General features: G+C 45.3%; 44 protein-coding genes, 3 tRNA genes, 1 other RNA gene and 2 pseudogenes (2 of these 50 cut by a window edge). 27 read left to right on the forward strand and 23 right to left on the reverse strand.

The genetic code is table 11. The features are described from left to right. The 3 genes in view from Q4Q46_RS06500 to Q4Q46_RS06510 are tightly spaced (at most 35 nt apart) and all read right to left on the reverse strand, a layout consistent with a single transcriptional unit that may run on beyond the window. On the reverse strand, positions 1-347 hold the beginning of the coding sequence (locus Q4Q46_RS06500; RefSeq protein ID WP_311905546.1) for an OmcA/MtrC family decaheme c-type cytochrome. 1,573 nt of this gene lie to the left of the window's left edge; 347 of the gene's 1,920 nt are visible here — the first part of the coding sequence; its start codon is at positions 345-347; the stop codon falls past the left edge of the window. Positions 348-382: 35 nt separating this feature from the next. After that, entirely contained in the window at positions 383-2,533 is a 2,151-nt protein-coding gene (locus tag Q4Q46_RS06505; protein ID WP_311905547.1) for an MtrB/PioB family decaheme-associated outer membrane protein, read from the reverse strand. Between the two features lie 13 nt (positions 2,534-2,546). Further along, the gene (locus Q4Q46_RS06510) at positions 2,547-3,512 is read right to left on the reverse strand and encodes a DmsE family decaheme c-type cytochrome (RefSeq protein WP_311905548.1); all 966 of its coding nucleotides are present in this window, start codon (positions 3,510-3,512) and stop codon (positions 2,547-2,549) included. Between the two features lie 436 nt (positions 3,513-3,948). Between Q4Q46_RS06510 and Q4Q46_RS06515 the strand changes: the two genes are divergently transcribed. From Q4Q46_RS06515 to glnS, 3 genes are all read left to right on the forward strand, one after another. Beyond that, the gene (locus tag Q4Q46_RS06515; RefSeq protein WP_006081114.1) at positions 3,949-4,188 is read left to right on the forward strand and encodes a FeoA family protein; all 240 of its coding nucleotides are present in this window, start codon (positions 3,949-3,951) and stop codon (positions 4,186-4,188) included. Continuing rightward, the gene (feoB, locus tag Q4Q46_RS06520) at positions 4,181-6,475 is read left to right on the forward strand and encodes a Fe(2+) transporter permease subunit FeoB (protein WP_311891562.1); all 2,295 of its coding nucleotides are present in this window, start codon (positions 4,181-4,183) and stop codon (positions 6,473-6,475) included. The genes Q4Q46_RS06515 and feoB overlap by 8 nt, the downstream gene beginning before the upstream one ends. Positions 6,476-6,689: 214 nt before the next feature. Then, positions 6,690-8,360 (forward strand): glutamine--tRNA ligase, encoded by a 1,671-nt coding sequence (gene glnS, locus Q4Q46_RS06525; RefSeq protein WP_311905549.1) that lies wholly within the window; start codon positions 6,690-6,692, stop codon positions 8,358-8,360. Positions 8,361-8,559: 199 nt separating this feature from the next. Here the strand turns inward: glnS and Q4Q46_RS06530 are convergent, their stop codons facing one another. Continuing rightward, positions 8,560-9,156: a Yip1 family protein gene (locus tag Q4Q46_RS06530; protein WP_006081117.1), complete on the reverse strand. Its 597-nt coding sequence runs from the start codon at positions 9,154-9,156 to the stop codon at positions 8,560-8,562. A 283-nt stretch (positions 9,157-9,439) separates the two neighbouring features. Here Q4Q46_RS06530 and miaE point away from each other — a divergent pair, with 283 nt between their 5' ends. Further along, positions 9,440-10,210: a tRNA isopentenyl-2-thiomethyl-A-37 hydroxylase MiaE gene (gene miaE, locus Q4Q46_RS06535; RefSeq protein WP_311891564.1), complete on the forward strand. Its 771-nt coding sequence runs from the start codon at positions 9,440-9,442 to the stop codon at positions 10,208-10,210. 128 nt (positions 10,211-10,338) lie between these two features. Here the strand turns inward: miaE and Q4Q46_RS06540 are convergent, their stop codons facing one another. Further along, the gene (locus tag Q4Q46_RS06540; protein WP_311905550.1) at positions 10,339-11,061 is read right to left on the reverse strand and encodes a UDP-2,3-diacylglucosamine diphosphatase; all 723 of its coding nucleotides are present in this window, start codon (positions 11,059-11,061) and stop codon (positions 10,339-10,341) included. 9 nt (positions 11,062-11,070) lie between these two features. Then, a complete protein-coding gene (locus Q4Q46_RS06545; protein WP_311905551.1) occupies positions 11,071-11,565 on the reverse strand; it encodes a peptidylprolyl isomerase in 495 nt (164 codons plus the stop codon). Between the two features lie 140 nt (positions 11,566-11,705). Between Q4Q46_RS06545 and cysS the strand changes: the two genes are divergently transcribed. Beyond that, positions 11,706-13,085 (forward strand): cysteine--tRNA ligase, encoded by a 1,380-nt coding sequence (gene cysS / locus Q4Q46_RS06550; protein WP_311905552.1) that lies wholly within the window; start codon positions 11,706-11,708, stop codon positions 13,083-13,085. A gap of 142 nt (positions 13,086-13,227) precedes the next feature. Here the strand turns inward: cysS and folD are convergent, their stop codons facing one another. Beyond that, a complete protein-coding gene (gene folD, locus Q4Q46_RS06555; protein WP_106650141.1) occupies positions 13,228-14,082 on the reverse strand; it encodes a bifunctional methylenetetrahydrofolate dehydrogenase/methenyltetrahydrofolate cyclohydrolase FolD in 855 nt (284 codons plus the stop codon). A gap of 364 nt (positions 14,083-14,446) precedes the next feature. On the opposite strand from folD, the gene Q4Q46_RS06560 reads away from it, so the two are divergent. The 9 genes from Q4Q46_RS06560 (at position 14,447) to Q4Q46_RS06600 (ending at position 23,545) form a co-directional block, all read left to right on the forward strand. Continuing rightward, positions 14,447-14,523: transfer RNA gene (locus Q4Q46_RS06560), tRNA-Pro, on the forward strand. A 117-nt stretch (positions 14,524-14,640) separates the two neighbouring features. Next, a tRNA-Arg gene (locus tag Q4Q46_RS06565) sits at positions 14,641-14,717 on the forward strand. 9 nt (positions 14,718-14,726) lie between these two features. Beyond that, positions 14,727-14,802, forward strand: a tRNA-His gene (locus Q4Q46_RS06570). 262 nt (positions 14,803-15,064) lie between these two features. Then, positions 15,065-16,369, forward strand: coding sequence for a trigger factor (gene tig, locus Q4Q46_RS06575; RefSeq protein ID WP_063883149.1), 1,305 nt, complete (start codon positions 15,065-15,067; stop codon positions 16,367-16,369). 89 nt (positions 16,370-16,458) lie between these two features. Further along, a complete protein-coding gene (clpP, locus tag Q4Q46_RS06580; protein WP_063883148.1) occupies positions 16,459-17,067 on the forward strand; it encodes an ATP-dependent Clp endopeptidase proteolytic subunit ClpP in 609 nt (202 codons plus the stop codon). An 84-nt stretch (positions 17,068-17,151) separates the two neighbouring features. After that, positions 17,152-18,432, forward strand: a complete 1,281-nt coding sequence (clpX, locus tag Q4Q46_RS06585) for an ATP-dependent protease ATP-binding subunit ClpX (RefSeq protein ID WP_028760467.1) — start codon at positions 17,152-17,154, stop codon at positions 18,430-18,432. A 132-nt stretch (positions 18,433-18,564) separates the two neighbouring features. Then, the gene (gene lon, locus Q4Q46_RS06590) at positions 18,565-20,922 is read left to right on the forward strand and encodes an endopeptidase La (protein ID WP_071938997.1); all 2,358 of its coding nucleotides are present in this window, start codon (positions 18,565-18,567) and stop codon (positions 20,920-20,922) included. Between the two features lie 244 nt (positions 20,923-21,166). Beyond that, positions 21,167-21,454: a nucleoid-associated protein HU-beta gene (gene hupB, locus Q4Q46_RS06595; protein WP_255211589.1), complete on the forward strand. Its 288-nt coding sequence runs from the start codon at positions 21,167-21,169 to the stop codon at positions 21,452-21,454. Positions 21,455-21,679: 225 nt separating this feature from the next. Then, the gene (locus Q4Q46_RS06600; protein ID WP_063883146.1) at positions 21,680-23,545 is read left to right on the forward strand and encodes a SurA N-terminal domain-containing protein; all 1,866 of its coding nucleotides are present in this window, start codon (positions 21,680-21,682) and stop codon (positions 23,543-23,545) included. Positions 23,546-23,734: 189 nt separating this feature from the next. Here Q4Q46_RS06600 and Q4Q46_RS06605 read toward each other — a convergent pair whose 3' ends face one another. The 8 genes from Q4Q46_RS06605 to pspF all read right to left on the reverse strand — a co-directional run bounded on the left by Q4Q46_RS06605 (position 23,735) and on the right by pspF (position 31,859). Continuing rightward, the gene (locus Q4Q46_RS06605; RefSeq protein ID WP_006085368.1) at positions 23,735-23,947 is read right to left on the reverse strand and encodes a TOBE domain-containing protein; all 213 of its coding nucleotides are present in this window, start codon (positions 23,945-23,947) and stop codon (positions 23,735-23,737) included. 132 nt (positions 23,948-24,079) lie between these two features. After that, positions 24,080-25,282, reverse strand: coding sequence for an enoyl-ACP reductase FabV (gene fabV, locus Q4Q46_RS06610; RefSeq protein WP_011846466.1), 1,203 nt, complete (start codon positions 25,280-25,282; stop codon positions 24,080-24,082). A 105-nt stretch (positions 25,283-25,387) separates the two neighbouring features. Further along, complete coding sequence (locus Q4Q46_RS06615; RefSeq protein ID WP_106650147.1) at positions 25,388-26,173, reverse strand: peptide ABC transporter ATP-binding protein; 786 nt, start codon at positions 26,171-26,173, stop codon at positions 25,388-25,390. Further along, positions 26,154-27,161, reverse strand: a complete 1,008-nt coding sequence (locus tag Q4Q46_RS06620) for a peptide ABC transporter ATP-binding protein (RefSeq protein WP_006081132.1) — start codon at positions 27,159-27,161, stop codon at positions 26,154-26,156. Before Q4Q46_RS06620 ends, Q4Q46_RS06615 begins: the two co-directional genes overlap by 20 nt. Positions 27,162-27,164: 3 nt before the next feature. Beyond that, positions 27,165-28,055: an ABC transporter permease subunit gene (locus tag Q4Q46_RS06625; protein WP_006081133.1), complete on the reverse strand. Its 891-nt coding sequence runs from the start codon at positions 28,053-28,055 to the stop codon at positions 27,165-27,167. Beyond that, on the reverse strand, positions 28,042-29,073 hold the full coding sequence (locus Q4Q46_RS06630) for an ABC transporter permease (protein ID WP_106650148.1): 1,032 nt from the start codon (positions 29,071-29,073) through the stop codon (positions 28,042-28,044). The genes Q4Q46_RS06625 and Q4Q46_RS06630 overlap by 14 nt, the downstream gene beginning before the upstream one ends. Next, complete coding sequence (sapA, locus tag Q4Q46_RS06635; protein WP_311905553.1) at positions 29,073-30,698, reverse strand: ABC transporter substrate-binding protein SapA; 1,626 nt, start codon at positions 30,696-30,698, stop codon at positions 29,073-29,075. Before sapA ends, Q4Q46_RS06630 begins: the two co-directional genes overlap by 1 nt. Before the next feature lie 69 nt (positions 30,699-30,767). Further along, the gene (pspF, locus tag Q4Q46_RS06640; protein WP_311905554.1) at positions 30,768-31,859 is read right to left on the reverse strand and encodes a phage shock protein operon transcriptional activator; all 1,092 of its coding nucleotides are present in this window, start codon (positions 31,857-31,859) and stop codon (positions 30,768-30,770) included. Positions 31,860-32,036: 177 nt separating this feature from the next. Here pspF and pspA point away from each other — a divergent pair, with 177 nt between their 5' ends. From pspA to ffs, 8 genes are all read left to right on the forward strand, one after another. Then, a complete protein-coding gene (gene pspA / locus Q4Q46_RS06645) occupies positions 32,037-32,720 on the forward strand; it encodes a phage shock protein PspA (protein WP_006081137.1) in 684 nt (227 codons plus the stop codon). A 17-nt stretch (positions 32,721-32,737) separates the two neighbouring features. Beyond that, positions 32,738-32,977: an envelope stress response membrane protein PspB gene (gene pspB, locus Q4Q46_RS06650; protein ID WP_006081138.1), complete on the forward strand. Its 240-nt coding sequence runs from the start codon at positions 32,738-32,740 to the stop codon at positions 32,975-32,977. Continuing rightward, positions 32,964-33,350 carry an envelope stress response membrane protein PspC gene (pspC, locus tag Q4Q46_RS06655; RefSeq protein ID WP_006081139.1) on the forward strand — a complete coding sequence of 129 codons (387 nt, stop codon included), beginning with the start codon at positions 32,964-32,966 and terminating at the stop codon, positions 33,348-33,350. The genes pspB and pspC overlap by 14 nt, the downstream gene beginning before the upstream one ends. A 113-nt stretch (positions 33,351-33,463) precedes the next feature. Continuing rightward, the gene (locus Q4Q46_RS06660) at positions 33,464-34,924 is read left to right on the forward strand and encodes a YcjX family GTP-binding protein (protein ID WP_311905555.1); all 1,461 of its coding nucleotides are present in this window, start codon (positions 33,464-33,466) and stop codon (positions 34,922-34,924) included. Then, complete coding sequence (locus tag Q4Q46_RS06665) at positions 34,921-36,141, forward strand: TIGR01620 family protein (RefSeq protein ID WP_311905556.1); 1,221 nt, start codon at positions 34,921-34,923, stop codon at positions 36,139-36,141. The genes Q4Q46_RS06660 and Q4Q46_RS06665 overlap by 4 nt, the downstream gene beginning before the upstream one ends. Positions 36,142-36,527: 386 nt before the next feature. After that, positions 36,528-37,721: a methionine gamma-lyase gene (gene megL / locus Q4Q46_RS06670; RefSeq protein ID WP_311905557.1), complete on the forward strand. Its 1,194-nt coding sequence runs from the start codon at positions 36,528-36,530 to the stop codon at positions 37,719-37,721. 226 nt (positions 37,722-37,947) lie between these two features. Further along, entirely contained in the window at positions 37,948-38,316 is a 369-nt protein-coding gene (locus Q4Q46_RS06675; protein WP_311905558.1) for a ComEA family DNA-binding protein, read from the forward strand. 294 nt (positions 38,317-38,610) lie between these two features. Next, positions 38,611-38,708, forward strand: an RNA gene (gene ffs / locus Q4Q46_RS06680) — signal recognition particle sRNA small type. Positions 38,709-38,923: 215 nt separating this feature from the next. Here ffs and Q4Q46_RS06685 read toward each other — a convergent pair. From Q4Q46_RS06685 to dinG, 6 genes are read right to left on the reverse strand one after another with little or no spacing between them, the layout of a single operon-like run. Continuing rightward, positions 38,924-39,214 (reverse strand): late competence development ComFB family protein, encoded by a 291-nt coding sequence (locus Q4Q46_RS06685; RefSeq protein ID WP_006081144.1) that lies wholly within the window; start codon positions 39,212-39,214, stop codon positions 38,924-38,926. A gap of 33 nt (positions 39,215-39,247) precedes the next feature. After that, complete coding sequence (locus tag Q4Q46_RS06690; protein ID WP_311905559.1) at positions 39,248-40,156, reverse strand: histone deacetylase family protein; 909 nt, start codon at positions 40,154-40,156, stop codon at positions 39,248-39,250. Positions 40,157-40,185: 29 nt separating this feature from the next. After that, entirely contained in the window at positions 40,186-40,875 is a 690-nt protein-coding gene (locus tag Q4Q46_RS06695; RefSeq protein ID WP_220776398.1) for a DUF2057 domain-containing protein, read from the reverse strand. Between the two features lie 10 nt (positions 40,876-40,885). Next, entirely contained in the window at positions 40,886-41,554 is a 669-nt protein-coding gene (locus Q4Q46_RS06700) for a primosomal replication protein (RefSeq protein ID WP_264175268.1), read from the reverse strand. Then, entirely contained in the window at positions 41,545-42,318 is a 774-nt protein-coding gene (locus Q4Q46_RS06705; RefSeq protein ID WP_106650157.1) for a sulfite exporter TauE/SafE family protein, read from the reverse strand. The genes Q4Q46_RS06700 and Q4Q46_RS06705 overlap by 10 nt, the downstream gene beginning before the upstream one ends. A 9-nt stretch (positions 42,319-42,327) precedes the next feature. Continuing rightward, positions 42,328-44,400: an ATP-dependent DNA helicase DinG gene (gene dinG, locus Q4Q46_RS06710; protein WP_311905560.1), complete on the reverse strand. Its 2,073-nt coding sequence runs from the start codon at positions 44,398-44,400 to the stop codon at positions 42,328-42,330. Positions 44,401-44,537: 137 nt separating this feature from the next. On the opposite strand from dinG, the gene Q4Q46_RS06715 reads away from it, so the two are divergent. Next, a complete protein-coding gene (locus Q4Q46_RS06715) occupies positions 44,538-46,985 on the forward strand; it encodes a DNA polymerase II (RefSeq protein WP_311905561.1) in 2,448 nt (815 codons plus the stop codon). A 223-nt stretch (positions 46,986-47,208) separates the two neighbouring features. Then, positions 47,209-48,420: a porin gene (locus Q4Q46_RS06720; protein ID WP_106651806.1), complete on the forward strand. Its 1,212-nt coding sequence runs from the start codon at positions 47,209-47,211 to the stop codon at positions 48,418-48,420. A 100-nt stretch (positions 48,421-48,520) separates the two neighbouring features. On the opposite strand, the pseudogene Q4Q46_RS06725 reads toward Q4Q46_RS06720, so the two are convergent. Beyond that, positions 48,521-48,861: pseudogene (locus Q4Q46_RS06725) on the reverse strand (transposase family protein); the annotation flags it as partial. Positions 48,862-48,973: 112 nt separating this feature from the next. Between Q4Q46_RS06725 and Q4Q46_RS06730 the strand changes: the two are divergent. The 3 genes from Q4Q46_RS06730 to Q4Q46_RS06740 all read left to right on the forward strand — a co-directional run bounded on the left by Q4Q46_RS06730 (position 48,974) and on the right by Q4Q46_RS06740 (position 57,330). Then, on the forward strand, positions 48,974-50,188 hold the full coding sequence (locus Q4Q46_RS06730) for an IS4 family transposase (RefSeq protein WP_311905562.1): 1,215 nt from the start codon (positions 48,974-48,976) through the stop codon (positions 50,186-50,188). 588 nt (positions 50,189-50,776) lie between these two features. Further along, complete coding sequence (locus tag Q4Q46_RS06735; protein WP_311905563.1) at positions 50,777-53,533, forward strand: TonB-dependent receptor; 2,757 nt, start codon at positions 50,777-50,779, stop codon at positions 53,531-53,533. A 1,160-nt stretch (positions 53,534-54,693) separates the two neighbouring features. Beyond that, a complete protein-coding gene (locus Q4Q46_RS06740; RefSeq protein WP_311905564.1) occupies positions 54,694-57,330 on the forward strand; it encodes a TonB-dependent receptor in 2,637 nt (878 codons plus the stop codon). Positions 57,331-57,445: 115 nt separating this feature from the next. On the opposite strand, the pseudogene Q4Q46_RS06745 reads toward Q4Q46_RS06740, so the two are convergent. After that, a pseudogene (locus Q4Q46_RS06745) lies at positions 57,446-57,671 on the reverse strand (transposase); its annotated part runs 173 nt beyond the window's last position; the annotation flags it as partial.

Consider the following 57,671-nt stretch of genomic DNA (forward strand, 5'->3'; position numbering starts at 1 on the left):
GGGCAAGTTGCCGCGCAGGTTTCAGCGGTAAAATGTTGCCATTCACTGCTATTTCCCGCGCCTGTATAACCTTGGGGAAGAAGCTGCGCTGCAATAAACGTTGCCGATGGGACACCAATTACGGCTTCATCATCTTGATTGCTCACTTGAAAATCCACTTGAGCAATGCCATCTGCCATCTCAACTTTATCGACCGTGACCTTTGGGCTAGTGATAGTTAACGCGGGCGGTTTTGCGGGTTCACCGGGATTACCATCTTGGCCGTTATCACCGCCACAGGCGCTTAATAGCGAGACTAAGGCCAGCATCAGACTGAATTTCGAGCTCATTTTTGCAAACTTGTTCATATTTCTATCCTTGGAATGCGCTGTCAGTGCCTAAGTTACATTTGGTAGCTTAAGGTCAAGCCTAAATAGTGAGCGTTGTAGTCGTGGCTCATATCCCCAAAGCTGAGTACGTTGGGAATCGTGTCCCAATTTGTGCCTTGGTTTTGCCAGTTAGCATCTTGATACTTTTCGAATAACCAATCGACGCGTAGCGACATACTGTCGGCAAACTTATATTTGGCGTAGGCATTAATATTGTGTTTGCGGGCATAAAAATCGCCATAGGGACTGGTGATGCCGTAGACGATCTCGGTATCACTCTGTCCATCGGAATAGCTGTAGTCCAAGCCAATGTTGAGGTGATTATCGAACAGGTTTTGATAACTAAAACCTGCCCCAATTAAAGTCGATTTTTCCTCGGCAGTGCTGTACCAATCGGGCGTTGAAAAGTGGTTGCTGCTTGCTTGATCTGAGTCGCGCCAATCTTGGTTAACAAAGGCACTGAAATGAAGATCGTCACTCAGCGCATATTGGGCCGATACGTCATAACCTAGGTAGGACACTTGAGTAAGACCCACTTGGGTGTGGTGATAATCGTCATCTACACTGTGCAAGCTGGCGCCCAGCGAGAGGCCGATATCAGTTTGATAATCAGTGTGTAAGGTGACTTTTTGCCTTTTTCTGTCGGCAAGGTAGGATTTACGTAGCCAAGGATTGCTTTGGCTTTGAGTGGTCGTGACGGGATCGTATTCACTGCCATCGCGCTCTAGTGCTTCTCCTTTTAACCATGCTGACCAAGCAGGGGAATAGCGATAGCTCAGTTTGGCAAACACGCCTGACTCGTCGACGGATTGGCGGTCGAGTTCAGTGTAATCGTTTTCGTTACGGCTGTAGCCTGCTTCGGCATAGGCGGCTGAAGTAAAACGGTATTTGCCTTTAAGTTCGAGTTTTTTGGTTCGCTTATCATAAAGGCTATTTTGAGCAGAGCCTTGGTTAATACTGTCGGTGATGATTTGTGGGAAGTCTAATTTGGCCGTTTTGTTATCTCTGTCTTGATAGTTGTAGCTTGCCTGTACACTTAAATCTTGGGTGATCCGGCCCGAATATTTAAGGATCATTTCAATAATATCCACTTGGCCATCTAAGGTATCCGCAGGCAGGACAGGTGACGGGCCATTGATGGTGGCTGGAATAAAAGTGTCATCTTGGGTCATACGGCTAAAGCCTGCGTGCATTAGCACATTCTGACCATTCGCTCCCCCAGAGGCTTCTGCGGCAACGCGATAGGCTTTACTGTCGGGGTCGACTGCATTTTGGCCTAAGTATGCCGCGCCAAAGGTGGGCGTGTAGGCGGATTGCCATTGCATGGCTTGGTGATCATTTTTATATTGGCTGACTTGGCTATTGATGCCAGCCTGCCAGCCCGTGCCATTAAAATAGACTCTGGCATCGATTTCATCGGTACTGTCATCAATAGGTTGGGCGAGCATAACGCTATTGGTGAGTATATTGGCGCTGGTCTTTTTGGCGCCGCTGCGGTCTTCATGCTGATAGTTTAGCGAGGCTTTGTAGTGACTGTTATTGTCACCTTCAGGTGATATTTTGCCCGCGTAGTAACCACCGATCATAAAGCGATCACGTTGAATACTTAAATCTTGGCCAACAAGGCTGCTCTGTAGCATAGGCATAGATTGTGTTGTGCCACCTGTTATCCAGTTATCGGGCAACAACATCTTATCTTGCGATGAGGTATAAGGGCTTTTGAGTTGATTATGGTTATAGTTAGCTAAGCCTCTATAACCTAAGTTGATTTGATAGTTCCCTGGCCTTCCTGTTGTGAGCTTAGCTGAGCCCGCATCAAAACCTAACTTATCCGCGATCAATTGAGTTTGATAACCCGACGGTGTTTTGTACACCATATCCGCACCGACAGCGGCAACGAGACCATCGTTATCTGTCCCAGTGCGGTTACCGAAACGACTGTCCTCGCCATCGTTGTAAGCGAGGGTGGCACTGACATCACCACTATGCCCTGACTTAGATTGGCATTGTTTGCAGCTCCATGCTTCTGTTTTTATGCCACTTCGATTCGCCTGTTGTAGCTCATAACCTTCGGCATGTGCCTGAGATAAAACACCGCTTATCACCCATGCGAGTAACGTGAGTGAAAAGCAAGCACTAGGGTGAGATAGTTTAGCTGTTGGCATGATCGTTCCCTTGTTATCTCTGTAGCAATTTGCCAGAAGGATGGTTAGAACCATGCACTTGCCCGTGGCAATTCATACAGGAATTACCTGAAGTAAATGCATTGGTTTGATTGCCAAAGTAGGCATTGCTGCTATGACCATCCGAGGCGTGGCATTGTTGACAAAGCTGCGGCGGCTTACTGATCAGCATGGCTTCGTTCACGCTGCCATGGGGATTGTGGCAATTCGCACAGTTGTCGGTGACGGGGGCATGTTCCCACAGTTTAGGGCCGCGTTTTTCGGCGTGGCAGCTATAGCAATTTTCGTTGACGCTCATTTGTTTCAAGCTTGAATCGTTCAAACTGCCGTGGGGATTATGGCAGTCACTGCACACCATCTGTTGCCACTGTAGTGGATGCGCTGAGCGTTTGTGCATATCAGCTTTTTGTTGGGTATGGCACTGGGTACAAATGGCGACTTCATTGGCTTTATCACTGATAGGATCTTTGGCGGTATGAACTTGATGGCAACTTGCGCAGGCAACATCGGCGTTATCGTGGTGATTGCCTTTCCACGCGATGCGTTGACTATCATTGTGGCAGCTCATACAAACACTGTTTTGCTTTTGCGCGGGAACGGGAGAATTTGTACCAAAGGTGATCATTGGCTCTTTGCCACCTTTGTTATGATTTCCTAACGGGCCGTGGCAGGCTTCACACTGCAAATCGGCCATGGGCGAAGCTTTCACATTAGGATTACCATGAACCCCATCAAAAATGGCCATGACCACGGCACTTTTTTTGTGGCACATCAGGCAAGTGTCAGCCCCTTTGGCAGAATACTTACCTTCGGCGAATTTTTTGTCTAATGTCGCGACAACGTCCTCTGGTTTTTTGTCATCCCAAGGCGTCGCCGAGACAGAAATACTCACGATTGATAACAAAATACATAGCATAGCCTTAGCTATGCTTTTGAACTTTAGCCTTATTTCCATGTTCATCTTTTCCCGAGTGCATTTATATTTGTTATTTTTACGCTTTCGACATTGCTAATTTAGCTTATTAAAGCTGATTAATATTAGAACAAATATGTGACACTCGCTTAACATCTAAGGGTCTTTTCACTGTAAAGAGGGATGATTTTACTGGTGATATAGAGGAAGCGTGACCTTGATCACGTTTGCTTTGGTAAGGGTTTTGTTCACAGCTTTTTTGACTTCTTTCGATCGCATCATTCTCTTGTGCACTTAGGTATGGATTTTTATTTTCAGTTGGCCGTTTATTCATTGGTATTTTTGTCACATAATACCCAACACAATTGAAAACTATTATCGTTACCAGTCAAAAATCTTGATCTAGGTAAAGTTATTAGGGTCATAGCTCAGTTACAATGGGCGCAGTTTTTCGAGCTGAACCTGTTGCAAGGTGGAATACGTAATGAAGTTAAGCGAACTCAGTCCCGGTGATCGCGGTATTATTTCTGAAGTGGGACGTTTAGCGTTGCCACAAACCGTGAAGCGTAAGTTGTTGTCCATGGGGATCACGCCGAATACGCGTTTTTCATTGATCCGATACGCACCTATGGGCTCTGGTCTCGAACTGGATATTCGTGGTAGTAAACTTTGTATGCGCAGAGATTTGGCAGACATCATTGAGGTGGAAAAGGCGAATGACTAAGCAGTTTCATTGCGTCACAGTCGGTAACCCGAATGCGGGTAAATCGACGCTCTTTAACGCGCTAACCGGCGCGAATCAACAAGTCGGTAACTGGTCTGGTGTGACGGTCGAGAAAAAGACTGGTCATTTCACCTTAAACGGTGCCGATGTCTATCTGACCGATTTACCCGGTATTTACGATCTTCTGCCTGCGGGCAATAGTTGCGATTGTTCACTCGATGAGCAAATTGCGCAGCAATATCTCGCCGAGCAACGCGTCGATGGCATTATCAATTTAGTCGATGCCACTAACATCGAACGTCACTTATACCTCACTGCCCAATTGCGTGAACTCGCGATCCCTATGGTGGTGGTGTTGAACAAAATCGATTCTGCAGTCAAACGCGGTATCAAAGTCGATTTAAAGAAAATGAGCAAAGAGCTGGGCTGCCCCGTGATTGGTGTGTGCTCTCGCGATCCTGCCGATGTGGAAAAAGTGCAAGCGCAGGTACTCGATTTACTGCAAGGCCGAGTCTCTGAAGCACCATTAGTTCTGCATTACGATGAACAAATTGAAGCGGGCGTTCAGTTGCTTTGTAGCAAAGACACGCAATTAAGCCGTGGCCGTGCTTTGGCTATGCTTGGCAATGGTTCAGGTTGTGGCAGTTGCCAAAATGCTGAGTTGCAGGATGAAGTGAATACCTGTACCCAGATTATCTCTTCGCAGGGCCATGATATTGAAGTGATGGTGGCTACCACGCGCTTTAATTTCGTTGAGAAAGTGTTTCAAGGTTCAGTGAAAGAGTCGGGATTCCTCACTCTCAGTGATAAATTAGATAAACTCGTATTGCATCCCGTGCTTGGCATTCCTGTGTTCTTGTTCGTGATGTATTTGATGTTTATGTTCAGCATCAATATTGGCAGCGCTTTTATCGATTTCTTCGACGTGTTTGCGGGTGCGTTGTTTGTCGACCACTTTGGCGCATTCTTGACGAACATGGGCTCTCCGGCTTGGTTGGTCACTATTCTCGCTGGTGGTGTTGGCCAAGGTATTCAAACCGTGACCACGTTTATTCCGGTGATCGCTGCTTTATTCCTCGGTTTGTCAGTCCTTGAAAGCTCTGGCTACATGGCCCGCGCTGCATTTGTAGTTGATGGGTTAATGCGCCGCATCGGTCTGCCCGGTAAAGCTTTCGTGCCTATGATTGTCGGCTTTGGTTGTTCTGTGCCGGCGATTATGGCGACGCGGACCTTAGGCAGTGAACGTGAGCGTATTGTCACGGGTATGATGGCGCCATTTATGTCTTGCGGTGCACGTCTGCCAGTATATGCGTTATTTGCCGCGGCTTTCTTCCCCGATTCTGGGCAGAATTTAGTCTTCTTGCTTTACGTTATTGGTATCTTTGCCGCTATCGGAACGGGTTTATTACTCAGAAGCACGCTGTTACCCGGTACCAGCAGCGCTGTGGTGATGGAACTGCCAAGCTATGAAATGCCAAAACTCAAAGCCGTAATGGTCCGTACAGGTAAACGCACTAAGAGCTTTATTTTAGGTGCGGGTAAAACCATTGTGCTGGTGGTGACGCTATTAAACTTTATCAATGCCATTGGTGTTGATGGCACTTTCGGTCATGAAGACAGCCAAGCATCTTTGCTAAGTGTCGCGAGCCAAAAAATCACGCCAATCTTCTCACCTATGGGTATAGAACAGGATAACTGGCCAGCAACGGTTGGTATTATCACAGGTATTTTTGCCAAAGAAGCCGTGGTCGGTACCTTAAACAGCTTGTACAGCACTGCCGCACCCGCTGATGAAGAGCTTACGCCATTGAGTGAAAGCTTTAATGCGGCTCTAGCGACGATTCCTGCAAACTTGTTTGGAATTGATCTGGAAGATCCGCTGAAGTTGTCGGTTGGTGATTTGACTAATAAAGAAGCGATAGCGGAAGAGCAAGGCGTGGCAACATCGACCTTTGGTGCCCTGCAAGCTGGTTTCAGTGGCAAAATTGCGGCGTTCTCTTACTTGCTGTTTATCTTGTTGTATACCCCTTGTGTCGCGGCGATGGGCGCCTTAGTGCATGAGTTTGGCTCTCGTTGGGCGACATTTGCGGCTACGTGGACTTTCTCTCTGGCCTATGGCTCAGCGACTGTGGTCTATCAAGCGGCAACCTTTACGCAGCATCCTGTGCAATCGAGTCTGTGGATTGGTTTCTTCCTGTTTGCGTTAGTGGCCTTTTATCAATGGCTGAAACGTAAGGGCAGAAGAACCCAGCAGATTATTCCAGGGATCCGCATCATCACAGAGTAAGATTTACTGAGTCAGCATGACTGAGTAATAAATGTCAGCTTAGTTAGGTCAAAGATAAAAGCAGCTTTCATGGCTGCTTTTATTGTTTTACTATCGCGGTTATAACCCTGCCGGTCAAAAACCATAGTTTTTAGCACTAGGCATTGTAACTAGTAGTGATCTGTAGGATCATGCTGGTTTCTTAAAATTGCCATTGTTCGCAAAGAGGAATTCCATGAGTCATGTGGACACTGAAGTACGTCCGAGTAACTTTATTCGTAATATCATAGATGAAGATTTACAAAGCGGTAAGCACACGAGTGTGCAGACTCGTTTCCCGCCGGAACCGAATGGCTATCTTCATATTGGTCATGCTAAATCTATCTGCTTAAATTTTGGGATAGCGCGAGACTATAACGGTCTGTGTAATTTACGTTTTGACGATACTAATCCTGAAAAAGAAGACATTGATTATGTTAATTCTATTCAGGCGGATGTGCGTTGGCTTGGATTCCAGTGGGATGGCGATGTACGCTATTCATCAAACTATTTTGATCAGTTACATCAATATGCAGTTGAACTGATCAACAAAGGTTTGGCTTATGTGTGTTTCTTGAATGCTGATGAAACTCGCGAATACCGTGGCACGTTAAAAGAGCCAGGTAAAAACAGTCCTTTCCGCGACACATCAGTCGAAGAGAATCTTGCCTTGTTCGCTAAGATGCGCGACGGTGGTTTTAAAGAAGGTGAGTGTGCGCTGCGTGCCAAAATTGATATGGCGTCGCCATTCATGTGTATGCGCGATCCTATCATCTACCGTATTCGTTTTGCCCATCACCACCAAACGGGTGATAAGTGGTGCATTTACCCAATGTACGACTTTACCCATTGTATTTCTGATGCGTTAGAACACATTACCCACTCTTTATGTACTTTAGAGTTCCAAGACAACCGTCGTTTATACGACTGGGTGTTGGATAATTTGAATGATTTTCAAGCGCCGAATCGTACTCGTCAATACGAGTTTTCACGCTTAAATCTTGAATATACCTTGATGTCTAAGCGTAAGCTAAACGATCTTGTGACCCGTAAACTCGTGTCAGGTTGGGACGACCCACGTATGCCAACGATTGCTGGCCTGCGTCGCCGTGGTTACACGCCTGCGTCAATTCGCGAGTTTTGCCAACGTATCGGCGTGACTAAGCAAGAGAATATGATTGAAGTCGGCATGTTAGATGCGTGTATTCGTGAAGAATTGAACGAACATTCACCGCGTGCGATGGCTGTATTACGTCCATTGAAAGTGATCATCGAAAACTATGCTGAAGGTGAACTTGAGTATATTCAAGCGGCCGCTCATCCAAATGATGAGAGCATGGGGACACGCGAATTAGCCTTTGGCCGTGAAATATTGATTGATGTGGCTGACTTTAGAGAAGAAGCAAACAAACAATACAAACGTTTGGTAGCAGGTAAGGAAGTGCGTTTACGTAATGCCTATGTGATTAAAGCTGAGCGTTGTGATAAAGACAGCGAAGGCAATATCACGACGGTTTACTGCACTTATGATCCTGAAACCTTAGGTAAAAATCCTGCTGATGGCCGTAAAGTTAAAGGTGTGATCCATTGGGTTGAGGCATCTACTGCTAAACCAGCTGAATTCCGTCTCTATCAGCGTTTATTTACCGATCCTAATCCTGCTGCGGCAGAGACTGTGGACGAAGTATTAAACCCTGAATCCTTAGTGGTAGTGCACGGTTTTGCTGAAGCAAGCCTAGTGAATGCGCCAGCAGAAAAAGCTTATCAGTTTGAGCGTGAAGGTTATTTCTGTGCAGACAGCAAAGATTCGTCAGCGGATAATTTAGTGTTTAACTTAACTGTAGCGCTGCGTGATTCTTTCGAATGATTTAATAGAATTAGCTTGATTGAATTGGTTTGATGAAATGAGTCAAACAGTTCAACTCAACGAAGCTAACTTGAATTAAGCTAAGTTGTTCTGATCATTAATCAGACCCAAAAAAAGAAGGCCTTTTAGGCCTTCTTTTTTATTTTATGGATTAGCGATAGAGCTATTGGTTGGTGTGAGTGACAGTTAATTCAACTGGTTATTGATACATAGGACCAAAACCTAGGCTCCATAAAATAACGCTGGTTGCCATTAGCCCTACTAACAACACTAAACCAGCGGTCACCATAGAGCTGGCATAGATAAAGCCTTTCTCTTCAGGGATATTCATAATAATCGGCACACCCGCGTACAGTAAGTAGACTGAGTAAGCCAGACCAATCAATCCCACGATCATGATAAACCACAGCACTGGATACAAGGCGGCTAAACCGACCATAAACAATGGTGTAGCTGTGTAGGACGCGAGTTCTAACGCTTGGGTGTAGGTTGGGTTTGCATCGAAGGTTTTTGCCATCCAATAGGCCAAATAGGCGAGGGCGAATACGCCCGCAATTAGGCCTAAATACATGCCAGCTGACATAAACATGGCGCTTTGAGGTGTGAGGTAAATAGGATCGCCAGCGCCTGGATTCCAGCCAATATAAGCCGTAGCAATATAACTGCAAATCGCTGGGATTAAAGCGATCAGCACCACATGACTTAAGCTACTTTTTAGTGCCTCATGGTTTTTCTCAATTGTGTGCCACTCTTGTTTAGGATGAGTGTATAGCCCCATTAAGTGATTCAGTATCATTATAATTATCCTTGTTCAGCATTGATGAATGGCTCGCCAAACGTCAGACGAGCTGATAACAGCTCCACAATCGAGGTTAAAATGGTGTCCTGTTCCTTTAACTGACGATTGGTGACACATACAGAAGTGAGAGGCTGTGTGATCAGGATCTCAGTTCTTTAGAGTGTAGATTATTTATTGAACAAAAAGTTCAGCGCGTCAAGTTTACTGAAGCCTAATGCTATAGCTTATGAGTAAATATGCGTAAAATAGCGCGATATTCAGAATGAGATTGAGTGAGTCCATGCAGCAACTTCTTGCCCCCATCCACGCGTTTCTTCGCTGTGAAACACCGCAAACTTGGATTGATGTCGCGATTAAATCAGATTCCTTGGATGAGTTGCTGATCGATCACTGTAACTGTGAGTTAAAAGCGGCTCAGACAGCGATATTTTTGCTACGAAAATATGCGTTAGATAAAGACAGTGGTCGAGCTCTGTTGGCGTGGGCTAAACCCTATGAAGAGTTTATCTATTCGCAAGACCACGATGTGGTGAGTTTTCTGGCGCGCGATGTGAAAAAGAATGAACTGGTGGCCGAACTGATGCCTAAGCTAAACTTTAAATTTGCCGCCAATTTAGTGTCACCTTTAATCCGCTTGATTAAAGAAGAGTTTCATCATTTTGAACAAGTACTGGAATTGATGCACAAACGCGGTATCGAATACCGTAATATTCGCGCAGGCCGATATGCCAAGGGCATGATGAGTTATGTGACCACCCATGAGAAAGATATCCTGCGGGATAAGTTGATTGTGGGGGCCTATATTGAGGCGCGTTCGTGCGAGCGTTTTGCTAAGTTGGCGCCCTATTTAGACGGTGAGCTGGGTAAGTTTTATGTGTCACTGCTGCGCTCTGAAGCTCGACATTATCAAGATTATCTTGCGTTAGCTCAGTTAGTTTCACCTGAAGATATTCGCGAGCGTGTAACGTATTTTGGTGAGTTAGAGGCTGAGTTGATTCTGGCGCAGGATGATGAGTTTCGTTTCCACAGTGGGTCGCCGCTAGCAAATTGATTTGAAAGTAGCTTCTCTTTAAAAGTCGATGAATTAAGTCGATATGGCTAAAACGATTAACGGTTCGCTCGAACCGTTAATATGAAGCGTTTTTAAACTCAAACAAGGTCAATAATAAGCAAGCTAACTTAAGTTGCCTGCTCGAAGGGTAACGATTGTAAATTAATCCCTTTGGCGCTGACACTCAGCACACTGCCTTGCTCATACCAGTCACCAACCACAATACGTTGACAGCCATTGGCAAGTTGATGAATGGCGGGTCTGTGGGTATGACCGTGGATCATATGTTTGGTGTGGGTCTTGGCAAATAACGCATCGACCGCATTGGGCTCAACATCCATGATGGTATAGCTTTTTTGCTGATTGCTACTTTTGCTATTGCTGCGAATTTTATCGGCAATGCCCTGACGGGTTTTCTTGGATAAACAACCATATAGCCAACGCGCCAGTGACAAACTGCGCAGTTTTCGAAAGCGTTGGTAGGCCTTATCCAAAGTACACAAGCTGTCGCCGTGTAAGATAACCGTCTCTATGCCGTATAAATTCAGGCACGTCACTTCGGGTAAGATTTGCATTCCTGCGGCGCGCGCAAATTGCTTGCCTAACATAAAGTCACGGTTGCCGTGGATGAAATACACCGGCAGCTTTTGTGATACTTGCTTGAGTTTTTCGGCGAGTTCGAGGGCAAAAGGCAAGGCAATATCATCGCCAACCCAGACTTCAAACAAATCACCTAAGATATAGAGGGCGTCGGCATCATCGAGCTCAGTGTCGAGGAAGCGAGTGAACGCTTGGGTGATATCAAGACGATCTGCACTCAGGTGCAGATCGCCTATAAATAAAGTTCGCATCCGCAGGGATTATGCCGCAACGCTGACTTTTTCAATCACAATGGCTTCTAATGGCACATCTTGATGCATGCCACGGTTGCCAGTGCTAACAGCTTTGATTTTTTCGATAATGTCCATGCCTTCAACAACTTCGCCGAATACGCAGTAGCCCCAGCCCTGTGAGGTTTCTGATTTAAAATCGAGGAAAGTGTTGTCGTTCACGTTAATGAAGAACTGTGCAGTGGCTGAATGTGGATCAGAAGTACGTGCCATAGCAACAGTACCAGTACGATTTGATAAACCGTTATTGGCTTCGTTTTTCACTGGCTCGTTACAACGTTTTTGGCTCATGTCTTCGTTGAAGCCACCACCTTGGATCATGAAACCGTCAATCACACGGTGGAAGATAGTGCCGTCGAAGAAACCTTCGTCAACATATTTCATAAAGTTTGCTACTGTTAACGGCGCTTTTTCAGCGTTCAGTTGCAGTTTAATGTCGCCCAAATTGGTGTGTATTGTGATCATGTTTTCATACTCTCTGTAAATAGTGGCGCGATTCTAACTTATCTCGGATTGCGCGCAAAGTGCAGTATTCAAAACCTGTCAGGCCGTGGTAGACTGACTCCTTGATTTTACACCTGAATGTATCATTGAAGAGAATATCGATGTTGAAGATTTACAACAGTATTACCCGCCAAAAACAGGAATTTAAGCCGATTACTCCCGGAAAAATCGGGATGTACGTGTGTGGTGTGACCATATACGATCTCTGTCATATTGGTCATGGCCGTACTTTTGTTTCCTTCGACATGATAGTGCGCTACCTGCGTTACGCGGGTTATGAAGTGAATTTTCAGCGCAATATTACTGATGTTGATGACAAAATCATCAAGCGCGCTAACGAGAATAACGAAAGCTGTGAAGCCTTAACCGAGCGTCTTATTGGTGAAATGCACCAAGACTTCGATGCCTTAAATATGTTGCGCCCCGATTTTGAACCGCGCGCGACCCTTCATATTGCCGAAATCATCGACATGGTTGAGTTATTACTCGCCCGAGGTCATGCCTATGTGGCGAGCGATGGTGATGTGCTTTTCAGCGTGGCCTCATATCCTGATTATGGCCGTTTATCGGGCCAGAATTTAGATCAACTGCAAGCTGGTGCTCGGGTTGAAGTGGACGAAACCAAGCAAAATCCAATGGATTTTGTGTTGTGGAAAATGTCTAAACCTGGCGAGCCAACGTGGGAATCTCCATGGGGACCGGGTCGTCCTGGCTGGCATATCGAATGTTCGGCCATGAACAGCAAACATTTAGGTCTGCATTTTGATATTCATGGCGGCGGCTCTGACTTACAGTTCCCGCACCATGAGAACGAAATCGCCCAGTCTTGCTGTGCCCATGACACGCCATACGTAAACTATTGGATGCATACTGGCATGGTGATGGTTGACCGTGAAAAAATGTCTAAGTCGTTAGGCAACTTCTTCACTATTCGCGATGTGCTTGGTCACTATGATGCTGAAACTGTGCGTTATTTCCTGTTATCGGGCCACTATCGTAGTCAACTGAACTATTCAGAAGATAACTTGAAACAAGCTCGCTCAGCCTTAGAGCGTTTGTATACCGCTATTAAAGATGTCGACTTGACTGTCGCAGCGGCGTCAGCAGAAGAGTTTATTGCTAAGTTTAAAGCGGCGATGGATGATGACTTTAATACACCTGAAGCCTACTCAGTCCTGTTTGACATGGTGCGTGACATTAATCGATTAAAACTGACCGATATGGCACAGGCATCGGCATTAGCGGTCACCTTAAAGCAGTTAGCGGATGTGCTAGGCTTATTAAGCCAAGAGCCTGAAGCTTTCTTCCAAGGCGGCGGTAGTGATGATGAAGTGGCTGAAATTGAAGCTTTAATTGTTGAACGTAACCGTGCTCGTACTGAAAAGGACTGGGCTGCGGCGGATGTGGCGCGTAACCGTTTGAATGAGTTAGGCGTTGAACTCGAAGATGGCCCAAGTGGTACCACTTGGCGTAAGAAATAAGCTTATTCGCTATATTCTTAATTCAAGAAAATCTTCAGCAAATAAAAAACCTGCATTATGCAGGTTTTTTTTATGCTTGCTAGAAGCTAGAAGCTAGAAGCTAGAAGCTAGAAGCTAGAAGCTAGAAGCTAGAAGCTAGAAGCTAGTCGTGATATTGCTCGGCAGCGTATAAGGTATTTTCCAATAGACTCGCAATTGTCATCGGGCCAACACCGCCTGGGACTGGAGTGATAAAACTGGCATTTTGCGCCGCGACTTCATATTGCACATCGCCGACTAAGGTGCCGTTATCTAAACGGTTAATACCCACATCTATTACAATCGCGCCGGGCTTGATCCACTCACCAGGAATGAAGCCGGGTTTACCGACAGCAACAACAACGAGATCCGCGAGACGGATTTTTTGCTCAAGATTCTTAGTGAAGCGGTGGCAAGTGGTGGTGGTGCAGCCAGCAAGCAGTAACTCTAAGGTCATAGGGCGGCCGACAATATTTGATGCGCCAACCACAACAGCATCTAAACCATAGGTATCGACACCAGTGGATTTGATGAGTGTCATAATGCCCATCGGCGTGCAAGAGCGCAGCACAGGAATACGCTGCGCTAAACGGCCAACGTTATACGGGTGAAATCCATCGACATCTTTATCTGGACGAATACGTTCGATGACTTTTGAATCTTCGATATGGGCAGGTAATGGCAGTTGCACTAAAATGCCATCGATGGTCGGATCATCATTCAGACTATCAATAAGGCTCAGCAACTCATCTTCACTGCAACTTGTTTCTAAATCGTATGAACGAGAAATAAATCCAACTTCCTCACAGGCCTTACGTTTGCTTCCAACATAAACCTGTGATGCCGGATCGGCTCCCACTAATACTACGGCTAAACCCGGAATGCGCTGTCCAGCCTCTTTGCGGGCGGTGACTTTTTCGCTGAGCTTAGTGCGGATGGATTGAGCAATCGCCTTGCCGTCGATTATTTGGGCTGTCATGGGTGTAGGATATCCTTTATATGGGCGATGGTTAAAACAGTAGTTAACACAGAGATTGGCAATCGCGGCTATTTTAACAGGGCACAGCTACTGTGTCATGGTTAAAGCCGTCGCCAAATGGATAAAAAAAACCGGATTAGCCTGATAATTCAGCACCTAGAGTCAATCAATAAAAAAATCGTTGACGGTTGTAAAGTGAGGGGATAAGATGCGCTCCGTTCTCAGGCAGATGTGTTCATCTAGCACTGAAAATGTTATGTAAGACTTTCGACGATTAGCTCAGTCTGATAGTGCATCCAGATTTTGGATGAGAGCGGACCAGAGGGGAACCTCTAAGTTGATAACAAGTAAAATGTAAGACCTTCGGTGATTAGCGCAGTCCGGTAGCGCATCTGGTTTGGGACCAGAGGGTCAGAGGTTCGAATCCTCTATCACCGACCACTTTATTGTCATTTGCATCGATGAATTCAAAAATAATTTGAACTCAAATAGGCGAATGATAGCGTTAGCATAAATGCTTTCCAAATCGGTTAGGATACAGAAAATTCTGTAAACCATGCGCCCGTAGCTCAGTTGGATAGAGCACCCGCCTTCTAAGCGGGTGGTCGCAGGTTCGAATCCTGCCGGGCGTACCAGTTTCAGTGGTGATTGTAGCTCAGTTGGTAGAGTCCCGGATTGTGATTCCGGTTGTCGTGGGTTCGAGCCCCATCAGTCACCCCATTTTTTAGTACTTTGAGTACAAATTAAAAAAAGCGACCTTGTGTCGCTTTTTTTATACCTCAGATTCGGCTGTTGAGGCTCGACTCTGCAGAAAACGGTGGCTATAATGTCGCGTCTTGATAGATATCAACTATGAGCGACCTGTGCCTAAAGCCAGTAGTGGTGGGCATTGTAGTCAAATTTAATGATCAAGAAACGAATACCTGAATAGTTGATGAATCGGCTATTACAAAGGACGTTAGACAAATTTCGAGGTAAAACAATGCAAGTTTCTGTTGAAGCAACCCAAGGCCTAGAGCGTCGCCTGACCATTTCTGTTCCTGCTGAACAAATTGAAAAGCTGGTTAAAGACAGTTTACAACGTGAAGCTAAGCGTGCTCGTATCCCAGGTTTCCGTCCTGGTAAAGTGCCTATTACTGTGATTAACAAACGTTACGGCGCAGCGATTCGTCAAGACATCATGGGTGAAGTGATGCAACGTAACTTCATCGAAGCAATTATTGCTGAGAAGTTAAACCCAGCGGGTGCACCGACTTTTGTTCCTGGTTCAACTGATGGCGAAAAGTTCGAATTTATCGCTACCTTTGAAATCTATCCAGAAGTTGAGCTGAAAGGCTTAGATGCAATCGAAGTAGAACAGCCAAAAGCTGAAGTGACTGACGCTGACGTTGACACTATGATTGAAACCCTACGTAAACAACACGCGACTTTCGCTGCTGTTGAACGTGAAGCTGCCGATGGCGACAAAGTGAAAATGAACTTTGTTGGCTCAGTTGACGGTGAAGAATTTGAAGGCGGCAAAGCTGACGATTTCGAACTGCAATTAGGCAGCGGCCGTATGATCCCTGGTTTTGAAGCGGGTATTTTAGGTCACAAAGCGGGTGAAGAATTTGTTATCGACGTGAACTTCCCAGAAGAATATCACGCTGAAAACCTGAAAGGTAAAGCCGCTAAGTTCGCGATTACGCTGACTGAAGTTCAAGCCGCTAATCTTCCAGAAGTCAACGATGAGTTTGCTGCTCTGTTCGGTATCAGCGAAGGTGGCTTAGAAGCCCTTAAAGCTGAAATCCGTAAAAACATGAACCGCGAACTTGAGCAAGCGTTAAAAGCTAACGTGAAAGAGCAAGTGATCAACGGTCTGTTAGCGAACAACGACATCACTCTGCCAAAAGCACTGATCGATGGCGAAGTTAACGTATTGCGCCAACAAGCAATGCAACGCTTTGGTGGTCAAACTGCTAACATGCCTGAACTGCCAGCGGAATTGTTCACTGAACAAGCGGCTCGTCGCGTTAAAATCGGTCTGTTATTAGGCGAAGTCATCAAGACGAACGAACTGAAAGCAGAAGACGAACGTGTCCAAGGCTTGATCGCTTCTATGGCTTCTGCTTACGAAGATCCAAGTGAAGTTGTTGCTTATTACAACAGCAACAAAGAGCTGATGCAAAACATGCGCAACGTTGCTTTAGAAGAGCAAGCAGTTGAAGCACTGTTGAAATCTGCCAAAGTGACCGAAAAACAAGTCGCTTTTGAAGAATTTATGAACAAGGCTACTGGTCGCGCATAAGCTAAGCTTGACTTGATTAGCTGTTCGCCATTTATAATGGCTCGTATGAGGCTCCTCATGCGAGCCATTTTTATTTAGGGAAGTGAATAATGCATAATGCGTCAGACATACAAAGTGCTTTAGTGCCTATGGTGATCGAACAGACTGCTAAGGGTGAACGCTCATACGATATTTATTCTCGTTTGTTGAAAGAGCGGATTATCTTTTTGGTAGGTCAAGTTGAAGAACACATGGCAAACCTTATCGTGGCGCAACTATTATTCTTAGAATCAGAAAGCCCAGATAAAGATATCTTTTTATACATTAACTCTCCTGGTGGCTCTGTCACCGCAGGCATGGCGATTTATGATACCATGCAGTTTATCAAACCGAATGTTAGCACTGTCTGTATCGGCCAAGCCGCCAGTATGGGCGCTTTCTTGTTAGCCGGTGGTGAGAAGGGGAAGCGTCACTGTTTACCAAACTCTCGCGTGATGATCCATCAACCGCTGGGTGGTTTCCAAGGTCAAGCATCAGATATTGCTATTCATGCCAAAGAAATCTTAGGCATTAAAAATAAGCTTAACCTAATGCTCGCTGAACACACAGGTCAACCGCTCGAAGTGATTGAGCGCGATACCGATCGTGACAACTTCATGAGTGCAACTCAAGCCGTCGAATATGGCTTAGTTGACTCTGTGATGACGAAACGCGGCTGATTTTTGCTTTTGACTGAGCTATGCTTTGTAAAAGTTAAGCAAATTTAAGACAGGCAGTAGAGCAGACTGCAAATGAGGTAATTAATGGGCGACAACAAAAATAATGGTGACAGCGGTAAATTGCTGTACTGCTCTTTTTGCGGAAAGAGCCAGCATGAAGTCAGAAAACTCATTGCTGGCCCATCAGTGTATGTATGCGACGAATGTGTTGAGTTATGTAACGACATCATTCGTGAAGAGATTAAAGAAATCTCTCCAAAGCGTGATAGCGATAAATTACCGACACCACATGAGTTGCGTGCACATTTAGACGATTATGTTATTGGCCAAGACAGAGCGAAAAAAGTGCTTTCTGTGGCAGTGTATAACCACTATAAGCGTTTAAAAAATGCATCGCCTAAAGATGGTATCGAGCTGGGCAAGAGTAATATTTTGCTTATCGGTCCAACGGGTAGCGGTAAAACCCTACTGGCTGAAACCCTTGCGCGCTCACTCAATGTGCCTTTCACTATGGCAGATGCTACTACGCTGACTGAAGCGGGTTATGTGGGTGAAGACGTTGAAAACATCATTCAAAAGTTGCTGCAAAAGTGCGACTACGATGTTGAGAAAGCGCAGCGTGGTATCGTTTATATCGATGAAATCGATAAAATTAGTCGTAAGTCAGACAATCCATCAATCACCCGTGACGTATCGGGTGAGGGTGTACAGCAAGCGCTGCTTAAGCTGATTGAAGGTACTGTTGCCGCGGTTCCACCACAAGGTGGCCGTAAGCATCCACAGCAAGAATTCTTACAAGTCGATACTTCTAAGATCCTGTTTATCTGTGGTGGTGCGTTTGCAGGGCTTGAGAAAGTGATTGAGCAACGTGCGCACGTTGGCTCGGGTATCGGTTTTGGTGCACAGGTGAAAGGCGAGAAAGAGAAAGCGACGATCTCTGAAACCTTATCGCAAGTAGAACCTGGCGATTTAGTCAAATACGGTTTAATCCCTGAGTTTATTGGTCGTCTACCAGTGGTTGCGACTCTGACTGAGCTGGATGAAGAAGCTTTAGTACAAATTCTATCTCAACCTAAAAATGCCCTAACTAAGCAATACAGTGCGTTATTTGAGATGGAAGGGGTTGAGCTTGAGTTCCGCGAAGATGCGCTTAAAGCGATTGCTCACAAAGCCATGTCTCGCAAGACAGGTGCACGTGGCCTACGCTCCATCGTTGAAAGTATTCTGCTGGATACCATGTACGATATCCCATCCGTTGACGGTGTGGTGAAGGCCGTTGTGGATGAATCAGTAGTGAAAGGGGAATCTGCTCCAATCTTGATTTACGAGCACAATGAGGCCCAAGTGGCATCAGGCGAACAATAATTGTACTGATCGCTAATAAACTGAAAAACAAGGAGTCCAATGGACTCCTTTTTTCGTATTAGCCATTGAAACTCCATAAAGCGTCCCAATATACTCCAGTATTAATCCATTTCACCAAAACGGAATCGAACTATGACCCAAGAGCGTGAAGCGCATATCGAACTCCCCGTGCTGCCACTGCGAGATGTGGTGGTCTATCCCCATATGGTAATTCCGTTATTTGTCGGACGAGAAAAATCTATTCGATGTCTCGAAACGGCAATGGCGCAGGATAAGCAAATTATTTTAGTGGCGCAGCGTGATGCCGAGCTCGATGAACCATCAAAAGATGACATCTTCGAAGTGGGTACGGTTGCCTCTATTTTACAGTTACTTAAGCTGCCAGACGGTACAGTCAAAGTGCTGGTTGAAGGCGGTCGTCGCGCCCGTATTACCCGTTATACCCAAGAAACAGAATTTTTTGTGGCTAAGGCTGAGTATCTGGAATCAGAACCGCTGGAAGACAAAGAAGAAGAAGTGTTAGTGCGTAGTGCTATTGGTCAGTTTGAAGGTTATATCAAGCTGAACAAAAAGATCCCGCCAGAAGTCTTGACCTCTTTATCGGGTATCGATGAAGCGGCGCGTCTGGCAGATACTATGGCCGCACACATGCCACTTAAGCTTGAAGATAAGCAATCTGTGCTTGAGATGATCAACGTTGGCGAGCGTCTGGAATATTTAATGGCGATGATGGAATCGGAGATCGACCTATTGCAGGTTGAGAAACGTATTCGTACCCGCGTTAAAAAACAGATGGAAAAAAGTCAGCGTGAGTACTATCTGAACGAACAAATGAAAGCCATCCAGAAAGAACTGGGTGACTTAGACGAAGGCCATGACGAGTTTGAAGCCTTAAATCGTAAGATTGAAGAGGCTAATATGCCCGCCGAGGCGAAAGAAAAAGCCCTGGCAGAGCTTAACAAGCTACGTATGATGTCGCCAATGTCGGCAGAAGCCACAGTTGTGCGCAGCTATGTTGATTGGATGACGTCAGTGCCTTGGAGCCAACGCTCTAAAATCAAACGTGATTTAGCAAAAGCCCAAGAAGTGCTCGATACCGATCATTTCGGTCTGGAAAAAGTTAAAGAACGTATCTTGGAATATTTGGCAGTCCAAAGCCGAGTGCGTCAGCTTAAAGGGCCAATCCTGTGTCTCGTTGGACCTCCAGGTGTGGGTAAAACTTCCTTGGGTCAATCGATCGCTAAGGCGACCGGTCGTAAGTATGTGCGCGTTGCTTTAGGCGGCGTGCGTGATGAAGCGGAAATCCGTGGTCATCGCCGTACCTATATTGGTTCTATGCCAGGTAAAGTCATTCAAAAAATGGCTAAAGTGGGCGTGAAAAACCCATTATTCTTGCTCGATGAAATCGACAAGATGAGTTCAGACATGCGCGGCGATCCGGCTTCTGCTTTATTAGAAGTGTTAGATCCTGAGCAAAATGCGACCTTTAACGATCATTACCTCGAAGTCGATTACGACTTATCCGATGTGATGTTTGTGGCAACGTCTAACTCTATGGACATTCCTGGTCCACTACTGGACCGTATGGAAGTGATCCGTTTGTCGGGTTACACCGAAGACGAGAAGTTGAATATTGCTAAGCAACATTTGCTGAATAAGCAAATTGAGCGCAACGGCTTAAAAGCGGCTGAAATTAAAGTCGAGGATAGCGCTATCGTTGGCATTATCCGCTATTACACCCGTGAAGCGGGCGTGCGTTCGCTTGAGCGTGAATTGTCTAAGATTTGCCGTAAAGTCGTGAAAATGATTTTGCTCGATAAATCAGTTAAATCTGTCACTGTGAATCAAGAGAACCTTAAGTCATTCCTTGGCGTGCAGCGCTTCGATTACGGCAAAGCCGAGTCGAAGAACCAAATTGGTCAAGTGACTGGCTTAGCGTGGACCCAAGTGGGTGGTGACTTACTGACGATAGAAGCTACATCGGTACCTGGTAAAGGTAAGTTAACTTACACAGGATCGCTTGGCGATGTAATGCAAGAGTCGATTCAGGCTGCGATGACAGTGGTTCGTGCCCGTGCGGAACAATTAGGTATCAATGCGGATTTCTACGAGAAGCGTGATATCCACGTGCATGTGCCAGAAGGTGCAACACCAAAAGATGGTCCATCGGCCGGTGCGGCTATGTGTACTGCTTTAGTATCCAGCTTAACGGGTAACCCAGTGCGTAGCGACGTGGCCATGACAGGTGAAATAACCTTACGTGGTGAAGTGTTACCTATCGGTGGTTTAAAAGAAAAACTGCTGGCAGCACACCGCGGCGGCATAAAATTAGTGCTTATACCAAAAGAAAACGAGCGTGATCTGGAAGAAATTCCTGCCAATGTGATTGCCGATTTAGAAATTCGTCCTGTGCGTTGGGTCGACGAAGTGTTAAAACTGGCCCTAGAAAGACCGGTTGAAGGCTTCGAAGTGGTTAAAAACTTGGCATAACGCAAGAAATTGCGCTATCACGTTAAAAAAAATGAAAAAAGGGGCTTAACAAAGCGCAGACCTGTGGTAGCCTAGGTCTGTGGAGAGCCAGCTGCTCCAAGCCCTTGGCGCAACTGGCTTTGAGCTGTATCCAGTTTTATTTCTTTGGTTTTCGAACTCAGCTTGAACTTTGAATTCAAGCTTGTTATAAAAGCCTCCGCAGACCGCTCTAGAGACGGATTTGGTTGCGGCGCAAAAAAATTACATTCAAGGGGATGACATGAACAAATCTGAACTAATCGAGAAAATCGCATCTGGTGCTGACATTTCTAAAGCCGCTGCCGGCCGTGCACTGGATTCTTTTATCGCTGCTGTGACCGAAGGTCTGAAAGAAGGCGATAAAATTTCTCTTGTTGGTTTTGGTACTTTTGAAGTGCGTGAACGCGCTGAGCGTACTGGTCGCAACCCACAAACGGGTGAAGAAATCAAAATCGCAGCAGCTAAAATTCCAGCATTCAAAGCTGGTAAAGCACTGAAAGACGCTGTTAATTAATCATTAATATCGTAGCCTTTGTAAGGCATTCGTAATGACAAGCACTGTTTATCAGTGCTTTTTACGAATTGAAAGTAATGGAATATGAAGCTTAATTTCTACCATTACTCGGGGTTTTAGAATTTACCAGTGGTAGCGTCTGAATATTCCCCATAAATTACAGAAAGGCGCATCTCAAACTGATGCGCCTTTTTATTTTGTTAATCGCAACAAGCGAGAAATCTGATGTTAGAAAAGATCCGCGATGGTTCGCAAGGCGTGATTGCTAAAGGCATTCTCGTACTTGTGATTTTATCTTTTGCATTTGCAGGAGTCAGCAGTTACTTAGGTTCTACAACTGATGTGCCAGCAGCAGAAGTGAACGGTGACATAATCACTAAAGCCGAGCTTGAGCAGGCTTACCAAAGCGAGCGCTCTCGTATGGAGCAACAGCTAGGTGAGATGTTTGCTGCGTTATCTGCTGACGAAAAATATCTACAAAGTATTAAGCAGAGCGTATTAGAGCGCTTAGTCGCTGACAAACTGATTGATCAAGCTGCTAAGGCTATGGGATTGCGTGTATCTGATGAACAGATCATTGCAGCCGTGAAAACTGAACCTGCATTCCAAACCGATGGCAAATTTGATAACGACCGTTATCAAGCGATTCTACGTCAGTTAGGTTATCAACCACAGGCGTTCAGAGACATGATGCGCGTCGATATGACCCGTCGTCAGTTAACGGCAGCGCTAGTTGGTACTGAATTTGTGTTAGCTGGCGAAGCTAAGCAGTTAGCTGAGCTACAAGGCCAAACTCGCGATGTGCGTTATTTAGTCGTTGATTCTGCGCCATTCTTAGCGACAGCGGTTGTGACTGACGAGCAAGTGAAAAATTATTACGACGCAAACCAAGGGCAGTTTATGAGCCCTGAAATGGTGAGCTTAGAATATGTTGAGCTGAATGCAGCTGATTTTGCTAAAAATAACCCAGTTTCAGACGAAGAAGCGCAAGCTTATTACGAAGAACATAAAGCGCAATACGTGTCTAACGAGAAGCGTCTCGCCGCACACATTCTGGTTATGCCAGGTAGCGATGAAGCGGCTGCAAAAGCCAAGGCTGAAGATTTAGCGAAGCAATTAGACAGCGGTGCTGATTTTGCTGATCTGGCTAAAGCGAACTCTGACGATACCTTGAGTGCAGAGCAGGGCGGTAAACTGGATTGGTTTGAACCAGGTGTGATGGACCCCGCTTTCGATGCTGCATTATTTGCATTGAACAAAGGCCAACATTCTGCGGTAGTTAAAACTGACTTTGGTTTCCACATTATCAAGCTATTAGATGTGCAACCTGGTGTGACTGTACCCTTTGCCGATGTGAAAGCTAAGATAGTAGCGCAATTGCAAGATAAGAAAGCGGTTGATCAATTCTACAGCTTACAAAGCAAATTAGCTGATACTAGCTATGAAGTGCCAGATACACTATCTGAAACCGCTAAAGCTGTGGGCGTCGATATTAAGACGACTCCATTGTTCTCTCGCGATAACGTTCCTGCTGCGCTGAATAAGCCTGACTTAGTCAAAGCCGCGTTCTCTGAAACTGTTATGCTGAAAGGGTTAAACAGTGAAGTGATTGAGCTTGAACCTAACCACGTGGTGGTGGTTCGTGTGAAGGAACATCACGATGCGGGCACTTTGGCCTTAGCGGAAGTGAAAGCCAATATCACAGAACGTTTGAAGCAAGATCAAGCAAACGAAGCTGCCCGTGCGAAAGCACAAGAGCTGATGGCACAAGTTAAAGCCGGTGCAACGGATCTTGGTTTAGTGGCTAAAGCGAAACTAGGCCGCGGCGCGCAAGATGTTGATGCTGCGATTGTAGGCAAAGCGTTCCAAATGCCAACACCAAGCACTTCTCCAGTTGTCGATACCGTTGGTTTAGCAAATGGTTATGCCGTGGTTGCGCTAGATAAAGTCAACGCTGCAGAAGGCGTGAGTGATGAGCTGGTGAATGCGCTTAAACAACGCCTGAACGCACAATACAGCGAAGCAGACTACCGTGGCTTGATAGATTCACTTAAAGCCAATGCCAAGGTGCTTTACCCTGTAGAAGAATGATTTAAGTGAGGATAGCGCGTTGAACTGGCTATCCTACTTGTAAACTTCGATTAAAAAGGCCAAGTGATTTCACTTGGCCTTTTTGTTTTTCAATGCGATGAAGTATGTCGATGAGTTTGAAGGGAATAAGTTACTGCAACACAGTCAGACTCAATACGCCATAACATCAAGCGAGACGTTACAGTCGGGCTAGTCATCAACGCCTATCATTACGCTGCTGGCTTTGATGAGTGCATAAGCCGAATCACCCACTTTAAGCCCTAGGCGCTCGCAGGACGCTTTAGTCACCACAGAGGTCAATACGACTCCAGGTGCAAGTTCGATCGTCACTTCATTGTTTACCGCGCCCATTTCTATGGATTTGATCGTGCCGCTGAGCGTATTTCTTGCGCTAATTTTCATCGTCTTTCCTTATTGAGGGAGTGATTAGTGGAAACGAGTGTAGCGCATCTTAGTGTGGGCGTTGCAAATAAAAACGCCACTAAAAAGTGGCGTTTAACGGTGTGATAAGCAGTGACTAGCTATCGCAGTCGATTAGAGCTCGATAACGTCAAACTCAACGTATGGGTTAACGTCGGCATCGTAATCAATACCTTCGATACCAAAGCCGAATAATTTAATAAATTCAGCTTTGTATTCACGGTAATCCGTTAATTCTGACAAGTTTTCTGTGGTCACTTGTGGCCACAAATTACGGCAGTGTTGCTGAATATCTTCACGCAGTTCCCAATCGTCTAAACGGATGCGATTGTCGCTGTCGGTTTCTGGCTTAGCCCCATCGGCGCGGAATAGCCGCTCGCTGAACATGCGGTAGATTTGCTCCATGCAACCTTCATGGAGACCTTCTTGACGCATTTTCTTGAATACCATAGCGATATACAAAGGCATGACTGGAATAGCCGAACTCGCTTGAGTCACAACGCTCTTCAGTACCGCAACGTTAGCGCTGCCGCCAGTGGCTGACAATTGCTCATTTAAGGCTTTTGCTGCGCGGTCCAGATCCATCTTGGCTTTGCCAAGGGCGCCGTGCCAGTAGATTGGCCACGTCAGTTCAGTACCGATATAGCTATAGGCTACGGTTTTGCAGTTATCCGCTAATACACCAGCTTCAGACAGGGCTTTGATCCACAGTTCCCAATCTTCGCCGCCCATCACTGTTACAGTGTCGGCAATTTCTTGCTCAGTTGCAGGCTCAACGGTGGCTTCAATGATGCAGTCTTTATTGGTATCAACCGCAGTCGCAGTGTAAGTTTCACCGATTGGTTTTAGCGCAGAACGGATAAGTTCACCAGAATCTGGCAGTTTGCGCACAGGTGATGCCAGTGAGTAAACGACCATGTCGATTTCACCGAGATCTTGCTTAATAAGCTCGATTACTTTTTGTTTTGCTTCATGGCTAAAGGCATCGCAGTTAATGCTCTTAGAATATAAGCCTTCAGCTTTAGCAAATTTGTCGAAAGCAGCAGAGTTGTACCAACCCGCAGTACCTGGTTTCGTTTCAGTACCTGGCTTTTCGAAGAACACGCCAATCGTTGCGGCATCGCTACCGAAAGCAGCTGCGATACGTGAAGACAGACCGTAACCGCTTGATGAACCAACCACTAATACCTTTTTCGGGCCGTTAGCAATTTTACCTTTAGCTTTGGTTAGCGTGATTTGTTCTTGAACGTTTGCTTCACAACCGACTGGGTGTGTAGTGGTACAAATGAATCCACGAATTTTTGGTTTGATAATCATGTTTAAGCTTCTTCTATCAAAATGACCAATAGGATAAATATTTCGGCGGGTAAATGGCACCTATTTTTAGCCAATTCACCTGATTATTTAAGTGGTTGGAGCAGTTTAACGTTTGTGGACAAACAGACTTTGCTCTTGGATCAACCTCTGGGTATATTCATGTTGTGGCGAGTTAAATATCTGTTCTGTAGGCGCTTTCTCGACCATTACACCTTTGTGCAGCACCATGATTTTATCGCTAACATGGCGAATAATATTGAGATTATGGGATACGAAGATATAAGACAAGCCAAGGTCTTTTTGCAGTTTCAGCAGCAAATTAAGAATTTGTGAGCGTACTGAAAGGTCAAGCGCGGTCAAGGCTTCGTCGGCAATAATAATTTTAGGATTGAGCATTAAGGCTCGCGCTACCGCAACGCGCTGTTTCTGGCCTTCGGAAATCATGTGCGGATAAAACTCCGCATGCTCAGGTAATAAGCCCACTTTGCGCAATGTGTCGACCACTTGGGTGTGCCGCGATTGCGCCGACATTTGGGTATTAAACCGCAGCGGCTCATCGAGCAATTGACCTATTGTCAAACGCGGGTTCAGTGAGGTATTGGGATCTTGGAAAATCATCCGAATTAAGCGGCATCTTTGCTTGATATCGCGGCTGTCTAAGGCTTCACCTTCGAAAAAAATCTCGCCGCCGCTGCGGGGCTCTGCACCGACTAAAATGCGGGCGAGGGTACTTTTACCCGACCCTGCTTCACCTACTATGGCTAAGGTTTCGCCGCGCTGGAGCTCGAAGGATACGGGCGCTAATGCATCGTTATATTGGCGGGAAAAGCCTCGATAACCGGTATCGTATCTTTTATAAAGATCGTTAACTTTAAGCAGTGGGGTCGTCATTGTGGGTTTCGCCGTGATAAGGGAAATGACAGGCAAAATAGCGGTCTTTAATATGACTTAAATTTGGCTGATTAACGCATTTTTTTTGGGCTTCGGGGCAACGAGGCCCTAAGCGGCAACCGATTGGCAAATGCTGTAAGGCGGGCGCAGAACCTGGAAGGGTAGGCATAATCGCCTTGTGGCCACCTGAGCCTGAATAGTCGGGCATGTTGTCAAGCAGCGCCTTAGTGTAAGGATGATAAGGCTGTTTAATCACTTCGTCCGTTGGCCCTGATTCCATAACCTGACCGCAATAGAGCACGGATAAGTGATCGCACCATTGGGCCAAGGTCTCAAGCTCGTGGCTGATCAATAGAATCGATACGTTTTGTAATTGATTTAATTGAGATAATAATCTGAATATCTGCGCTTGAGTGCTGAGTTCCATCGAGCTTGTGGGTTCATCGGCAATCAAGAGGCGAGGCTGATTAGCAACCGCCATCGCAATCATCACCTTTTGGCATTCGCCTTCGGATAATTCCCACGCATAGCTAGACATGACCTGTCGAGGATTTTTAATCCCGACTTTATGTAGCCATTTTTGCGCTGTCAGCCGTGCATGTCGACGTTTTTGCCAAAAATAGGCATTGGGATTCTTAGGCATAGCTTGCATCAGCTGACTGCCGACGGTTTGCGCCGGATCTAAGCTGCCCGATGGATCTTGGAAGATCATCGCCATGTCTGAACCCATCAGATTGCGGCGCTCTTTTGAGCTCATGGCCATCAGGTTATTGCCATCCCACATCATGCGATCGGCTGTGATGGTCCAGTTGGGACCTGGGATCCCAAGAATCGCTCTGGCTAACAAACTTCGTCCAGAGCCTGACTCACCGACTAGGCCATGAATTTCGCCCGCATTGAGCGTTAAGCTGACTTTTTCGAGCGCCCGCACTCTACCGTGGGGCGTATCGAGTTCAATCGTGAGATTTCGTACGTCGAGTAAAGGCATAAGTTAGTTTCTGATGGGCGCAAGCGCCGACCGTAGGCCATCGCCAACCAAGTTAATGGAAAGCACACTGAAAAGAATCGCTAAGCCCGGGATAGTTACAGCCCAAGGCGCCGTTAATAAATTATCCATACCTTGGGCGACCATAGCGCCCCATTCAGGGCTTGGTGCCTGCGCGCCCAAGCTTAAAAAACCGAGGGCTGCGATATCTAAAATGGCGGCCGAAATGGCAAGTGTGGTTTGAATGATCACCACTTCCCACACGTTTGGCATGATGACGTACCAAAAAATTTGCATTGAGTTCGCGCCATCTAAACGCGCCGCTGTGACGTATTCTTTTTGTAACTCTTCATGCACTGACTGGTGTATCGAGCGCACAAATTGCGGGGTTAACGCTATCCCGACGGCCCAGAACACATTTTCAAGCCCTGGCCCCATTACGGCCACCACTAAAATGGCCATCAATAACGAAGGGATTGATAACAGCGCATCGAGTAAGTGCCCGAGGATACTGGATTTTAAGCCTCTCATCATGCCGGACAGTGACCCTATAATAAAGCCTGTGAATAGCGCTGTGACGACGATCAGCAGCGCCATACCAAAGGTCAAGTGCGCGCCGTGTAATAATCGGCTGAAGATATCGCGGCCTAAATCGTCTGTGCCTAAAAAGTGTGCTACTGTGCCTGAGGGATCCCAAGAGGGCGGCAATAGCAAGGCTCTTGGATCTTGTGCTTCTGGTGGGAAGGGCGCGATCATAGGGCCAAATAGCGTTAGCAAGAGTAGGAATGCAATCGTCCACAGACCTGCCAAGGCGAAAGGATTAGCTGAAAAGTTAAGCCAAACCCGCATAGTCGGGGAGGCAATCTGATCTTCTTGATAAATTTTAACTGGTGGCATAAAGGTCTTTTCTGCTCAGTGGATTAAAGACTGTATGCAGCACTTCAATCAAGATACTTAGGAAGATAATTAATAGGGCTACGGCCAAAATACCACCTTGGATGACAGTGTAGTCCCGTTGGTAAATCCCTGACACCAGCCAAGAACCCACGCCAGGCCAAGAGAAAATCATTTCGACCACTATGGCATAACTGGCAAATGAGCCAAGCATGAGTCCTAAATGTTTAAGCACAGGGATCAAGGCATTGGGCAGGGCGTGGCGCAAAATGATGGTGCTAGTATGCATGCCTCTGGCTTCGGCGGCGCGGATAAAGGTTTGATTCATCACATTCATCATCGCCGAACGAGTGCTGCGAACCACCACAGTAAAAGGTAACACGGCCAGTGTCGTGGCAGGCAAAATGATGTGCAGCAGCGCATCTTTAAATGCCGACATGCCGTATTCAGACTCTGACAACAGGGTATCTACCAACATAAAGCCAGTGACAGGTTTGATTTCATATAACAAATTGATTTGGCCAGAAATCGGTAACCAACCAAGATCGACGCCAAACCAGAGCGAAAGATAAAGACCTAACCAGAACACGGGTACAGAGTAACCGGTTAGCGTGATCGCCATAATGGTATTTTGGGTGAGCTTATGTTGGCTCTGGGAAGCAAGCACGCCTAAGGGCACACCAAAGCAAATCGCGATAATGGCCGCCATCACAGCAAGTTCGAAGGAGGCGGGTAGGACGGCGCTGAGTTCTTCGGCCACTTCTTGATGTGAGGTGACTGAAATGCCTAAATTACCGCTAAGCCTTTGTTGTAGATAAGCGATAAATTGCCACGCTTGGTTTTTATCTAATTTGTAGTCCTGCTCGATTTGAACCAGTTGACTCGCCGTCGGTGTATGTATGCCGGTGAGTGCGTGGGTGCGATCTACCGGAAATAAGCCGGTGGCGTAAAATAAGACACCCACCATGACTAACGAGGTGGCAAGAAACAAATTGAGGCGGCGCAGTAGGTATTTAAACATTAATTCGCCTCCTCTTGTGCTTGGCTAGTGTGGGCGAAGGAAATACCCCCAAAAGGCGTGAGTTGCATGTCTCTAACATCATGGCGAGTTAACGCCACACGTTTGGCATGGGCCAGACTTAGCATAGGCACTTGTTCAGCTAAAAAGGCTTCTGCTTGTTGATAAATCACTTTACGTTCGCCCTGATCTGACACTTCCCTTGCGCTATCTAAGATGGCATCAAACTCAGGGTTACACCAGCGAGAACGATTGTTGTTCGACTGCATTGCGGCGCAGCTCAGCAATGGAGTAAAGAAGTTATCGGGATCGCTGTTATCAGCATTCCAGCCAATTAACACTGAATCATAGTCGTCGCGGCTGAGCCGCTGACTAAACACGCTCCAGTCGTAACTGACGATATTCACTTTGACGCCTATGTTGGCCAGATCCGATTGAATTAATTCGGCCGTTTTTAACGCATTGGGGTTATAGGCGCGGGCAACTGGCATAGCCCAAATATCGATACTGAGATTTTTAATGCCTGCTTCTTTTAAGAGGTCGCGCGCTTTTTGCGGATTGTAATCCACAAGCCCTTTGTTATTGTCGTAGGCCCAAGACGCTGGCGGCAGAACGCCTGTGGCTTCAATTGCGGTATTTTGATAAACCGCCCGCAGGATATTTTGTTTATCGACCGCATAGGCCAGTGCGCGGCGTACTCGGACATCATTCAGGGGCGGCTTTTGCGTATTAAAGGCCCAAAATGCCACGTTGAGTCCAGGTTGTGACTCAATATTCAATTCTTCATGTTGCTTGATAACAGGCAGCTCACCCGCTTTGGGCAGCGCAGACACACTGCAATCGCCCGCGATAAGTTTTGCGAGTCTGACGGTACTTTTGGGCGTGATATCAAATACGAGCATATCGATTTTTGTTGGTTCGCCCCAAAAGTCAGGATGACGACGATAGCGAATATATTCGTTTTTCGCGTACTGAACTAAAGTGAACGGCCCTGTACCTATGGCAAAGTGGTCGACGTTTTCAGGATGACCCAATGCTAACTGCTGCTGCGCATACTCATCGGATAAGATCACCGCAAAGTCGGTGGCTAAATTCGACAGAAAAGACGCGTCTTTGCGGGTCAAATAAAAGACCACTTCATGATCGTTTATCTTTTCTATCCCTTTGACTTGCTCAGAAAAGCCAATACTTTGGAAGAAGGGATAACCCGTGCGGGAGACAAAATGATAAGGATGCTGGGTATCGATAATACGCTTAAAGGAGAACAACACATCGTCGGCATTAAAGGGGCGTGATGGGGTAAACCGCTTCGAATGCTGGAACTGCACGTTTTCCCTGAGGGTGAAGCGATAGCTTAAGCCATCATCAGACATGGCCCAACTCGTCGCCAAGGCAGGGATAAGCTTGCCAGACTGGGTATCATAATCCACTAAGCGACTATAAATTTGGTGCGAGGTGGCATCGATTGTCGTGCCAGATGTCACCAATTGTGGATTAAAAGACTCAGGGTTCCCTTCGGAGCAATACACCAAACCGGAAGGGAGTCGTTGGGGGCCACACGCGACCAACAACCAACTCATGCAAGAAACTGCAGTTGTTAGGCACAGGCGTCTAATTAGCACACTCATTTATAAATCATTATTTTATCGACTATGAACGGCTATTTTAGCAGTGCATCTCCCCCATGGGCAATCTGCTTATGCTTTATCAAGTAAATTGTATTTTTTAAGGATGCCACGCAGTTGGTGGTAGCTTAATCCGAGCATGTCGGCGGTTTTCTTTTGGTTGTATTGGCTGCTTGAGAGCGCCTGCTGGATAAGATCCATCTCAAACTTCTCAGTTTGCTCTTTAAAATCCAGCGGAAAATTAAAGCTATTCACTGAAGACTCAGTATTGGCAGGGACTTCAGCCTCAAGTATCGGCGCAGATTGCGGCGTACCGACAACGCTTGTTGGCGCGACTGAGCTGATTTGACGTTCGCGGGTCTTGATGCGCGTTTTAGGCCGATACGGTGAAGCAAAGGGATCGAGGGTGATATGGTCGATGGGGCGATTTTCACCACCATTTCGGTAAACGCTGCGCTCGACCACGTTTTTAAGTTCACGGATATTGCCCGGCCAGTCGTGGGTCATTAATTGCTCGACCGCATGGGCGCTGAATCCGCTGAATAGCTGCAGCTTTAATTGTCGTGCCATGCCAACGGCGAAGTATTCCGCCAGTGTCATAATATCTTCTGGGCGGCAACGCAGCGGTGGCAGAGTGATCACATCGAAGGCGAGTCTATCGAGCAAGTCGGCACGAAATTCGCCTGCGTCAGCAAGCGAGGGCAGATCTTCGTTGGCGGCGCAGATTAGACGAACATCAGCCTGCACGGTTTTACTGCCGCCGACTCGTTCAAATTCGCCATATTCAATGACGCGCAGGAGTTTTTCTTGGATAAGTCCTGAGGTATTGGCTAATTCGTCGAGGAATAAGGTGCCGCCGTCGGCGCGCTCAAAGCGACCTTCGTGTTTGCCTTTGGCGCCAGTAAAGGCACCTGACTCATGGCCAAATAATTCGCTCTCGAGTAAATTTTCACTCAAAGATGAACAGTTTAGCTTAATAAAACTTTGATCCCAGCGCTTAGACAGATAATGTAAGCGTTCGGCAATAAGCTCTTTACCTGTGCCACGTTCACCAATAATCAGTACGGGTTTAGACAGCGGCGCTATTTGCGACACATGTTCTAACACTTCGAGTAGGGCGTTGGATTGACCGATAAGGTTGTCTTGCTGAAATTTATTATCCACGATATTTTTTAGTCTTTCGCGCTAAAATTTGGTGAAAATGATATTAAGTGGCTTGAAGCGTAAAAGGAAGTAAAAGTTAATATTTTGTTTAAGCCATTGTATTTAAGGAAGAAATTAAAGTTGGCACGGTTAGTGTATTACCTTATATGAGACCAACATCAATTTGAGGATAGGATTATGGGAATTTTCTCTCGTTTCGCCGATATCATTAACTCTAATATCAGCGCATTGCTGGATAAAGCCGAAGACCCAGAAAAAATGGTTCGACTGATTATCCAAGAAATGGAAGACACACTCGTTGAAGTGCGTTCTACCTCAGCTAAAGTGTTAGCTGAGAAGAAAGAGCTGCAACGTCGTATCAACCGCGTGTTAGAGCAAGTGCAAGATTGGCAGGATAAGGCTGAACTGGCACTGTCCAAAGACCGTGAAGACTTAGCGAAAGCCGCTTTAGTTGAAAAACAAAAAGCGACCGGTTTAGCAGACACGCTGAATCAAGAGTTAGCCGTTATCGATGAACATATCGCACGCTTGAAAGATGAAGTGGGCATGTTGCAAGAAAAGCTGCTCGATGCAAAAGCGCGCCAAAAGACTATTATTTTGCGCACTCAAACAGCGTCATCACGCTTAGAAGTGAAAAAGCAGTTAGATTCAAGCAAGATCGACAACGCTATGCTCAAGTTTGAGCAATATGAGCGCCGTGTCGAAGGCTTAGAAGCCCAAGTTGAATCTTACGATCTTGGCAGCAAAAAGACCTTAGCCGATGAGTTTGCGGCGCTAGAAGCGGAAGATTCTGTGAATGCAGAACTGGCAGCGCTAAAAGCCAAGGTAAAAGGTAAAGCGCCAACTAAGTCAAAAGAATAACAATTCAGAGGTGAGTTATGGATATGGACGTGCTAATGGCGCCGATTATTATTTTCATGGTGATAGTCGCGCCAATATGGTTAGTTCTTCATTATCGCAGTAAGCGACAAGTGAGCCAGGGACTCACTGAGGAAGAGTTTTCACAACTCAATGACTTGATATCCAAGGCCGATAAAATGGCGGCGCGTATCGAGACCTTAGAGGCCATTCTGGATACAGAATCGCCCGAATGGAGGGGGAAACATGAGAGGATCTAATGGCCGTACTTTGTACCGCATTCCCCAGTCAGGCAAAATAGCGGGTGTATGTGCAGGGATTGCCGAGTACTTTGCGATTGAAACTTGGTTAGTGCGAGTACTTGCGGTGTCTATCTTCTTACTCGGCGGCTCTGGTGTAGTGTTTATCATCTATGTCGCTTTATGGGTGATTTTAGACATCAAGCCGCAAAAGCATTACGATAGAGACGATATCGAGGTGAAGAAGAAGCCGTGGCAGTCGGGAGAACCCGCAAAGCAAGCGCTAAGCGACGTGAGTCGTCAATTTCGAAGCCTAGAAGTTAGGCTACAAAATTTAGAACGTCACGTCACCTCTGACAACTTTGATTTAAAAAGACAAATCAATAGTTTGTAACCCTTCTAAAGGGCGGCCATGTCCGCCCTTGTTGCTTAATCTCTGTTTCACCCCAGTGTATAGTCAACATCACTTGACATAAGTTAACATCATTCGACATAAGGGAAGTCTCTATGGGAATGCTTGATGCCTCGCTCCATAAATTAACCCAAAAGGGACAATCCCTGTTACATCGCACCGCGGACCGGCATTTACGTTTGGCCGTGACTGGGCTTTCTGGTGCGGGAAAAACCGCGTTTATCACAGGTTTAGTCAATAAGTTACTTAATTCTGGACCTGTCTCAACCTTATCCCACGCCCGCAACAACAGCGCTTTGCCATTGTGGCAGGTGAGCCGCGATCAGCGTTTGCTCGGGGTTAAGCGTGCCATGCAGCCGGATCTGGAAATCGCTAGTTTTGATTATCAAGGCGCCATGTTAGCGCTCACTTCCGAGCCTGCGACTTGGCCAGCCTCCACTCGCACTATTTCTGAATTACGACTGGCGATTAAATACCGACCGCAAAAGGGCTTATTGGCCAAGTTTTCTGATACCGCCACACTGTATTTGGACATAGTCGATTACCCCGGCGAATGGCTACTCGATTTACCTATGCTGCGCCAAGACTTCGTTACTTGGTGCCGTGCTCAACAAGTTCGCATCGAGAATCTTAAAAGCTCACCCTTGTATGCTGAGTTTGAACAATCTTTGATGTCATTAGATTTAGCCGCTAGCGCCGATGAGCAGCAATTAAAGCGGATTGCCGATCAATATCAGTTATTACTCAATGATTTAGTGCACGTGCAAGGTTATTACCAAGCGCAGCCTGGACGTATGTTATTGCCGGGTGAATGGCAGGGCGCTCCCTTATTGGCTTTTTTCCCCCTGTTATTGGTTAATGATGAAAAGTTCGCAGCGCTTTCGCAAAGCGATAAACACAGTGGATTCCATGCACTGGAAAAACGCTATAAAGAATATGTGGCTAAAGTGGTTAAGCCTTTCTATAAAAATCACTTTGCCGGTTTTGATCGGCAACTTGTGCTCGTTGACTGCTTTAGTGCGTTGAATCGTGGTAAAAAGCAATTTGAGGATATGGGCGCGGCGCTTAATGCCATTATGGAAAGTTTTCAGTTTGGCCAATCGAGTTATTTACGGCGTTTATTTGCCCCCCGCATCGACCGTTTATTGTTTGCCGCGAGCAAGGTTGACCATGTGACGCGCGATCAGCAGAGCCATGTTTTGTCCCTGTTGACCGATATGTTGAAACACAGCCAGCATTTTGCCAGTTTCGATGGTTGTAAAGTGGAGACGATGGCGATTAGCGCCATCAAAGCGACTCGCCATGGCATGGTAACGACCCAAGAGGGTGAGGTCGAAGTTGTTCAGGGGACGGGACTCAATGGTAAAGCCCTGACCTTATTTCCAGGCGAAGTGCCCACTCGCTTACCTGCCCCCGATTTCTGGCGTGACCAAGGGTTTAACTTTGTCGGCTTTGCACCGCCGAGCAATGCCAATGTTGACCCATCTCAAGTGCACTTTGACCATATTCGTCTCGATCATTTGCTGCAGTACTTACTGGGAGATAAGTTGGAATGACGCTAAAGCTATCGGATAACGCTAATGAGCAGGCTTCTAATTCTTCTGCGAACTCATTTGCACACTCAGTTGAACATAAGCCGCTGAAAAAGCAGCAGCTGTTTGACTCACAAGTTGTTGAGCTCAAACCCAGCAAAGAGGAGCTCAAAGGGGCGAAAGCCTTTGAACCGCATACGCCAGTGCAAGAAGTGGCTGCCGATATTGAGGAATTGATGGATGAAACGCTGTCTACCCATCCTAAAATGATCGATGCTAAATCGGTATCGCCTCAACTCGTAAAATCACGCCCTTGGTCTTGGCTCGCTCGTCTGGCGGTAACGAGTTTATTGCTGCTCGTAGTGGTTCAAACGGGATTAGGACTGAGGGGTGCTTGGCTTGAGAGCCCTTGGTTGTTCAGTTTTTATGGTGTGGTGCTTGGGGTTGTCAGTGCGTGGGCATTGGCGGGGGCGTTTAGTGAGTACCGTAAACTGAAGCGACTCAAACAGGTCGCCGATACTCAAGAAACAGGCGCTAGGCTTGCGCAGAGCATGCAAATGGGTGAGGCAGACAGTTTTATCGATAACATAGTGTGCCACTATGGCGACAGCCAAGGTTTGCAGCAACTGCGTCGCTCATTAAAAGATGAACATAATGATGCCGAGAAAGTCTTGTTATTTGAGGACTTAGTGCTGACGGAGCGAGATGAACTGGCCAAAAAAGTAGTGCGACGCTATGCGGCTGAGTCGGCAGTGCTACTGGCGGCCAGTCCGTTAGCTGTGCTCGATATGGCAATCATCCTTTGGCGTAATCAACGTATGCTGCGTGATGTCGCCCGCTGTTATGGCATAGAGCTAGGTTATTGGAGCCGAATTAAACTTATCCGCAGTATCATCATTAATATTATTTATGCGGGCACCAGTGAGTTAGTTACCGATTTAGGGACACAGCTGTTATCGGTTGAAATGACAGGTAAATTGTCTGCTCGCTTGGCCCAAGGCTTAGGGGGCGGCATGTTAACAGCGCGCCTTGGATATCAAGCCATGGCGCTGTGTCGGCCGATTGTGTTTAGGGAAGAACAAAGGCCTAAATTGTCTAAAGTGCATCAGGAATTGTTGATCGAACTGAAGCAGTTTTCAGGCAAGCTGTTTACTAAGGAAGGCCGCGACGCATTAAAAGGCCAGTTCGCCGATGTGGATGACAAGGTACCTAAGTCAGCTAAAGATAAATCTAAAGAGTAGATATTATTTAATATCAAACAATTAACCGATTTAAATCGGCCGAAAGTAGATGCGCTAATGGACTGGTTCCTTAGCGCATTTTTTTATGATTTTTTGCAGGTACCGAGTATGACAAAGTGCGGCTGAAAAGTGCTATGTAACAAGTTAATTACACTTTTGTGCGCTGCTATTTTCGCCATGCTACTGGCTTAAGTGCTTGGCCGCGTTATGGTAGGGCTTATTCTGTAGGGCTTATTCTGTAGGGCTTATTCTGTAGGTCTTATTCGATAGGGCTAATGTTTCATTAACTTATCTATTGGATTATCCATAACGCAGGTATTGAGCATCCCAAACGAACAATTAATCAACAACGGGGTCAGTTCAATGCCAATGACAAGGAGCTAGGTATGCAAGATGAGTCAGGCAAGATGTGGAAAGCGGCAACACAGGTTATTCATGGCGGCCATGAGCGTGAGGCTTTTGGCGCCTTAGTGACGCCGCTATATCAAAGTGCGACTTTTGTGTTTGAGTCGGCGCAGCAAGGTGGCGAGCGATTTGCGGGTAATGAGCAGGGGTATATTTACACGCGCTTAGGGAATCCGACAACCGCCGAGCTTGAACGTAAAATGGCGATTTTAGAAGGTGCAGAGGCTGCCGCTGCAACCGCATCTGGTATGGGCGCAGTATCTGCCGCATTACTGGCTAACTTGCAGATGGGCGATCACTTAGTGGCATCCAATGCCGTATACGGCTGTACTTATGCGCTAATGACGACTCAGTTCGCTCGCTTTGGTATTGAAGTGTCCCTAGTAGACTTTTCATCGGAAGCAGAAATAGAAGCGGCGATTCAATCCAATACTAAGGTCATTTTCTGTGAAACCCCAGTCAATCCCCATTTACAGGTATTTGATTTAGCGGCAATTGCGACTATTGCTAAACGCCACCAGTTGGTCAGTATTGTCGATAATACCTTTATGACTCCATTACTACAGCGGCCGCTGGATTTTGGTATCGATTTGGTGATCCACAGTGCGACTAAATATCTCAATGGTCATGGTGATGTGATTGCGGGGATAGTGTGTGGCAGTGAAGAGCAGCTCCATAAAGTGAAGTATGAAATCTTAAAAGATATTGGCGCTGTGATATCGCCACATGATGCTTGGCTGATCTTGCGCGGCCTTAAAACCTTAGATGTACGTTTACAGCGCCATTGCGATAGTGCACAGCGCGTGGCCGAGTTTTTGGCCGAACATCCCAGTATTAACCGCGTGTATTATCCCGGACTTGCCTCTCACCAAGGGCATAAATTCATTGGTCAGCAGATGAAACGTGCCGGCGGCGTGATCGCGTTTGAATTGGCGGCAAATTTAGAGGAGGCTATGGCCTTTGTGGGGCATTTAAGCTTGTTCTCTATTGCGGTGAGCCTAGGCGATGCAGAATCCCTCATTCAACATCCAGCGTCGATGACGCACTCTCCCTATACGCCAGAGGCGAGAGCAGCGGCTGGCATTGGTGATAATCTGCTGCGAATTTCTATTGGCTTAGAAGATTGTGACGACATTATCGCCGACTTGAATCAAGCGTTAGCGCGTTTAGCTTAACGAGTGTCACTAATTTAAACCACCAACTATTTGAATGATAAAGGGATGCGATTTAGCATCCCTTTTTCTATGGTTAGGTTTAGATTCATCGGGTTAAGAGGTGAAGTTTAGCTAGGGTGAATATTTGTGGCGCCGATTTGGTATTTCATAACAGCTTGGACTATTTTTGATTTGAGGCCACGGAAGTAGGAAGAGAGGCCGCAATTCATGGAATAGAGGAAGAGTTATGAACATCACCAAATGTATACCCGCTATTATGAGCGCCATGGCATTAACGGCTTTTTTGGCAACGTCAGCAATCGCCGCAGACACCCCGACTAAAGCCGCCGCTAAAATGCAGACTCAGGCCAAAACTGAGGCGAGCGATATGGCATCGGATGCGAAGAAAGCTATGCCGGACGCTGCTCAAGTCAACATCAATACGGCTTCAGCAGAGCAGTTACAAGTGCTAAAAGGGATTGGTGCCGCTAAGGCGCAAGCGATTGTCGATTACCGCACCAAAAATGGTAAGTTCAATGCAATTGATGATTTAGCCAATGTCTCGGGTGTTGGGGCTAAGTTGATTGAGCAGAATCGTCATTTGATTAAGTTGTAATTATCTCTGGCGATGATTGAGCTGCATTATGTATTGAGTTTTACTCTTGTTGAATTTTCTTTATGCCAAGTTTGACACAGTGAAACTCAGGGAAATGTCTATAAAAGTCTGCATTTGCAGGCTTTTATCATTTCAATCACTGCACTTGCTTATAGATTGTGCAGTTAGGCGGGATATTAACAGATCTTGTCGATTAGCGCTTGATCCCTTAGAGGGCATGGGGGATAATCCTCGGCGTTCAAGCAAGCACTTTGGTTTATCTCTTTCAAAGTAATGCTCGAAGTTATGGTGACCCTAGGGTCCCCCCGCAATGATAACTTGTGAACTCGGCCAGGCCCGGAAGGGAGCAACCGCAGCAAGCGACTCGTGTGCCGGGGTGTCGGCTCTAGGGGAACCTCCAATTCTGTAATACCTCTGTTTTATTCTCGTTTCACTTCTCTATATCTACTCAATTTATTTTATTCAATATACTAGCTAACTGACTTCTGTTTTCTGCCGTTAATCATTTATAGCGTTAATACTTTATACGCAATGGGATAATCCATTGTTTGCCTCTTTCATGCCACTGCAACGGCTAAAATGCTATGAACAATAACCCTTAGCGAGATTAACGATTGGCTTCGGCTTCTTCCTGCAATCTTTTTTGCAGATTTTGTTTAAGGAAGGCGCGGGACTTTTCGAGTGCGGTTTGGATCTCACGCTTTAATGCTTGCAGCTCGTTATAGTCTTCAAAGAAGTAGGTATCGACGAGGTGGCGTATGTAGCGCACTGGCAGTTGATTTAAGGTCACACAACATAAGTCGGCGAGATAGTCTTCAGGAAGCTCGTCCATAAGTCCTTCATCTGACAATATTTCCATTAAAAGAACTTCGTAGTAATTACGGATTTCGAGTTGCATCGTTATGCTCCATGACGGTTTTCATTGAGTTTGCTACCACAAATGGTTTGCCGCAATAAAAAGTTGGCTGTGTCTTTGGCTTAATTGTAGTGCGTCTCTGCTATAGCCGCCGCCTATCACGGCTGCAATTGGAATATTTTCCGATTTTGCCATTGATAACACAGTTAAATCCCGTCTGAACAGCCCTTCTTGACTGATATTAAGCAAGCCGAGATCATCATTTTGATGGATATCGACCCCTGCATCATAAAGAATGAGATCTGGCTGATGGATGCGGATGAGTAGGGCGAGTGTTTGCTCCACGGTTTCGAGATACAGATTGTCATCGCTGCCTTTGGTTAGCTCAATATCATGGTGGGAATGCTGCTTACGACTCGGGAAGTTCTCTTTGCAGTGAATCGAGCAACTGATGATCCCTTGATGTCGCTGGCTGAGTGTTGCACTACCATCACCTTGATGCACATCGCAATCAAAAATCAGTACCTTGTGCACTTGCTGGCTCGCGATGGCATTTTTGGCCGCGAGGATAAGATCGTTGAAAATACAATAGCCACTGCCAAAATCGTAATGGGCGTGATGATAGCCACCCGTTAGGTGCAGGCCAATACCCTGATTAATGGCCAATGAAGCTGTGAGAGTGGTGCCTGCCACAGAATGCAAGGTGCGCTCGACTAAGGCTTCACTCCATGGAAAACCAATCCGCCTAAGCGCCGCTGTTGGCAACGTGCCCGAGATAAACTGCTCTACGTACTCGCGTTGATGCACTTGCATTACATGCTGCGCTGTCATCGCCGTAGGCGTGTGGAACTGGGCTGGTGTGGCAAGCTGATTATCGAGTAAGTACTGCCGTAGATGCGCGTACTTGGTCGTGGGGAATCTGTGGTGAAGAGGAAGCGCCAGCTTGGAATAGCTGGCGTGATAAACCAGTGGGATCAGAGTCAATATTGACTAAACCTCGTTATCTCAAGTCGTTACAGCTGTGAAATTGCCCAGCTCATAAATTCTTTACGCGTTTTCTCATCCGCTTGTAGCCACCAGTATTGCAACATTTGTTGTGGATTAGCAGCTGTCGCTTTAGAGGTATCTACGGGGGCAGTGAGTGACGTCGCGCTAACGGTCGCCGATGTCGCCACGGGTGCTGGTGCAACGGCTACTACTGCGCCTGCAGCACCGGTTGCTGCTGCGGCAGTTCCCGATACGTCAACAGCTTGATTACCACTGAAAAGGCGAGAGACAAAGCTTTCTTCTTCTAAATTGGTATTCACCACTTGGAAATTGACGTTGCCTTTGTCGCTACGGGTCAATTTGATTTGTGGGTTTTGCGCGTAAACTTTTGGCTTTTTGACGACTTTGCCTTCGGCGGCTTGGAGGTAATATTGATAGTCGCCATCAACGTCTAAGGTCACGATGAAAGGGGCTGATTTAACAAAGGTTTGGCTATCGCTAAAGTCGTCTTCTACCATTTCATGGTAACGAATGGCGATTTTATGAGTGCCAGGTGTCAATTCTAAGCTGCTTTTATGGTTGAATACGCTGGACTCGACTTTTTTACCATCGAGTGCAAGGTACTCAAATGACATCGGAATGTTGAGATCTGCGGCGAAGGCTGAAGCAGAACCGAGTAATACTAGCAGGCTGCTGATTGGCAAAAGTGATTTCAATTGTTACTCCTTAACGATTATTACTCTGATACGGACGTTCGAATATTTGAATGCGATCTTCTATATAACTAATAGCTTGCCTGCATTTTCCTAGACGACGATGCATCAAAAGGATGTCATTTTGCAATTTTATTTTGTCAGCACTATGACAGTTTTCAAGTTTTGATTCCATTTCTTCAATTTTTTGTTCAAATTTTTTCGCCCAATTTAGGTGTTTGTTCAATTCTTCATAGATCTCGTGACTATTTTGCATCACGTTATTGGCGATCCAATCGAAACCACTGGCTTGGTGAGACTGATTCTGACGCTGAGCAAAACGGGCGCGGCTACTGGCACGTTGCTGAGTCTTGGACTTAATGTCGATAGAGGTCGTCAGCAAGGCCCGTTTGACGGCGGTGAATCTGTCTTGGATCCGCTCACAGCTCAGGGCAATCGTCTGGGGGGCGAGTTTGAGCTTAATTTGTTTTTCGAGCTGTATAATGCTGCTCCGAATTTGTTCAATACAGGGGCCGAGTTGGGCGCCGTGTTGGACAAACAGCGAATGATTAAAGCGCTCCGTTTCTTGCAGGAGTTTACGCTGCGGCGGCGCGAGTCGATTATCGTGCTGCAGTACTTCTTGCTCTAGGGCTTTGAGCTGATTTTTCAGCATCACCAGTAATTGTTGGGTGTTCACAACCATGCGCTCCATGCCAAATTTGCTGCAATCATTAGCACGATCAAAATAAACAGTGGACGAATAAAGGGCATGCCAAATTTAATCGCGCAGCGGGCGCCGATAAATGAGCCTAACATCATGCATAATCCCATCCACAAACCTATTTGCCACTCTACCTGTCCAAGCCAGCCAAAGATAGTCAATGCGGTCAAGTTGCTGGTAAAGGTCATTGCACGGGCAAGGCCGCAACTGTGTAGTAGAGGCAGCTTGTATAAAGAGCCGGATGTGACAGTCCAAAATGCGCCTATGCCTGGGCCGGCAAAACCATCATAAGTGCCTAAAGCGAGTCCCTGTAGCCATTGTTGTTTAGCAGGTGGTTTGCTGCTTGGGGCTTGGCAGTTAACGTCCGATATCGCATTGGGGCTGACTAAACTGTAAATGGCAATGCCAATGATCAGCAAGGGCAGGACTTTTTCGAGCCATTGGGTATCGACTAAATAGACTAAAAAACTGCCCAAGACTGCGCCAATAAAGGTGGCAATAAAAGCCATGTACCAAAACGAGGGTTTAAAGAGGTGCTGGCGATAATAGGTCCAAGCTGCCATTGAAGAGCCAAAACTGGCGGCTAATTTATTGGTGCCTAGTACTGTGTGCGGTGCAATGCCTAAGGTTAACAGTGCGGGGATCGACAAAAGGCCACCGCCGCCAACGACGGCATCGATGAATCCAGCGATAAGACCTATAACTGCCAACAGGGCCCAATGACTGGGCTCGAGTAACAATTCCAAATTTTAATCCTACTCTATGACACGTCTAAAGGGCGGTAAGGCGTCCAGCAAGGACTTGCCATAGCGTTTAGTAACTAACCGCCTATCTAAAATGGTGACTCGGCCATAATCTTGCTCTTTACGCAGTAATCTACCACAACTTTGAATAAGCTTACGTGAAGCATCTGGGATAGTCAGTTGCAAGAAGGGATTGCCGCCTTTGACTTTGACATATTCCGCATGGGCTTGTTCAACGGGTGAGGTTGGCACCGCAAAGGGCAGTTTAGTGACGATCAAGTTCGTCAGATAATCGCCGGGTAAGTCGAGGCCTTCGGAGAAACTACCGGTGCCGAATAATATGCTCGGTTCACCTTTATCGCACTTGGCTTTATGATTTTCGAGCAACTGTTGCCGTGGCGCATTGCCTTGAATAAGCAGTTCTGTGGTGAGTTTACCTTCAAGTAATTCAACCACTTTTTCCATCTGCCAGTAGGAGGCGAATAACACTAAGGTAGCCATTTCTCCTTCAATTAGAGTAATGATTTGCTCGGCAAGTTCTGCCGTATAGGCATCGTCCGTCGGCTCAGTGCGCATTTTGGGTAAATAAAGTGTCGCGTTATTGGGATAATCGAAGGGCGATTGTAAGGCTAAATAACGACTGCCATCGTTGAGTGATAAACCGACTTGATGCACAAAATGGTCAAAGTTATTGAGTGCGCGCAGCGTGGCGCTACATAAAACTACGCCCGCGGCCTTTTGCCACAGCATGGATTCCAGCATAAAGCCGACTTCAATGGGCGAGGCGCTAAACAGATAATCGACTTGCTTACCTGTGATTAGCTCGACCCAGCGCGCCATAGGGGCACCTTTATGTTTATCTTCCTTGGCCATCATCTTCCACAATTTTTGTAGATTCTCGAGCCTTTGCAGCATAAAACCGGTTTCGGCCAATAGTGCTTCGGATTGATGTTTAGGAATGTCGCCATCTTTAATCGCCTCTGCCAACAGCGACAGCATTTTATTAAACTGTTTGAGGGCAAGATTAGAGGTCACAGCAAGGTTTTCGGCCAGAATAAGTAATGAGTCAGGCAGTTTGCCGTGCTCAAAACGCAGACGGTTTTCAGGATTGGCAAAGTGTTTGGTCTGGGTATCGCAGTAGTGGGCCACTTGATTGAGCTGGCTGATAAGATCGCCTAAGTGATCCTGCATCGCCTGCGCAGGAGCAATAATGTTGTTGCTCTTTATTTGGTTTTGCAACTTAGCGCAGGTTTTACCAATTTTTTCGAGCCAGTCGCAGGCGCCCCTCAGCGTGGCCTGAGCACTGGAGAAATCCCGCGCCACAATCGGTAAGTGATGTGCCTCATCGATAACATAAAACACGTCTTCGGGATCGGGCAAAATCACGCCGCCACCGAGCTCTAAGTCGGCGAATAACAAGCTGTGGTTGGCAATGAGTACATCCCAGGTATCGACATCTTCACGGGCTTTATGGAACGGGCAATTTCTGTGGCTGGCGACTTGACGATGACAGCTGTGTTTGTCGCAGGCGATTTGTTGCCACAGGTGATCGGGCAGCGGTACGGCTAAGGTATCGATTTCGCCATTCCAGCGACCTTCGTTATAGTCTTTTAACAGGCCATGCATCATAGCTACTTGGCTGTTGTCAGGCTTAGTTTGCCACATGGCCATTTGTGTACTGTTGTCGTCACCGATGAGCATCGCCAGTTTCGATAGACACACATAACGTTGTCGACCTTTGACTAGGCCAAAGCGGAAATTTAAGCCAGATTGCTCAAGGAAGAAGGGCAAGTCTTTATGCAGTAACTGTTCTTGCAGGGCGACGGTCGCGGTGGCGATACAGACTTTTTTCTTGCTCGCTAATGCCAGTGGAATGGTACCGAGAATATAAGACAATGATTTACCGATACCTGTCCCTGCTTCGACCACGATAATGCGTCTATCTTTGTCATAGTCGCCGGCGAGGGTCTTAGAGATTTCCGCCACCATATAGTTTTGTTCGCGGCGCGGCCTAAAATTAGGCAAGGCGGTAGCGATATCTTTATAGATGGCGCGGATCTGGGTTTTTACATTGTCAGGTAACATGCGTCACTACTTTATCGAATTAATGCTGTACATAATAACAGTGATTGCATAGCCTAAGAAACTTTTCTGCCATTTGGCGGCATTTAAATTGAGGAACCATCTAAATTGACAAGCTATGCGATTTGGGAACCCATGCGATGAAGCCAGAGGCTGCCGCGGCCGTTAGTGTACAAGGTCGAGTCTTAACACGCCATGCGATTCATCGTCATGGGAGTTTAGTGTTGCAGTATTATCTGGCTACCGCCCAAGGCCCTGTGCTGGTGGAAGTGCAAGGTACTGAACACATTTGTTTTTGCCATCAAACGGATGTGGCGGCTCTACAGTTACAAACGCCGGGTCAAGCATTGCGGTTTGTGCCATTAGCACTCAAAAGCTTTAAAGGCGGCGCTGTCAGTGGTGTTTATGCCAAATCGAGCAACAGCATGCGTACCTTACAGCGCATCGCTAAAGATGCCGACATCCCCTTATTTGAAGCCGATATTCGACCCGAACAGCGTTATTTAATCGAGCGGTTTGTGGCGCTGGATGTGGCATTTTTAGGGCATTTCTCTGCGACGAGTAACATACACGCGCCGACTAGCGACAGTCTTGTGGCTAACTCGCTGCCCGTGTTTATCGCCGAGCGGGCAAAGAGTATTGCTCCCTTGATGGCGGTGAATTTACGCTGTATTTCACTGGATTTTGAATGCAGCTTTGAGGGGTTACTCTATTCGGTTGCGCTATATGGTCAAGACAGTAGCCAAGCCGAGGGGCAAGGCAGCCTCAAGCAGACTTATGAAAAAGTGATCATGGTGGGCGAAGCTGAATCAAACGCCCCCGAGTATATTGAATGGGTGGTCGATGAAGCTGCACTTATTCATCGATTAATCGCGTGGTTCCATGAGTTTGATCCTGATTTTATTATCGGTTGGTCAGTGGTGAGTTTCGATCTCGCGCTATTGTCACGCCGTGCATTATTACACCGTATTCCACTCACCATTGGCCGCGGTGGCGCTATGCTCGATTGGAAGGTTGATAATAAATTTCGCCCAGAAACCTTAGTCTTACCGGGCCGTGTGGTACTCGATGGTATCGATTGGCTTAAGGCGGCTTTTTATCACTTTGAGCGTTTCTCGCTTGAATTTGTGTCGCGGCAATTATTAGGTGAAGGCAAGGCCATTCATAACGTCGATAATCGCGTTGAAGAAATTGACCAGCTGTTTAAGACCGATAAACAAGCCTTAGCGCATTACAATCTTACCGATAGCCGCCTAGTGTGGGATATTTTTACTCACACTCAATTGTGGGATTTTGCCCTCGCGCGTGCCGAACTGACTGGTTTAGAACTTGGGCGAGTAGGGGCTTCGGTGGCGGCGTTTAATCATTTGTATTTACCGCATTTACATCGAGCGGGTTATGTCGCTCCAGCAGAGCCTGCCAGTGATGGCATTGAAAGTCCTGGCGGCTACGTGATGGATTCTGTGCCGGGTCTCTATAAACACATCTTAGTGTTCGATTTTAAAAGTCTGTATCCCTCCATTATTCGCACCTTTTTGATCGATCCTAAGGGATTGATTGAAGGCTTGCAGTTGCCGGAGTCTGACTGTGTTGCGGGGTTTCTCGGTGGCCGTTTCAGTCGGCAACAGCCTATTTTACCTAAGCTTATCCAAACCTTATCTGAGCAGCGAGAAAAGGCCAAGCGTGAACATAATGCGCCGTTATCGCAAGCGATAAAAATTATCATGAACTCGCTGTATGGGGTTTTAGGTTCTCAAGGCTGCGTGTTCCACGATGCAAAGTTAGCAAGTTCGATCACGATGCGCGGCCATCAAATCATGAAACAAACCCGCGCATGGATAGAAGAGATGGGCTATCAAGTGATTTATGGCGATACGGATTCGACCTTTGTCAGGCTTGGCAGCGAGCCTGATCTCTCAGACATTAACGCCTTGGGTAACAGTCTGGCGCAGGATATCAATGCTAAGTGGCAGGCTAAGATCTGTGCTGATCACCAAGTTGAGAGTTTTCTCGAGTTACAGTTTGAACGGCATTACGAGCAGTTCTTTATGCCAACCTTAAGAGGCTCATTAGAAGGCAGTAAAAAGCGTTATGTTGGCGCGTGGCGCAATGCGAGCGATGAACTTGAGCTTATCTTTAAAGGTATGGAACAAGTGCGCAGTGATTGGAGTCCCTTAGCGCGCAAAGTCCAAGAGTCACTCTATGAGCGAATGTTTAACCAAAGGGATATCAGTGTTTATTTAGCCAGCGTGTTTGAAAAATTGCTTGATGGTCAGTTGGATAATGATTTGGTATTTCGTAAACGCATGCGGCGCAATATCGAAGATTACACGGCTAAATCTTCACCACATGTTAAAGTCGCCCGGCAACTATGCGACTTAACAGGTGACACCACTTTTGGCAAGCGTGGGGCGCAAATTGACTACCTGATTACTGTAAATGGACCGGAACCCTTACTGTACAGAACGTCACCAATTGATTACCAATACTACATTGATAAGCAAATTGGCCCTATTGCAGAGCCGGTATTTTCGATAATGAAACTAAACTACATGGATATTGCGTCAAAGCAGTTGCTGTTAATATAGTGTTTTTAATGTTCTTTGTGTGTTGCTATAGGTGGCGAATGTAGCGTTTTAACCTGTTTTGTAGAGGTTAACTGGTTTGTTTTTGTGATGTTAATCGACATATTCTTTAGGTTTCGCTTTGAGGGGATATTGAAAATTTGCTACCCTTTAAGTGGAAATTGTAAGGAAATATAACAACGGAATGACGTTGGCAAAACATAAACAAAAAAAGGTTAAGCACCAAATGAACAAGACGTTAGTAGCAACTGCGCTTGCAGCCATGTTTTTAGTACCATCAGTCTCAGCTATCGAGATCTATAAAGATAATAAAAATGCCGTAGAAATCGGTGGTTTTATTGATGCACGCGTGATCAACACTCAAGGGGAAACAGAGGTTGTTAACGGCGCATCTCGCATTAATTTTGGTTTTAATCGTGAGTTGACTGACGGTTGGAAAGCCTTTGCTAAATTGGAATGGGGTGTGAATCCAGTTGGTAATAGCGATATTGTCTATAACAATCGCTTCGAATCTGTTCAAGAAGAGTTCTTCTATAACCGTTTAGGTTACGCTGGTCTGTCCCACGACACTTATGGAACACTGACTATCGGTAAGCAGTGGGGCGCTTGGTACGATGTCGTTTACAACACTAACTACGGTTTTGTGTGGGACGGCAACACTGCAGGTGTTTACACTTATAACAAAGATGACGGCGCGGTAAACGGCGTGGGTCGTGGTGATAAAACGGTCCAGTATCGCAATGCCTTTGGCGATGTTAGCTTCGCAGTTCAAGCGCAGTTAAAAAACAGCAGCTTCTATACCTGTGATACAACGGATGATATTTCACAAGCTCAGTGTCAAGCGAACTGGGAAAGCGGTGATAAAGCAGCTCAACAAGTAGAATACAATTATACTTATGGTGGCGCACTGACCTATAAAGCCACAGATATGTTGACGTTAACTGCGGGTGTTAACCGTGGTGAGTTTGATGTGAGTTTTGGTAATGGTGAGCAAAGAACTGCTATCGATGTTATCTATGGTGCTGGCATCACTTGGGGTAACTTCGATAACGATGGTTTATATGCCGCAGCGAACTTTAACAGACAAGAAAACCATGACACTGATAATATTGGTCGTTTGATCAAAGATGCCTATGGTATTGAAAGTTTAGTTTCTTACAAGTTTGACAATGGCCTGCGTCCATTCATTTCTTACAACGTGCTTGATGCGGGTAAAGACTATGTCATCCAGCCTAACTTCAATGCTGATCCAAACGATGAATTTAAACGTCAGTTTGTTGTGGTCGGATTGCACTTTGTATGGGATCCAAACACAGTTCTGTACATAGAAGCACGTAAAGATTACAGCGATTTCACCAGCGCAGATAAAGACCAAGAAGCCAGAATGGCACTTTCTGAATCTGATGGCGTAGCAATCGGTATCCGTTACACACTCTAATTTTCAAGGTTCTTTAAAGTAAGAACCTTTTCAGATATTACCAAAAAGCCAGTCAGCAATGACTGGCTTTTTTGCATATTTTTTGAGTTGTTTATTATTAACAAGAACGATAAGGATGCGCAAAATACACCTTAGCAGCTAGTGTGTTTGCTATCTCTTCATGGTTCGCAAACTCTCGGCTATTATCCGTAGTATCGTTAACACATGCGCCTTGTACGGCATCAACAGCTCGATTGTGGCTCTCATCACATCTTCCGCTGACTTTTGGTTTATATTTTTTATAAAATAAAACAGTGCCTTACGCTCTAATGTTGTCGCCATTGCGTTTAGTACGCGCTATGTAGCGATAAATCCGGGCTCTTTTACAAGACTCAATACATGGGGAATCTGCCCTAGACTCCAATCGAGTTGCAGCAATGAAAGTAGGGCCTCTATGCGCCGCTCTGAAGAATCCCCTGATGATTTACATATAAATCATTAGATTGGAGTGAACTTACACCTTGAAGTGTGATCAGATGGAAGTGCGAACAAACACCAATCACAGGGCTTCAAGGTGCAAGTGTTAACTATCTTACATCAATCTCTCTATCAACATTGTCCAGAAATCCATCAAAAGCGACTCAATACCCTCATGGTTGCTTGCCGAGCACTTATCAATGCGGATTGCCTCACTCTAACGCATTTAGGGCGGCACATTGATGGCACCAGCACTCATACTAAGCACTCAATAAAACGCATGGATAGATTGTTGGGCAACCCGCATCTTCACCATGAAAGAATGGCTGTTTATCAGTGGCATGCAAAGTGGTTGCTAACAGCACATACGATGCCGACAATATTGGTGGATTGGTCAGATATGCGTGAAGGTCGTGAGCTTATTGCGCTACGCGCCTCTATCGCTATCAAAGGTCGCTCTATCACGCTCTACGAACGAACATTTTCGTTAGTGCTGCAAGGCACTCAAACCGCCCATAATCAGTTTCTTAATGAACTCAGAAAAGTATTACCTGACAACATCACCCCGCTGATAGTCACTGACGCGGGCTTTCGTAATCCATGGTTTCGAAAAGTCGAGCAGCTCGGTTGGTATTGGCTGGGTCGCGTTAGAGGATTGAGTGTCTATCGGCCGCATCCTTTCGGTCGCCAATTTTCACTAAAAGCGCTTTATCCCCAAGCCCGTCGTCGCGCAAAACATGTTGGGCGGGTGGCGTTATCGGTAAAGAAACCTTTGTTATGTGAGATGGTATTGTTCAGGGCCCCAAGTAAAGGCAGAAAAGGTCAGCTAAGTACGACAACAGACTGTCACCATACGGCGCAATGGACGTATGAGTTGACCGCCAAAGAGCCTTGGGCACTGGTGACTAACTTGACCATGGAAGCCATGTCGCCTCAAAAACTGGTTAATATTTACCAAAAGCGGATGCAAATAGAAGAAACCTTTAGAGATTTAAAAAGTCCCGCTTATGGCTTTGGTTTACGTCATAGCAGAACACGTTATGCGGTGAGGATGGACATACTGCTATTGATAGCGTTATTGGTGCAACTGGCATTTTGGTGGGTAGGATTATACGGGGAAACACAGCAATTACAGCGGCACTTCCAAGCAAACACAGTAAAGAAAAGGAATGTGCTATCAACAATCAGGATGGGCAAAGAACTGCTGCGGCGAGGGCATGATTATCCCATATCAGCAGATGATTTGCTTTGTGCTGCGAAGAAACTAGCCCAACTCTCATTAACTCATGGTTGTTGGGGCTATGAATTATGAGGGGATCCTACAGTGCGCCGCTCGGGTATCTTATTATTCTAGTGCGGTTTAAATAGTTTGGATATATTTTTGAGGGTCATATTATGTTGTTCTTATGATTAACTAAATATTAATTTACAGTTATTTATTTATGGAAATTTTTTATTGTAGATAAGTAAGGTTATAATTTAAATTGCCATTTAAATTATTTAGGTTTAGGAGTGGGTGATTCAGTGGTTGTAATAGTGTTATGTTTAATAAATATACTCATCCGGCATAGTAAACAGTTTTGATGCTCATTAATCTAAATTTTTTACATAAGTGTGTTTGAATATCAATGGTACGGCAACTCATGTGTAAAATAGTACTTTCGAAGTATTGATTTTTTATTTTAACTGAAAAAATCAAAACGGCATCTAAGCATGATTTTCCTTTATTTACTTCCTATTGCTTATATGTGTTGTTTTGTTGTGAAATTTGTTGATGTAAAGTGTTTTTCATGTTTTATTGTGGCCGATGAGAAATTCAGATTAAATAATTTTTTCTGTATTTCCATTTCTGTTTATAAAAATAATTAGGATATATAGGTATATTTCAGGGAGATTGACAATGAATAAAAATAACTTTTTGGCCAACTCAGTACGTGTTGCCTTAGTAGGCAGCATAGCTGCGAGTGCTTTAACAATTCCCGTTGCTTCGGCCGCTGAAGATGGTGCTGAAAAAGTAGAAAGGATTCAAGTAACGGGTTCGAGAATTAAACGAACCGACATGGAAACTTCTAGTCCTGTTAGCGTTATTGATGCTTCTGCTATTATCGCTTCAGGTGCTACATCGATTGATGATGTCCTGCAAAAAATGACGTCTGCAGGTGGTGCTATGACCAATGCAGCGATTAATAATGGTTCAGGCGGAAACTCTCGCATTAATTTGCGTGGATTAGGTGAGTCTCGCACCCTTATTTTAGTTAATGGACGTCGCATGATAGCGTCAGGTACTGGCGCAGCTTCGACAGTTGATCTAAATACTATTCCAGTATCTATGATTCAGCGTGTTGAAGTGTTGAAAGATGGTGCCTCTGCCGTATACGGTACTGACGCTATTGCTGGTGTAGTGAACATTATATTGAAACGTGATTTTGATGGTTTAGAGCTTAACGCTCAAACTGGGATTTCAGCTCGGGGTGATGCAGATGAAACTAGTCTAGATTTCACTCTGGGTAACACGTTTGAAAAAGGTAATATTGTTGTTAATGCTCAATACACTAAACGTGGCGAAGCCAGCCAAGCTGATAGAGGTTTTTCAGATTGTCCTATCGCAGAGAGTAAGGTTAACGGTAAATTATCACTGGTTTGTGTCGGTAGTTCTTACTCAGAAGGGGGTCATGTATGGGGGGATCCTAATTTCCAAATTACACCTTCTGGACCTGATGGAGAATATCAAGTTGGAGACTCGGGTTACTATGGTAAATATGTAACTGGTCCAGATGGCAAACCAATGTTCAATTATTTTGATGGCAAAAGTGAGGCAAACCTAAGTGGCCTAGGTGGAACATATCATGATTATGCTGATGCCGCTGACGGATATAATTACGCTAAAGACAGTTATTTATCTACACCGATGGAACGGATCAATTTAAGTCTTGCTGGTACTTATGAGATAAATGATTCATTAAGATTTTTTACTGAAGCAATGTACAGCAAGCGTTGGTCTGAGCAACAAATGGCTCCACAACCAGTATGGAATAATTCTCCATGGGAGTATAAACCTAAGAGTTCTGGTGGTTGGATGACTGATGATTTACTTCCTTACGTTCAACCAGGTGAAGGCGTAAGTTATGGTCGTCGAGTTGTTGAGTCAGGAACTCGTGATTTTGCTCAAACTGTTGATACACTTCGGATTGTAGTTGGGTTTGAAGGTGAATTGGAGAATGGTTGGAGTTGGGACGCTTCGTACAATAAAGGTCGAAATGATTCAGTAGATACAACTGCTAATTTACATAATTTAGGTTCTATCAATGACGCAGTTTTGTCAGGTGATTTTGACCCCTTTTTACAGTCATCTTGGATAGGGGAAAATATTAAGCCGTATATCTATACTGAATTAAATAGTGGTGGCAGTGAACTTGATATTTTAGCCGCAACCTTGACCGGCGATATTATGGATTTGCCTGCAGGTACCCTAGGATTTGCTGCCGGCTATGAAAACCGGAAAGAGGCAGCGCATTTTACGCCGGATTCATTAACAGCACAAGGACTGGCTAATGATCCGAGAGTTGAGCCCACAGATGGTGAGTTCAGTGTCAATGAGTTGTATGTAGAATTAGCTATTCCTTTACTAAGTGAATTACCACTTGCTCAACAAGTTGACCTAAGCGCTGCTATGCGTTATTTCAACTATAATACATTTGGTGAAGATACCACTTGGAAACTGGGATTAACTTGGCAAGTATATGATGACTTAATGCTTCGTGGTAACTTGTCAACGGCATTTAGAGCTCCAACGGTAAGTGAGCTTTTTGGTGGAAAACAACCATCGTTTGAACAAATTACTCATCCTGCTAGTTCTCAGACTCAGGCAGAAGTTACTGTGGGTGGCAATCCATTGTTAACTCCTGAGGAAGCTGATATAAAGACCGTAGGTTTTGTTTATTCACCAAGTTATGTTGATGGATTATCACTAACCGTAGATTATTATGATATTGCAATTACAAATACTATTACATCTGTTGATCCCGGTTATGTTGCCGACAATTGTTTAGGTGCTAACGGCGGTTTGATTAATACTGGCTCTGCGTTATGTCAATCATCTCATATCCAAATGGATAATACGGGCCGTATTAAGTTTGATAATGGTTTGCAGAACTTAGGCGAAACCAATACATCAGGCTTTGATATAAATGTAGCTTATGTATTTTCCGCTTTGGGTCTAGATTGGAAGGCAGGTTTAGACTCTTCGATATTGAGCGACTATGTTGAGTATGATCCAGATGGAAATCCAGTTGATTATCGTGGTTTTATCACTGCTAAATCTGGAGCGTATGCAAAATTCAAATCAAACTTCAGCTTAACTGCTAGTGCTAATGATTGGAGTGCAACATACGAAGTTCGTTATATTGATGGGATGGATTCATTCTCTTGTAGAAAAGACACTACTAAGTGTTACGCCCCTAGTGTAGATAGCATTGTTTATAATGACATATCAGCTTCTTATGATCTTACTAAGTCGTTAAGAGTTTCTGGTGGTGTGAACAATATATTTGATAAAGATCCATTGTATTTCACTGGCAATAATGATGCGAATACAGACCCATTCACATACGATGTTTTAGGACGATATTTCTTTGTGAGAGCGAATCTAAAGTTCTAAGTCGGTATGACGATCAAATAATTTTGAAAAAATAGCCTCTCAGAGGCTATTTTTATATGTATAATAATTGGCACTGATGATACCTTATTTTTACGGTCTTGTTATGGTGGAGAACAGCATGATTTTTTGTATTTGTGCTATAGAGGAAATTTAATAATTTTAGTTTAGCTGGTTCCAGAGTTCAGTTAATAGCAATTTCTATTGAAATATAAGTATATATCTTATTTTAAAATTCCTAGCTGTTTCGCAAGTATATAAATTAGGTTCGTTAGCTGTATTTTTATGCTGCATGTAAATGAGTTGCTTTGATATATTTGTAACAGCTGCGCCAAATTATTGATTTTAAAGCATGTTTTGTATTCTTGCTATTGACAGTCTTGTTTATTTCAGCTTTTTAATCCGCCTCATAATATCTCTATTTGGTTATTAAGACTTTTATATTGTCTCTTTGTTACTTAGTTGTAACCTAAGGCTGGCAAGAATGATTACATTTAAGCTACACATACTTTTTTTGAAGCTCCATTTTCTGGTAAAACTTAGCTTCTGCACAACTTCATGTTTATTGACATGTGATCAGTCCTCTATGGTGCTTTTACTTTCAGTTAATCGATGTAGCACTGCCTTATAGTGTTAGCTAAATGCTGTAATTCTCGTTCCGTGCTTGTTAGTGATTATTGTCTTTCCGATACTAAGAGACTACTGCATAAATCTGAAACATATTTCTAAGTTACAGTCGTAGAGCAACATTTATCCTTACTAGTGTTTAGTACTGAACTCAGTAGTACAAATTTTAGGTGTAGTTCAGTTGATTTATTTTCCTAAATACATGATTTTACTATTTTTAATGCGGAGTTAAAGTCTTCGTTTGGATAAAAATAATTTACCTGTGACCAATATCCAGACGTAGCCCCTTAGACTTACTTCGTGTGGTGCTTTTATTTGTGTTTTCTCCTTTCAATAATAACTCATTGTATTTAAATGGTTTTTATGTTGGTGTTTTAATTTTTCTTTACAAATATGTCACTCAATAGTTGTATTTGTTGATTTTATGTTTCTCGTGTGTTTTTATTGTGTCGAATGCGTGTGTGTCTCTGATTTTTTGTGGGGGCGTGTACACAGAATAAAAAATAATAAATAACAAATATCTAGGGAGATAGACAATGCATAAGAATAGCTTATTAGCTAAGTCAGTTCGTTTTGCGTTGATAAGTGGTATTACTGCTGCGGCGTTAAACGTACCCTTATCATTTGCAGCCGATGAAGCTGGCGCAAAAGTTGAACGTATTGCTGTAACTGGCTCACGTATTAAACGTGCTGATATGGAAACTGCTAGCCCTGTGAGCGTAATTGATGCTTCGGCGATCATTTCATCTGGCGCAATTTCAGTGGATGAAGTTTTACAAAAAATGACATCAGCGGGTGGTGCGATGACCAACGCAGGTATCAACAACGGTTCGGGTGGTAATACTCGTATTAACTTAAGGGGTTTAGGTACTAACCGTACTTTAGTGCTTGTTAACGGTCGCCGTATGATTGCATCTGGTACGGGAGCTGCTTCAAGTGTGGACCTTAACACTATTCCTGTTTCTATGATTCAACGCGTTGAAGTCCTTAAAGATGGGGCTTCCGCTATCTATGGTACTGATGCTATCGCTGGCGTGGTAAACGTTATTCTTAAGAGAGACTTTGAGGGCTTTGAAGTCAACGTTCAAACAGGGATCTCTGCTGAAGGTGACGCGGACGAAACAACGATCGATATGACATTGGGAAATACCTTTGATAAAGGTAACCTTGTTTTCGGTGCTCAATACACTAAGCGTGGTGAAGCTAGCCAAGCTGACCGCGGATTCTCTGATTGCCCTGTAACTGAAACTAAACCGGATGCAAATGGAAAGATTAGCCTGTATTGCGGTGGTAGTGGTTATTCTCAAGGCGGTCATATTTGGGGTGATACGGCAAGTTTAAGTGGCCTTGGCGGTACTTACCATGAATATGTCACCGCAAATGATGCTTATAATTACGCAAAAGACAGTTACTTATTCACACCAATGGATCGTCTAAATTTAACTGTCGCTGGTACTTATGAGCTGACTGAAAACACTCGCTTCTTTACCGAAGCTATGTACTCTAAGCGTTGGTCCAATCAACAAATGGCGCCTCAGCCAATTTGGAATAACGATGCTTGGGTATATAACCCTATTTCAGCCGGTGGCTGGATGACTGATGAGTTACTACCTTGGATTAAACCAGGTGAAGAGTTAGCTTATGGTCGCCGAATGGTAGAATCTGGTACCCGTGACTTTAATCAAGTTGTTGATACTGTTCGTATCGTTGTTGGTGTTGAAGGTGAGTTCGAAAACGGCTGGAGCTGGGATGCATCATACAACAAGGGCCGTAACGATTCTGTCGATACTCTAGCAAACTTACACAACTTAGGCTCAATCAACGCTGCGGTACTGGAAGGTACGTTTGATCCGTTCCTTCAGTCTTCATGGCAGGGGGGAAGCATTGCTCCATTTATTTACACTGAAGTTAACAGTGGCGGTAGTGAGCTGGATATCGTTGCAGCAACTTTGTCGGGCGATATTGTTGAATTGCCTGCCGGTATGATGGGATTTGCGGCTGGGTATGAAAATCGTAAAGAGGCTGCAAAGTTCACTCCTGACTCTTTGACTGCACAAGGACTCGCGAATGATCCTCGTGTAGAACCAACAAGTGGAGATTTCAGCGTAAATGAAGTTTATGCTGAATTAGCCATCCCATTACTGAGTAACATTCCTTTAGTACAGCAATTAGATCTTAGTGCCGCAATGCGTTACTTTGATTACAGCACATTTGGTGATGATACCACATGGAAGCTGGGCTTAACTTGGCGTGTATACGATGACTTAATGTTACGTGGTGGTTTATCGACAGCATTCCGCGCTCCAACTGTCGATGAATTATATGGCGGTAAATCTCCATCATTTGAACAAATTGTTCATCCTGCTACAGAGCAAGACCAAGCTGAAGTAACTGTGGGCGGTAACCCATTACTCACACCAGAAGAAGCTGATATTACAACTGTAGGCTTAGTTTATTCTCCAAGCTTCGTAGAAGGGCTGTCGATGACAGTTGACTACTACGATATTGAGATTTCAAACACAATTACTTCTGTTGATAATAACTACATTGCAAACCAATGTTTGGATGCAACGGGCAATCTTATTAATACAGGCACTGCACTGTGCCAATCTTCAAATATCCAAATCGATAACAGCGGTCGTATCAAGTTCGATAACGGATTACAGAACATTGGTGCAACCAACACTTCTGGTTACGATATTAACGTGGCCTATGCATTTGATGCCTTAGGACTTGATTGGAAAGTAGGTTGGGATACTTCAATTTTAACTAACTATGAAGAGTTCGATCCTGATGGTGTAGCTGTCGACTACCGTGGCTATATCACGGGTGGTGCTGGAGCCTATGCGAAACTTAAGAGTAATATCAATCTCACTGCGACCGCCGACGACTGGAGTTTCACATACGAAGCTCGTTACATTGATGGCATGGACTCATTCGCGTGTATTGGTAAAGAGTCTAAGTGTTATGCTCCATCAGTAGGTAGTGTTGTTTACCATGACCTATCAGGTTCATATGATTTAACGAATAATATTCGTTTATCAGGTGGTATTAACAACCTCTTTGATAAAGAGCCTCCTTATTATACTGGTAACAATGATTCTAACACTGACCCTTACACTTATGATGTGTTAGGTCGTTACTTCTTTGTTCGTGCAAGTATGAAGTTCTAAATGTAGCGAATAGATTTTATTCTGTTTCATCCTGAAATAAGTTGACATTTATGTCTACCTAAAACGCCTGATGAACATCATCGGGCGTTTTGTATTTTAAGGCCAAATGGGGCCGTCATTGATTATATATGGCGACAGCTTCTGCCACCATCTGTCACGCCTCCTGCAGCGTTATTAGCTTATGTGTTATTCAATATGCCATTTACTCGCTCTGCTAACGCATTTTGATAGCAGTCCTATCCGTCTGCCATTGAGCATGTCACGCCATGATGACTGTGAACCGCTTGATAAGCGTTTAAGCAGTATTGTGTTCCTCGATCTGAGTGGTGTATCAGCGGTTT

The organism is Shewanella vaxholmensis (assembly GCF_031932135.1).
Taxonomy (GTDB): Bacteria; Pseudomonadota; Gammaproteobacteria; order Enterobacterales; family Shewanellaceae; genus Shewanella; species Shewanella hafniensis.

Coding starts and splice junctions, on each gene's coding strand:
- megL (WP_311905557.1), top strand. CDS start 36,528: ATGCAAGATGAGTCAGGCAAGATGTGGAAAGCGGCAACACAGGTTATT.
- folD (WP_106650141.1), bottom strand. CDS start 14,082: ATGACAGCCCAAATAATCGACGGCAAGGCGATTGCTCAATCCATCCGC.
- Q4Q46_RS06600 (WP_063883146.1), top strand. CDS start 21,680: ATGTTAGAAAAGATCCGCGATGGTTCGCAAGGCGTGATTGCTAAAGGC.
- glnS (WP_311905549.1), top strand. CDS start 6,690: ATGAGTCATGTGGACACTGAAGTACGTCCGAGTAACTTTATTCGTAAT.
- pspA (WP_006081137.1), top strand. CDS start 32,037: ATGGGAATTTTCTCTCGTTTCGCCGATATCATTAACTCTAATATCAGC.
- Q4Q46_RS06625 (WP_006081133.1), bottom strand. CDS start 28,055: ATGCCACCAGTTAAAATTTATCAAGAAGATCAGATTGCCTCCCCGACT.
- Q4Q46_RS06675 (WP_311905558.1), top strand. CDS start 37,948: ATGAACATCACCAAATGTATACCCGCTATTATGAGCGCCATGGCATTA.
- Q4Q46_RS06685 (WP_006081144.1), bottom strand. CDS start 39,214: ATGCAACTCGAAATCCGTAATTACTACGAAGTTCTTTTAATGGAAATA.
- pspB (WP_006081138.1), top strand. CDS start 32,738: ATGGATATGGACGTGCTAATGGCGCCGATTATTATTTTCATGGTGATA.
- clpP (WP_063883148.1), top strand. CDS start 16,459: ATGCATAATGCGTCAGACATACAAAGTGCTTTAGTGCCTATGGTGATC.
- pspC (WP_006081139.1), top strand. CDS start 32,964: ATGAGAGGATCTAATGGCCGTACTTTGTACCGCATTCCCCAGTCAGGC.
- tig (WP_063883149.1), top strand. CDS start 15,065: ATGCAAGTTTCTGTTGAAGCAACCCAAGGCCTAGAGCGTCGCCTGACC.
- Q4Q46_RS06735 (WP_311905563.1), top strand. CDS start 50,777: ATGAATAAAAATAACTTTTTGGCCAACTCAGTACGTGTTGCCTTAGTA.
- Q4Q46_RS06615 (WP_106650147.1), bottom strand. CDS start 26,173: ATGACGACCCCACTGCTTAAAGTTAACGATCTTTATAAAAGATACGAT.
- clpX (WP_028760467.1), top strand. CDS start 17,152: ATGGGCGACAACAAAAATAATGGTGACAGCGGTAAATTGCTGTACTGC.
- sapA (WP_311905553.1), bottom strand. CDS start 30,698: ATGAGTGTGCTAATTAGACGCCTGTGCCTAACAACTGCAGTTTCTTGC.
- Q4Q46_RS06660 (WP_311905555.1), top strand. CDS start 33,464: ATGGGAATGCTTGATGCCTCGCTCCATAAATTAACCCAAAAGGGACAA.
- Q4Q46_RS06605 (WP_006085368.1), bottom strand. CDS start 23,947: ATGAAAATTAGCGCAAGAAATACGCTCAGCGGCACGATCAAATCCATA.
- Q4Q46_RS06530 (WP_006081117.1), bottom strand. CDS start 9,156: ATGATACTGAATCACTTAATGGGGCTATACACTCATCCTAAACAAGAG.
- fabV (WP_011846466.1), bottom strand. CDS start 25,282: ATGATTATCAAACCAAAAATTCGTGGATTCATTTGTACCACTACACAC.
- Q4Q46_RS06630 (WP_106650148.1), bottom strand. CDS start 29,073: ATGTTTAAATACCTACTGCGCCGCCTCAATTTGTTTCTTGCCACCTCG.
- Q4Q46_RS06740 (WP_311905564.1), top strand. CDS start 54,694: ATGCATAAGAATAGCTTATTAGCTAAGTCAGTTCGTTTTGCGTTGATA.
- Q4Q46_RS06700 (WP_264175268.1), bottom strand. CDS start 41,554: ATGGTTGTGAACACCCAACAATTACTGGTGATGCTGAAAAATCAGCTC.
- Q4Q46_RS06515 (WP_006081114.1), top strand. CDS start 3,949: ATGAAGTTAAGCGAACTCAGTCCCGGTGATCGCGGTATTATTTCTGAA.
- Q4Q46_RS06715 (WP_311905561.1), top strand. CDS start 44,538: ATGAAGCCAGAGGCTGCCGCGGCCGTTAGTGTACAAGGTCGAGTCTTA.
- Q4Q46_RS06545 (WP_311905551.1), bottom strand. CDS start 11,565: ATGATCACAATACACACCAATTTGGGCGACATTAAACTGCAACTGAAC.
- Q4Q46_RS06720 (WP_106651806.1), top strand. CDS start 47,209: ATGAACAAGACGTTAGTAGCAACTGCGCTTGCAGCCATGTTTTTAGTA.
- dinG (WP_311905560.1), bottom strand. CDS start 44,400: ATGTTACCTGACAATGTAAAAACCCAGATCCGCGCCATCTATAAAGAT.
- Q4Q46_RS06510 (WP_311905548.1), bottom strand. CDS start 3,512: ATGAACATGGAAATAAGGCTAAAGTTCAAAAGCATAGCTAAGGCTATG.
- feoB (WP_311891562.1), top strand. CDS start 4,181: ATGACTAAGCAGTTTCATTGCGTCACAGTCGGTAACCCGAATGCGGGT.
- lon (WP_071938997.1), top strand. CDS start 18,565: ATGACCCAAGAGCGTGAAGCGCATATCGAACTCCCCGTGCTGCCACTG.
- Q4Q46_RS06540 (WP_311905550.1), bottom strand. CDS start 11,061: ATGCGAACTTTATTTATAGGCGATCTGCACCTGAGTGCAGATCGTCTT.
- miaE (WP_311891564.1), top strand. CDS start 9,440: ATGCAGCAACTTCTTGCCCCCATCCACGCGTTTCTTCGCTGTGAAACA.
- Q4Q46_RS06665 (WP_311905556.1), top strand. CDS start 34,921: ATGACGCTAAAGCTATCGGATAACGCTAATGAGCAGGCTTCTAATTCT.
- Q4Q46_RS06505 (WP_311905547.1), bottom strand. CDS start 2,533: ATGCCAACAGCTAAACTATCTCACCCTAGTGCTTGCTTTTCACTCACG.
- cysS (WP_311905552.1), top strand. CDS start 11,706: ATGTTGAAGATTTACAACAGTATTACCCGCCAAAAACAGGAATTTAAG.
- Q4Q46_RS06620 (WP_006081132.1), bottom strand. CDS start 27,161: ATGCCTTTACTCGACGTACGAAATCTCACGATTGAACTCGATACGCCC.